This window comes from Bacillus sp. 7_6_55CFAA_CT2 (assembly GCF_000238655.1).
In the GTDB taxonomy this organism is placed as follows: Bacteria; Bacillota; Bacilli; order Bacillales; family Bacillaceae_G; genus Bacillus_A; species Bacillus_A cereus.
In genome coordinates, this window is record NZ_JH414708.1 from 1184987 (window position 1) to 1242657 (window position 57671).

The window sequence follows — 57671 nt, forward strand, 5'->3', positions numbered from 1 at the left end:
AATATATTGTACACGGAGTTTTTTTAGGAGTACTAAAACATAAAATTTTCTTGCAAATCTGATTAAAGAGTTTTTTGTTTGCTCATACTATGTAATAAGAAAGCGAAGGAGAGAGGGTGAACAACATGAGAAGAAGTCGCCGTAAATCGTTTGAAGAACTTGTAAATGAAAATAAACAACAATTATTAAGCGATCGTGAGGCAATTGATCGCATTGAAGAGCGCATTGAAAAACGTTATGAAATGAAACTTTTTAAGCAAGCTGAATAATTCTTAACACTAGTACGATACTAGTGTTAAGGAGGCGATAGTAATGGGTAATCCGAAAAAAAATTCAAAAGACTTTGCACCGAATCATATTGGAACACAATCAAAAAAAGCTGGTGGAAATAAAGGAAAGCAAATGCAAGATCAAACAGGTAAACAACCGATTGTTGATAATGGTTAAAGAAAAGGAGAATATTACATTCTCCTTTTTTATGTATAAATTTGAGGAAAGATAGGTAATTTAAGATGGTGTGTATATACAATATTAGGAGGGAAGTACATGCCAAATCCAGATAATCGAAGTGACAACGCTGAAAAGTTACAAGAAATGGTGCAAAATACAGTTGATAACTTTAATGAAGCAAAAGAAACAGCGGAACTTTCTAATGAAAAAGATCGTGCTGCTATTGAAGCAAAAAATCAAAGACGTTTAGAAAGTATTGACTCATTAAAAAGTGAAATCAAAGATGAATCTTAACAAAATGTACAAAAAGGGCTGACTTTTGTCAGCCCTTTTTCGTAATCGTAAAGTTTTCAACAAGTAAACGCCAATTTTGTGGAAATGGCAAGCCAATCTTCCAATAACTAATACCGCCAATGCCCTGCTCTTTCATTAAATTGAATTTACTTTGAATAGACCTCGCATCTTCAAACCAAACTTCATGTTGTACGCCATTTTCGTCAAAGTAATTAAAATGTGGAGCTTGAGCTGTGAAATCATAGCGGATAGGAACATTATATTTACGAGCAAGTGCAACAGCTGCGACAGAGCTAACTGCTTTTGCTGGTGGATTCCCTTGTTTGAACGGAAGTTTCCAATCGAATCCGTATAAGTTTTGCCCCATCATAATTTTTTGGGGAGGCATTTGAGATTTTGCGTATTGAAGTACTTCTTTTACAGGACCGATAGGAGAGATTGCCATTGGTGGCCCGCCCTGCCAACCCCAGTCATATGTCATAATGACGACGAAATCAACAATTTGCCCTTGCGCTTTATAATCATGGGCTTCGAAAAATTTTCCCTTTTGATTTGAACTTGTTTTCGGTACGAGAGTTGTGCTTAATGTGTACCCGCTAGGTAAGCGTGTTTTTACATTTCGTAAAAAGCGATTATACGCCTCGCGGTCTTCGGGTGCTACACTCTCGAAATCGAAATGAATGTCTCGCATGCCATATTTTTCAGCTGTTTGCAAAATGTTAGTAATAAATTTGTTTTGAATCGTTGCGTCGCGTAAAATAACCGATGTTAGATCGGCACTGAAATTACCATTTTCAATATTTGTAATAACGAGCATAGGGATTGTTTGTCCTTGCGTTGCAATATTAGCAATTTTAGCTGTTTCAGTAGGTTCTTTTAATGTGCCATCTCTTTTTGCCTCAAAACTAAAATAAGCTAAATATGTTAAAAATGGATTGATGGCACGTGTAGCATTAACTAAACTCTCTTTAATCGGTATAGTGGAAGGTTGTAAATAAGCGATGGATTCTACAGCTCGTTTTGTGCCTTTTGGTACATATAATTGTTGTCCGACATGGAGAATAGATTTTAAAGATAAATTATTAACTTTAGCTAAACTAGCGAGGGGGACATTATATGTTTGAGAAATCCGATAGAGGCTGTCACCAGGCTGTACATAATAATTATTTCCTTTCGTATTAACGATAAGTGCCTGACCAACAACGAGCGTTTCAGCGGGATTTAGTCCATTGTCTTTTACTATTTCGTCAGGTGTTGATCCATATTTTGATGCCAAGCTATATACGCTATCACCGCTACGAACCGTTACAATTTGAATCATATGCTTGCTCCTTTCGGGAAAAGATTCACTATTTTTATTTTATTTTTGATGTCACTGTATTATGATTAAATGTATGCAAGGTAGCAGAAGTGAAAGAAGGCGAATATACATATGTTTGTAGCAGAACATGAAGTTGAAATCCGTTATGCGGAAACAGATCAAATGGGTGTTGTTTACCATTCAAACTACTTAGTGTGGCTTGAGTTAGGTCGCACGAAACTTATACAAGATTTAGGTTTTTCATATGTTGAAATGGAGAAAGAAGGAATTATTTCTCCTGTGTTAGATTTACAAATTTCATACCGTAAAGCGATGCGTTACGGAGAAAAAGCAATCGTAAAAACATGGGTAGATACTGTCAGCCCACTTCGCGTTGTATATGGATATGAAATATATAATGGTGATGGTGAACTTTGTATTACTGCAAGTACGACGAATATTTGTGCGAAAAAAGAAGGGTTCCGCCCTGTATCATTTAAAAAGTTATATCCTGAGTGGTATGCGAAATATGAGGAAATTAAGAAAAAATAAAAAAGCGTGGCAGAAGCCACGTTTTTTTATTTTTCATAATTAAATTGTGGGAAGTCGTCACCTTCGTTAAGTGTAACAGATAAATTATGTCCATCGAAGAACCATTCATCATCGCCTTCAATAAAGAAGTTAATACCTTCTTCTTGAATTTGAACAGCAGGATGTGCAGGATCATCTTTACGAATCCCTAAAGAAAGTCCTTTTTGCACAGTACTGCAACCACCGTATTGTACGAAAAAGCGTAGTGTTTCATTTGATTGTAAGTTTAATTCATTTTTATACCATTGTGCTGCTTCTTTTGTTACGGAAAGATTCATGTATAGTTCCTCCAAATTATGTTGCTTTTTCTTTAGTATAAAAAATAACGCAAAAAGACGCTATTAATATGCTTCACGTTTTCTTTTTGCGTTATGTGGGTTACGATCTTATTTTTGCTTTTTTGAAAAGTTTGCTTTTGGTTCAGTTTTATTTATAATTCGTCCGATATTTGCACGGTGTTTATAAATAACCATACCTGCTAATAAACACATCGCAATAATGAAGATTTTATCCCCGCTAACAATGGATGCAATAACAGCAACAACTGCTGTTACCATAGAAGAAAGTGATACGTATCTTGTTGTAAATAAAAGGGTGAAAAATACAACAGCCAATATTGCAAAAACAACTGGTGAATAGCATAATAGCACCCCAGCAGAAGTTGCAACTGCTTTACCACCGCGGAATTTCGCGAAGATTGGATAGACATGTCCAAGAACAGCCGCTAACCCGAACCATAGTGGATGAATATCTAATCCGAAAATCATTGGTAGACTTGTTGCTAATGTCCCTTTTAAAATGTCAGCAATTGTAACGGTAAAACCTGCTTTTTTCCCTAATGTGCGGAATGTGTTTGTTCCGCCTAGATTACCGCTCCCGTGCTCACGAATATCGATTCCGTAGCCGATTTTTCCAACAACTAGTGCAAATGGAATCGAGCCAAGTAAGTAGGCAACGATAAATAAAAGATATGTAGTAACCATAAGTTCAGTCTCCTTTATTCAAATGTGTTGATAAAGGGTAAAAAGAGTTTTTCCCGTATATTGTACCATACATTTGTAAAGAGCACATTTCTTTTTTGTAAATGAAAAATTCATTATTTCGTGAAAAAAATTTCACAGTAATGTTACATTTCTCACAGAAACAGTAAGACTATATGTAGTAACATTTTAATCAAAAGATAACAACATATTGGTGGAGGGTTATAAATGTTACAAAATAATACACGTGGAGAAGAAGAATTAATGAAAGTGTTCGAGACAATAGTCCACGGCAATGAACAAGATTTAATGCAAGAAAATGCAAATGTAGACGGCCGCTCTCCAATGGGCGTAATGGGAACATTTGCATCTGAGAGTGCAAAATATTATGCTGTTGAGAATTTATTGTCAGATCAAGTGAAAAAAGCGATAAATGAAAATATATTATATCCACATGATTTAGATTTTTATGCGACAGGAACGACGACTTGTTCACAAATTCCGTTAGCGCAAATGCTTGCTAACGGTTTTCATACTGGACATGGACATATGAGACAACCGCAAGACATTAAAAGTGCATTGGCTCTTTCGTCTATTATTTTTCAAGCGAATCAAAATATGCAGCATGGTGGTCAATCGTTTGCACTCTTTGATATTGATTTAGCACCTTATGTACGAAAAACAATTGAGAGACATAAAAAACGATTACAATCATATCCGCTTACGAAAGAACAAATAGAAGAATTCGCATGGAAAGAAACGGAAAATGATACGTATCAAGCGTGTGAGGCTTTCATTCATAATTCAAATAGTATGCATAGTAGGGGCGGAGGACAAGTACCGTTTATTTCTATTAATTACGGAACAGATACATCAAAAGAAGGAAGAATGTTAATTAAACAACTTTTAAAAGCGACACAAGCTGGACTTGGTAAAGGAGAGACACCGATTTTTCCGATTCAAATTTTCAAGATGAAAAAAGGTGTGAATTTTGAAGAAAGTGATCCGAACTACGATTTATTTGAATTAGCATTAGAGACAACGGCTGAACGATTGTTCCCTAACTTTTCATTTTTAGATGCTCCGTTTAATGCAGTACATTATGATGGAAGACCAGAAAGTGAAGTATGTTACATGGGATGTCGTACCCGTGTTATGTCTAATATACATGGAGAAGAAACAGCGATTGGTAGAGGGAATTTATCATTTACGTCTATTAATTTAGTGAAATTAGCGTTAATTAGTGGTTCAAAAGAAGCGTTTTTTGAAGCGCTAAACTATTATTTAGATTTAGGAATTAAGCAGCTATTAGAAAGATATGCGTATCAATGTACGAAGCGAGCAAGAGATTTTCAGTTTTTATATTCACAAGGTGTATGGCGTGGTGGAGAAACGTTGCAGCCTGAAGACTCCGTAGCCTCGATTTTAAAACAAGGGACGTTAAGTATTGGTTTTATCGGTCTTGCGGAATGTTTAGTAGCTTTAACAGGAAAGCATCATGGGGAAGATGGAGAATCATGGAAACTTGGGTATGAAATTATTTCCTTTATGAGAGATAGAATGGATAAAGCGACAGAAGAACATCAACTGAATTTCTCAGTAATTGCAACTCCAGCAGAAGGATTATCAGGGAAGTTTGTGAAAAAAGATAGAGAAGAATTTGGTGAAATTAACGGTATAACGAACCATAATTACTATACGAATTCATTCCATATTCCAGTTTATTATAACATTCAAGCGATAAATAAAATCCGTTTAGAAGGCCCGTTCCATGCTCTCTGTAATGGAGGACACATTACTTATATTGAACTAGATGGAGCAGCAATGCATAACAAAAAGGCATTAAAACAAATTGTACAAGCCATGGCAGAACATGGCGTTGGATACGGTTCAATTAATCATCCTGTTGACCGTTGTAAGTGCTGTAGTTATCACGGGGTTATTGGGAATGAATGTCCAAGTTGCGGGAATAAAGATGAGGCTAATATAGAAAGAATTCGCCGTATAACAGGCTATCTTGTAGGAGATATGTCGAAGTGGAATAGTGCGAAACGTAGTGAAGAGATAGATCGGGTGAAACATAAATGAAAGTGATGAATATTATTCATGATAGTGTAGTAGATGGAGAAGGATTGCGGACAGTCGTGTTTTTTGCGGGCTGTCCGCATCGTTGCGTTGGTTGCCATAATCCGAAATCGTGGAATATTTGCAATGGAACGGAAATGACAGTAGAAGAAATTGTGAAAGAGATTGCAAGTAATCCATTAACTGATGTAACATTTTCAGGTGGAGATCCATTTTTTCAAGCTGCTGAAGTGAAAAAGGTAGCAAAAATCGTAAAAGATTTGAAAAAAAACCTATGGATGTATACAGGTTATACGTTAGAAGAGATACAGAGTTCTCAAAATAATGATATGATAGAGTTGTTACATTATGGGGATGTTTTAGTCGATGGAAGGTTTGAAATTGAGAAAAAAGATTTAGCACTTCCATTTCGCGGAAGCTCCAATCAACGTATTATTCGATTGAAAGAGTAAAAAGGCGGGATAGATTATATGAATAAAACAGTATTGCTTGTTGAAGATGAAAGAAGATTACGTGAAATTGTTAGTGATTATTTTCGTAATGAAGGCTTTGAAGTAATCGAAGCAGAAGATGGAAAAAAAGCGTTAGAGTTATTTGCAGAGCATGAAATTGATTTAATTATGTTAGATATTATGTTACCGGAAATAGATGGATGGTCTGTTTGTAGAAGAATTAGAAAAGAATCAGCAGTACCAATTATTATGTTGACAGCACGTTCGGATGAGGATGATACATTGCTAGGTTTCGAATTAGGTGCAGACGAGTATGTAACGAAACCATTTAGCCCGAAAGTATTAGTAGCTCGCGCAAAGACGTTATTGAAACGTGCGGATGGTGCGGTAGGAGTAGCGGAAGAAAATGCTATGTCTTTAGCTGGAATAGAAGTAAATCGTCTATCTAGAACTGTTTTAGTAGATGGAGAAGAAATTATATTGACACATAAAGAATTTGAACTTCTTGTGTATTTAATGGAGAACAAAGGAATCGTGTTATCACGTCAACATTTATTAGATCAGTTATGGGGATATGACTATTACGGTGATGACAGAACGGTTGATACCCATATTAAAAAACTTCGAAATAAGCTAGGAGATAAAGCGAAGCATATCGGTACTGTTATTCGAGTTGGTTATAAATTTGAAGAATAATCTAGAACGATTTGTGTAATTTAGCCTAGGGAAATGGCGATTTTATACTCTCTTTTGAAGGTAGAATGTACAAAAAATACTTTTTTTGTCTACAATGTTAGATAGGAGTATTTTTTTAATTAGATTTCACGATGAGTTCACAAGAAGGACACAAAACGTGACTATACTGAAAATACGAATTCACCAGAGAGGGGAAATAAAACATGGGATATTACGACGGACCAAATTTAAATGAAGAGCATAGTGAAACGAGAGAAGTGAGAAAATCAGGTAGTAAAAAAGGCTATTTCTTCACAGGTTTAGTGGGGGCTGTAGTCGGAGCGGTTTCGATTAGTTTTGCAGCACCATATATGCCATGGGCTCAAAATAATGGAGCGCCAGTATCATCATTTAGTTCGGATTCAAAAGTAGAAGGTACTGTAGTTCCTGTTGTAAATAAAGCGAAAAATGAAACTGATTTACCTGGTATGATTGAAGGGGCGAAAGATGTTGTTGTAGGTGTTATTAATATGCAACAAAGTGTTGATCCATTTGCAATGCAACCGACAGGTCAAGAACAACAAGCTGGTTCAGGATCAGGTGTTATTTATAAAAAAGCAGGGAATAAAGCATATATCGTAACAAACAACCACGTAGTAGATGGTGCAAATAAACTTGCTGTAAAACTAAGTGATGGTAAAAAGGTAGATGCAAAGTTAGTAGGGAAAGATCCTTGGTTAGACTTAGCTGTTGTTGAAATTGACGGGGCTAATGTGAATAAAGTTGCAACTTTAGGTGACTCAAGTAAAATCCGCGCGGGTGAAAAAGCAATTGCAATCGGTAACCCACTAGGTTTTGATGGAAGTGTAACGGAAGGTATAATCAGTAGTAAAGAACGTGAAATTCCAGTTGATATTGATGGCGATAAACGACCAGATTGGCAAGCACAAGTTATTCAAACAGATGCAGCGATTAACCCTGGTAACAGTGGTGGTGCATTATTTAACCAAAATGGTGAAATAATTGGGATTAACTCAAGTAAAATTGCACAACAAGAAGTTGAAGGAATTGGATTTGCTATTCCAATTAATATCGCAAAGCCAGTTATTGAATCACTTGAAAAAGACGGAGTAGTGAAACGTCCAGCGCTTGGAGTAGGTGTCGTTTCATTAGAAGATGTGCAAGCTTATGCAGTCAATCAATTGAAAGTACCGAAAGAAGTAACTAATGGTGTTGTATTAGGTAAAATTTACCCAATATCACCGGCTGAAAAAGCTGGTTTAGAGCAATATGATATCGTAGTAGCATTAGATAATCAAAAAGTAGAGAATGCGCTTCAATTCCGTAAATATTTATATGAAAAGAAAAAAGTAGGCGAGAAAGTAGAAGTTACATTCTACCGTAACGGTCAAAAAATGACGAAATCGGCTACTTTAGCAGATAATTCAGCTACAAAGAATCAATAATTGAAATAAAAGAAAGTCTCTTTCATATTGAAAGAGACTTTCTTTATCGGCTATACTAAAGGAATAGGAGGGATTAATTATGACAATTGAAAACCCAACTCGTACGGAAATTGGTGAAGTGTTAAAGAAAAGCAAAACAATTGCGGTTGTTGGATTATCAGATAAGCCAGAACGTACATCGTATATGGTTTCAAAAGCAATGCAAGATGCTGGATACCGCATTATTCCAGTTAATCCAACAGTAGATGAGGTGCTTGGAGAAAAGGCAGTTTCTTCACTAAAGGATATTAAGGAACACGTTGACATAGTAAATGTATTTCGTCGCTCAGAGTTTTTAATGGATGTTGCAAAAGAATTCGTAGAGATTGATGCAGATGTTTTTTGGGCACAATTAGGAGTACAAGATGAGGATACATATAAATTTTTAAAAGAAAAAGACTATACTGTAATAATGGATCGTTGTATTAAAGTAGAACATGCGATGACAAAATAGTATAGATTTAAAGGTAGAAAGATTGATTCAGCCCTCATTATAGATAAGTAGGGCCGATGAACGAGGTGTTCATCATGAGATTTTTTAAAGGCTGTTTTTGGGGGTTGTTATTTGTAATCCCATTTTGGATCTTGATCATTTGGATCATAATAAAGGTTTGGAATGTGTAATCTTGGAATACATATCCATTTCTCGTTGACAAACGATTATTTTTCTGAAATAGTAGCCTAGAGGAATCCTTGTGAGAAAACAAGGATTTTTCTATTGAAAATGGTATATAAAAGAGATAAGATAACTTGCCAAAACTATAGTCGAGGCGTTATTCTATAATAGAAACATATGTTCTGATTTTGGATTAGGAAAGGGGCAAGGAGTTTGGCGAAGCATCAGTTCCAATATAATGAAGATGCGATTCAAGTGTTAGAAGGACTTGAAGCCGTTCGAAAACGCCCGGGTATGTATATCGGGAGCACGGACAGCCGTGGATTGCATCATTTAGTATATGAAATAGTAGATAACTCCGTTGACGAAGCGTTAGCGGGATTTGGCGACGAAATTTCAGTCGTAATACATAAAGATAATAGTATTAGCGTTATAGATAAAGGGCGAGGAATGCCTACGGGAATGCATAAACTTGGGAAACCTACACCTGAAGTTATTTTAACTGTACTTCATGCCGGTGGTAAGTTTGGTCAAGGTGGTTACAAAACGAGTGGTGGTTTGCACGGTGTTGGGGCATCGGTTGTAAATGCCTTATCAGAATGGTTAGTCGTAACGATTAAGCGTGACGGAAATATTTACGAACAACGCTTTGAAAATGGCGGTGTTCCTGTAACGACGCTTGAGAAAATCGGGAAGACGAAAGAGTCTGGTACTACGATGCATTTCAAACCAGATACAACGATTTTCAGCACAACAAATTATAATTATGAAACATTATGTGAGAGATTACGTGAATCTGCATTCTTATTAAAAGGAATGAAAATCTCGATAAAAGATGAGCGAAATGATTTAGAGGATGTATTTCATTATGAAACGGGAATTGAAGCTTTCGTTTCATATTTAAACGAAGAAAAAGATTCCATTCATCCAGTTGTATATTTCACTGGTGAACAAAATGGAATTGAAGCAGAACTAGCATTTCAATTTAACGATGGCTACTCAGAAAACATTTTATCGTTTGTAAATAACGTACGTACAAAAGATGGTGGAACACACGAAGCTGGATTTAAAACAGCGATGACGCGTGTGTTTAACGAGTATGCTCGTAAAGTAGCACTATTAAAAGAAAAAGATAAAAACTTAGAAGGCACAGATATTCGTGAAGGTGTAGCGGCTATCGTTTCGGTACGTGTACCAGAAGAAGTGCTTCAGTTTGAAGGGCAAACGAAAGGAAAACTAGGTACAAGTGAAGCGCGTTCTTCAATTGATGCCATTGTATCTGAGCATTTAGCATACTTTTTAGAAGAAAATCCTGATGTAGCTACACTTCTTGTGAGAAAAGCAATTAAAGCAGCACAAGCCCGTGAAGCAGCCCGTAAAGCAAGAGAAGAAGCGCGTAGTGGTAAGAAAAAGAAAAAATCAGAAGGTACGTTAAGCGGGAAATTAACACCTGCACAATCACGTAACCCGCAAAAAAATGAACTGTACCTAGTAGAGGGTGACTCTGCCGGTGGTTCTGCGAAACAAGGGCGAGACCGACGTTTCCAGGCCGTATTACCGTTACGTGGTAAAGTAATTAATACAGAAAAAGCAAAGCTTGCTGATATTTTTAAAAATGAAGAGATTAATACAATCATTTATGCGATTGGCGGCGGTGTAGGAAATGAATTTGATGTTGAAGATATTAACTACGATAAAGTTGTAATTATGACCGATGCCGATACGGATGGGGCTCATATTCAAGTATTGTTATTAACGTTCTTCTACAGATATATGAAGCCACTTATCGAAGCTGGTAAAGTGTTTATCGCACTTCCTCCTTTATACAAAGTAAGTAAAGGAAAAGGTAAGAGTGAGATAATTGAATACGCTTGGTCAGATGAGGAATTAGACGGTGTAACGAAAAAAGTTGGAAAAGGCTATATGTTACAACGTTATAAAGGACTTGGTGAAATGAATGCGGATCAATTATGGGAAACAACAATGAATCCTGAAACGCGTACATTAATTCGCGTGAAAATTGATGATGCAGCAAGAGCAGAGCGTCGCGTTACAACATTAATGGGCGATAAAGTAGAACCGCGCCGTAAATGGATTGAACGTAATGTACAGTTTGGTATGCAAGAAGAAGGAAATATTTTAGAAAATGAAATGATTATGGAGACGGAGGTGGAATAACATGCAAGCAGAGAAGTTTCATGACCTCCCGCTTGAAGACGTGTTAGGTGATCGATTTGCACGTTATAGTAAATATATTATTCAAGATCGTGCACTTCCAGATGCACGTGATGGCTTAAAGCCAGTACAAAGACGTATTTTATATTCTATGTATGTAGAAGGTAATGTACATGATAAAGCGTTTCGTAAATCAGCTAAAACAGTAGGTAATGTTATCGGTAATTATCATCCACATGGAGATTCCTCTGTATATGAAGCAATGGTACGCTTAAGCCAAACTTGGAAAGTACGAAATGTTTTAGTTGAAATGCATGGTAATAACGGTAGTGTTGATGGGGACCCAGCGGCAGCGATGCGTTATACGGAAGCTCGTTTATCACCAATCGCATCTGAATTATTACGTGATCTTGATAAAGAAACAGTTGAATTCGTGTCAAACTTTGATGATACGAGTGAAGAACCGGTTGTATTACCAGCAGCGTTCCCGAATTTATTAGTGAACGGATCTACAGGGATTTCCGCTGGTTATGCAACAGAAATTCCTCCGCATCATCTTGGAGAAGTTATTGATGCTACAATGATGCGTATTGATAAGCCAAATAGTACTGTTGATGATTTATTAACAGTTATGAAAGGACCAGATTTCCCAACAGGCGGTATTATTCAGGGGATTGATGGTATTAAAAAGGCGTATGAAACAGGTAAAGGTAAAATTATTATTCGCGGAAAAGCAGAAGTTGAAACAGTGCGCGGTGGGAAACAACAAATTGTAATCACTGAAATTCCTTACGAAGTGAATAAGGCAAATCTTGTAAAGAAAATGGATGAATTACGTCTAGATAAAAAGTTAGATGGTATTGCTGAAGTGCGTGATGAGACAGATCGTACTGGTTTACGAATTGTTGTTGAATTAAAGAAAGAAGCAAACGCTGAAGGTATTTTAAATTATTTATATAAAAATACAGATTTGCAAATTCCATATAACTTTAATATGGTAGCGATCAATAATCGTCGTCCAACACTTATGACATTACCGAAAATTTTAGATGCTTATATTGGACATCAAAAAGAGGTTATTACGAGACGTTCGCAATATGAATTAAGAAAAGCAGAAAATCGTCAACATATTGTAGAAGGTTTAAAGAAAGCATTATCGATTTTAGACCAAGTAATTGAAACAATTAGAGCTTCAAAAGATAAACGTAACGCGAAAGATAATTTAAGTGCAAAATTTGGCTTTACAGAAGCACAGGCAGAAGCAATTGTTTCCTTGCAATTATATCGCTTAACGAATACAGACATTACGGCGTTACAAGAAGAAGCAGATGAGCTTAATAAGAAAATTATTGAGCTACAGGCAATTTTACAAAGTGAAAAAAGATTACTTCAAGTAATTAAAACAGATTTAAAGAGAGTTAAGAAAACATATAGTGATGATCGACGCGCGATTATTGAAGATCAAATCGAGGAAATTAAAATCGATGTAGAAGTGATGATCCCACAAGAAGATGTCATCGTTACTGTAACGAAAGAAGGATATGTGAAACGTACTGGATGGCGCTCACATAATGCCTCAAACGGCAAAGACTTCGGTATGAAAGAGGGTGACATCTTACTTGAACGATTCGATACGAATACGACAGAGACAGTCCTCTTATTTACGAATAAAGGAAACTATATATATCTGCCAGTATACGAAATGCCAGATATTCGTTGGAAAGATTTAGGTCAGCACGTTGCTAATATCGTTTCACTCGACCGGGATGAAACAATCATTTGGGCAACGGTTGTACCGAACTTTGAGGAAGAAAAACGATTTATCGTATTTGTAACAAGAAATGGTATGATAAAGAAAACAGAATTAAATCAATATAAAGTTCAGCGTTATTCAAGGGCATTCGTTGCTGTAAACTTGAAAAAAGATGATGAAGTTGTCGATATATTTGCGACAGATGGAACGAGTGATATCGTTCTTGCTACACACGGTGCATATGCACTTATTTTCCATGAAGATGAAGTAAGTCCAGTCGGTGTAAGAGCTGCTGGCGTGAAAGCAATTAATTTAAAAGAAGATGACTATGTCGCTTCTGGTAAACCGTTAAATGGTGACAAAGATCAACTTATTCTCGTAACACAGCGTGGTGCTGTAAAACGTCTAAAAGCATCAGAAATTGAAAAATCAACGAGGGCGAAACGAGGTCTTGTTATTTTCAAAGAATTAAAACGTAATCCGTACCGCATTGTCGGTATTGAAATTGTTCGGGACGATGAATTAGTTTACATGAAGACAGAGAAAAACATTGTAGAAGAGATTGATCCGAAAGCGTATCGAAATAAAGACCGGTATAGTAATGGCAGCCTAGTGCTAGATGTTAATGATACTGGTGAAGTAGTAGAAACGTGGACGAAGAAAAGACCAGAATAAAGAGGGCATCTTGCTATGAATAATAGCAAGATGCTTTTTTCTAGGCAATTTATTATGTAAATAATAATAATCTTGTTATAATAACTCAATGAAATCGTTCTCATAAAGTGAAACTTTAATCAATGGGGATTTTCTTTATCCACACTGATTATTAGTTGAACCAATCGGGCTTTAACAAGCAGTTGATTTCTCACCTAATTCCTTAGCTTTCGCTGAATTTTTGGTTAGGAATCTTACTGCCTGTTAAAGCGGGACAAATGGAGGGGCAACATGAAAAAAATAGGTGTAGGGATTGTAGGATTTGGTTTTTCTAGTACGACATTTCATATCCCACTATTACAAACGATAGAAGAATATGATATTCGTGCTGTATTATCCTCAAAAGAAGAGGTAGTAAAAGAAACATTACCAAATGCTAATGTTGTTAGTACAATTGATGAATTGGTGAAGCGAGCTGATGTTGACTTAGTTGTTATTACATCACCTAATACAACTCATTTTCCATATGTAAAAGAAGCAATTTTAAACGGTAAACATGTTGTTGTAGAAAAACCATTTGTTGTCTCAATTGAAGAAGGGGAAAAGCTTATTTCATTAGCAGAGCAGCATAATATAATGTTAAGCGTATATCATAATCGTCGTTTTGATAATGATTTCTTAACAATTAAGAAATTGTTAGGAGAAAACAGAGTAGGGAATGTATACGCATATGAATCGAATTTTGATCGTTTCCGTCCACATGTACGTGATCGATGGAGAGAAAAAAATCTACCAGGCTCCGGTATATTATACGATTTAGGGTCGCATTTAATTGACCAAGCGTTATCAATATTCGGGAAACCAGATGCGATAAGTGCAGATGTAATAAAACAACGACCAGGTGCAGAGGTGGATGATTATTTCCACATAGTACTTCATTACGGAGTTAAACGTGTCATTTTACGTAGTAGCAGTTATGTGAAAAAAGCTGGACCGCATTTTATAGTGCATGGAGAGAAAGGTTCTATCGTGAAGTACGGTATGGATTCGCAGGAAGAGCAATTAAAAAATGGAATGAAGCCAGGTGATAACGGTTATGGAGTAGACGATGAAGAGAATTTTGCTACTTTAGAAACAGAAGAAAACTTAGAGCGTATTCCAACAGAAGTCGGTTGTTATGACAATTATTATAAAGGTGTGCGAGATAGTATATTAAATGGTGAGAAACTACCTGTAACAGCAAAAGAAGGTTTAGATGTTATTAAACTGATTCAATTAGCGATTGAAAGCAGTGAAAAAGGTAGAGTCATTTCTATAAAATAAAAAGACACGAAATTCGTGTCTTTTTATTTTTGTGGAACAGAAAGACCATAGAAGAACATAGTGACTATATCTTGTATATGTTTTTCGCGATTTCCTTCAAGAAGTTGTGCCCCAAAATCATCACCTAATTTAGTAAACATTTGAATGTAAAGTAACATCATTTCTTTAGTAAGGTGTGGATTAATTTCGTTTTTGCGCTGAGCTCGTTCTAATATTTCTAAATACCAGGGCAAGATTTTTTCATTTTGATAACTATAAATAAACTTTCGGAGTTCTTCGTCCCTTTGCATCATTTGCAGTAACATATCAGGTTGAAATAACCCGCCAGTATTCATTTTTCTTACAATCATTTTTTGCATCATATCATGAAAAGGTAATTTTTCTTCTGCAAGATCTTTATAATATTGAAATTCAGATATGATAAATTCTTGTATAAGCTCCCTAAATAACGCATCTTTACTTCCGAAATGATTATAAATTGTAACTTGAGAAACGTTGGCTTCTTTTGCGATATGTTCTATTTTCACTTCATTAAATCCACGTTCTGAAAATAATACGAATGCTGCTTCTTTAATGGCACGTTTTTTCTTTTCTTTTACTCTTTCAAAGCCGTTCAATGCAATCACCTCACTTAAAATATACAAGAAAAAATAATGGAAAACAATAATTTTGAAATATGAACTAATAAATATTTCAAAAAGTTGTTGCGAATATGGAAGATGAGGAGTACAATAATTTTGAAATATCACATATTAAATATTTCAAAAAATGAGGTGGAATTATGATTTCAGTTCAAGATGTCACAAAACAGTTTTCGAATGGAAAAGGTTTGTTTCATATTACATTTGATGTAAAAAAGGGAGAAGTATTTGGTTATTTAGGCCCAAATGGTGCTGGAAAATCAACGACGATTCGTAATTTAATGGGATTTATAAAACCGACAGCTGGTAAAGCGACAATTTTTGGATTAGATTGTTGGAATGAAGCAGCGAAAATTCAAAGGGAAGTTGGTTATCTACCGGGTGAAATTTCTTTTATTGAAGGAATGAACGGATTAGAGTTTTTAAAATTAATGCAAGGAATGCGTGGATTAAAGGATACAAAAAGACGAGATGAACTAATAGAGCGTCTGCAATTTGATGTGAAAACACAGATTCGCAAAATGTCTAAAGGAATGAAGCAAAAAGTAGGGATAGTCGCTGCATTTATGCACGATCCAGAGGTGTTAATTTTAGATGAGCCAACATCTGGACTTGATCCACTTATGCAGCAAGTGTTTATAGATTTAATATTAGAGGAAAAGCAAAGAGGAAAAACAATTCTTATGTCTTCGCATATTTTCACTGAAATTGAGAGAACTTGTGACAGAGTAGCTATTATTAAAGATGGTCGACTCGTAACGGTTGAAAATATTCACGATTTACAAAGTATGAGAAGACAGGTGATAGATGTAACAGTATCATCACAAGAAGAGATTGAGTCTCTTACAAAGTGTAATTTGCAATTTGAAGCGGTAAAAGGCAGAGAGGCATCTATCATTGTACAAGGAAACTATCAAACTGTTTTACAAACACTTTCAAACTACAATGTAACGGCACTTCAAACGAGAGCGATGGATTTAGAACATTTATTTATGCATTATTACGATAAGAAAGAAGGAATAACGCATGAATAAGCAATTATTTTTAGCTAGTTTGAAAGAAACACAAAAAAGTATTTTGAGTTATGCGTCTGGTGCAGCTTTATATCTGTGGTTATTAATTTGGATATTCCCGTCAATGGTATCAGCAAAAGGGCTAAATGAATTAATAGGTGCCATGCCTGATAGTGTGAAAAAAATCGTTGGTATGGAAAGTCCGATTCAAAACGTAATGGATTTTCTAGCGGGCGAATACTATAGTCTATTGTTTATTATCATTTTAACAATTTTTTGCGTAACAGTTGCGACACATTTAATTGCTCGTCATGTAGATAAAGGAGCAATGGCATACTTGCTAGCAACGCCTGTATCTAGAGTACGAATCGCAATTACGCAAGCGGCTATTCTTATATTAGGACTACTGATTATTGTAGCGGTTACGTATGTAGCGGGTATAGTAGGTGCTGAATGGTTTTTAGAGGATAATAACTTAAATAAAGAATTATTTTTGAAGATAAATGTAGTCGGAGGGCTCATATTTTTAGTCGTTAGTGCCTATTCATTTTTCTTTTCTTGTATATGTAATGACGAAAGAAAAGCACTAAGTTATTCAGCGAGTTTAACTATCTTATTTTTCGTATTGGATATGGTAGGGAAGTTAAGTGATAAGTTAGAATGGATGAAAAACCTATCATTATTCACGCTGTTTCGTCCGAAAGAAATTGCTGAAGGATCATATAATATATGGCCGGTAAGTATAAGTTTAACTGCTGTAGCGCTTTGTATTTTTATCGTAGCGATTGTAGTATTTAGGAAGAGGGATTTACCGTTATAGAGTAGAAAGTCCACTGAGAAAGTGGGCTTTTTTTTATTTGTAAATTTAAACTAGTATGTTTATTGCATCCTTATAAAGGATATTTATCTTTTTAATTAAAAAAATATTCAAAAAAGTGAACCTTTTTCTAGGTTCATACGTCTAATATATGTAAAGTTAAATTGGAAGTGATGAAGTGAGGATGAAACAGGAGGAGCGATTGTGAAAGTAATCCCTTTATATAAAATGATTATAAAAGAAGAAACGGATGTTTCTTTAGCGAAAAAAGGTGATCATGAAGCCTTTATAGCGCTTATACATACAGAAAAAGTGAAGATGTATCGAATAGCAAAGGCGATGTTACGTGATGAGACAAATATAGAGGATGCGATACAGACAACAATTTTAAAAGCCTATGAAAATATAAAAAAATTAAAAAAGGAAGAATTTTTTCAAACTTGGTTAATTCGAATACTAATAAATGAGTGTAACAATATTATTAGAGCGTATAAAAATGTAATTGTGACAGAAGAGAATGATTACAATATGAGTGCGTGTGATCAGTATGAAGATATAGATTTGTGTAATGCGATTCAATCGTTACATGAAGAATTAAGAGCTGTTACGGTGCTTTATTACTATGAAGACATGAATCAAGAGAGTATAGCAAAGCTGTTAGAAATACCGAAAGGAACAGTGAAATCAAGATTGTCACGCGCGAGGGAACAACTACAAAAACGATTAAAGATGGAATAGGGGGTGTAAAGGATGGATAATGAAAAATTATTTGATGAGAAATTAAAAAAGAGAATAAAAGATGAAAATGTTATAGTACCTCCAGAGTTAAATGAAAAAATTAATGGCACGCTACATAATCTTAAGGTAAAAAAGAAGAGTTACAAAATTCATATGATGATAATTAGTGCAGCGGTTTGTATACTTTCAGTGGTATCTATGTCTGAGTTTTCTATACAAAGTTTTGCGCAAAATGGTGGAGTATTTGAATATGTAAAGAAAAAAGCGTTTTCTGATTATGAAAATGAAGAAGAAATAAAATCGAATGTACATTATCCAGATAAAGAAAAGATTCATCAAAAAATGCTAGATTCTATTGATTATTTTAAAAATATTTCAGGACAATTTGAGGAATATTCTAGCTCATCAAGAATTGCTACAACATATAAGTATGCGATTGATACGGAGAAACAAAGAGGTATCTCTTCGAAAGAAGATAAACTAGCGAAAAAACGAACAATTATATATAACGAGGGCAAGAAAAAAGAGTTTGATGATGAGAAGTATACCTATAAAGAGACAAAATGGAACCCGAAAGGAAGAAACAATGAACTATTAAAATTAAATCCTACGGAAAGGTTAGTGAGAAAATCAGATGAGAAAAAGAGATATGATGATGAATATGTAGGGCTAGCTAAATATAGTATTCAATCAGAATTCGCAGATTTGTTAATTCGATATAAAGATTGGAATTATAAAGAAACGAAATATCTTGGATTAGATTGTTACAAAATTGAAGGAGTTATCAACATAGAGGTGCCTGTTAGCACCTCTGAAGATTTAAGAGGGAAATTCGAAATGGTTGTGGAGAAAAATACAGGGATTATGTTGAAATTTCTTAGTTTTCAAGAAGGCTTGATTCAATATTCAGTTACGACTGAATGGATACAAATAGATAAGGGATTGAAAGAAAGTATGTTTCAAAAGGATAGCGCTAAATATGAAAAAATGAAAAACATATTGGGTGAATAGAAACAGGAGGAGAGTAAATGGGGAATCATTCATCTTTAAGAGAAGAGAAAAATAAGCAAAAATATAAAAAGAAAACGATAGTAAGTTTACTACTGGCGGTATTACTATTTGGTGGAATTGGCTATGGAGCCTATGTATATATGAAAACTTCTAGTCTCGTACAAAAATCTAATTTGAATTTAGCACGAGGCGAAAAATCCAATTTACGTGAGAAATCTGTAAAGCCAATTGCAAATCATGTTTCACTTTTAATTATGGGAATTGATGAAAATCAAGAACGACAAAAGGAATATAATGGTGCATTTCATACAGATGCATTATTGTTAGCGACTTTTAATAAAGACGATAAAACAGTGAAATTAACGAGCATACCGCGTGATACATATACATATGTTCCAGTTGAAAAGAAAAAAGATAAAATAACCCATGCATATGGAAGTGGTTTCGTTAAAAATGGTAAAGATGGAGGACCGCAAGCTTCTGTGGAAGCGGTAGAAAAATTGTTACAGGTGCCTGTTGATTATTTTGTGAAATTTAATTTTGGTTCCTTTACTAAAATTGTTGATGGGTTAGATGGTATTGAAGTGGATGTCCCAGTTGAATTTACGGAGCAAAATAGTAAAGATGAACCTGATGCGATTCATTTGAAAAAAGGATTACAAAAATTAAATGGGGAAGAAGCACTTGCACTAGCAAGAACGCGCCATATTGATAGTGATGCAATGAGAGGACAACGCCAACAACTTGTTATTGAAGCGATTTTAAGTAAATTAAAAAGTGTAGGATCGATTACGAAGTTAGAAAAAATAGTTGAGGCGGTTGATGGTGATTTTAAAACAAATTTAGTAATGGATGATATTTTATCTTTTTATAAATACGGTTTAAACGGTTCAGTTGAAAAAATACAATTAGCTGGTGATGATTTATACTTACCTAATGGCCCAAACGGGCAACGTGTATATTATTATAATCCTAATAAAAAAGATCTACAGAGTTTGAGTAATACTCTTAGAACACATCTAGGATTAAGTGAAAAGCAAATTGAGGAGAATTAAAGCAGACGAAATGTCTGCTTTTTTATTTTTGTCTAATGGTATGACATTTAGTTTTTAATGTTATATACTATTTTAAAATTTTAGTTAATAGTGTAACATAATAGTAGGGTTCAAGTTAAGTAGCAAGGGGGCTACCATATAGAATAAATGTTATTGCTTAAAATAGTTTGGGAGAAATGAAAATACAGGGGAGTAGCAAAAATGAGAATTGCAAAGAATTTAACATTCCAAGTTATTGTGGCCATTATTTGTGGTATTGCAGTAGGGGCAATTTGGCCGAGTGTTGGACAACAAATGAAGCCAATTGGTGAAACATTCATCAATATGATTAAAATGGTTATTGCACCGATTATCTTTTTAACAATTGTACTCGGTATTGCAAGTATGGGAAGTATGAAAAAGGTAGGCCGTGTTGGTGGGAAGGCACTACTATATTTTGAAATTGTTACAACAGCTGCTTTAATTATTGGTATCATCGTAGCAAATGTTGTGCGTCCCGGAGATGGATTAGATCCCTCAAAACTAAAAGGCGGAGATGTTTCACAATATGTACAAAGCGGGCAAGAAATGAAATGGATGGATTTCTTTTTACATATTGTGCCGTCTAACATGTTTGAAGCATTTGCAAAAGGTGATATTTTACAAGTGTTATTCTTCTCCATTTTATTCGGCGCAGGATTAACGATGTTAGGGAAAAATGGACAACCGGTTATTGATTTTTTTGAAAGATTATCGAAAGTATTTTTTAACATTTTATCAATTGTAATGAAATTAGCACCGGTTGGAGCATTCGGTGGGATGGCATTTACAATTGGGAAGTATGGTTTAAGCACGCTCATACCACTTGGTAAATTAATGATTTGTGTATATGCGACAATGGCATTATTTGTTTTTATTGTTTTAAATTTTATTTGTAAACTGTACAAATTTAGTTTGTGGAAATATTTAGCGCATATTAAAGAAGAATTACTTATTGTTCTCGGGACATCATCGTCAGAATCAGTACTGCCGCGAATGATGACAAAGATGGAAGACTTCGGGTGTTCGAAACCGGTAGTAGGTTTAGTCATTCCAACAGGCTATTCTTTTAACTTAGATGGAACAACGATTTATTTATCGATGGCTACTATATTTTTAGCACAAGTTTTCCACGTCGATCTTTCACTAGGTCAACAATTAACAATAATAGCTATTTTATTAGTTACATCTAAAGGAGCAGCAGCAGTAACCGGTGGGGGATTCATTGTACTAGCATCTACTCTATCTGCAATGAATGTTATCCCATTAGAAGGTTTAGCGTTATTACTTGGTGTAGATCGTTTCATGTCAGAAGCACGTGCTATCGTTAATTTAATTGGTAACGGTATTGCAACTGTAGTTGTTGCAAAAAGTGAAAATGAATTTGATGATGAGAAGTATACGAGAGTAGTAGAGGAAATGAAACGAGAAAAAATGGCCAGGTAAAAAGTCAGCTTTGCTGACTTTTTTATTTTTGTAGAAAAGATGTTTTTAGATATATGCATTATTTATTAGCAATAATTAACAAGTATTCAAGCGGTAAATGAGATGGAAGTGATTAAAACAAGGAATGTGTATGAATGCAAAATAAGGTTTGAACAACATATGGAATTTTTATGAATATTACTGTAAAAAAATAATTTTTTAAAAATTTTCAATAATAATACTTTACAAAAATTAAAAAATTAGTAGAATAAGAATTAGTAAGAATCGTCTGATAAATATATAGAGAAAAACAGAATTATCAGAAAATTCTTTAATAGCTATCGTTAAGAATTAGGGAGGGTACAAAATGAAAAAGAAACAAATGAAAAAACTAACAGCAGTTGTAGCACCGGTTTTAGCAATGAGCATGGCGTTAACAGCATGTTCTACATCAGGTGGAGATAAGAAGACAAGCACAAATTCTAGCTCTAGTGGAGATAGTAAGTCAGGGGAAAAATTAGCAGCAAAACAAGTGTTAAATCGAACAGTAACACAAGAGATTCCGACGATGGACTCTTCAAAATCAACTGATACAGTATCTTCACAAATGCTAGGTAATACGATGGAAGGGTTATATCGTCTTGATAAAGACAATAAGCCGATTCCAGCAGCAGCAGAATCTAGCACGAAAAGTGAAGATGGTAAAAAATATACGTTCAAACTACGCAAAGATGCAAAATGGTCAAATGGAGATCCAGTAACTGCGAAAGATTTCGTATACGCTTGGCAACGTCTATTAGATCCAAAAACAGCTGCTGAGTATGCATTTATCGCATTCCCGATTAAAAATGCAGAAGTAGTAAATAAAGGAGAAAAACCTGTAACTGAATTAGGAGTAAAAGCAGTAGATGATCTTACGCTTGAAGTTGAGTTAGAGCAAGCAGTACCGTACTTCTTAAACTTAGTAGCATTCCCATCATATTATCCATTAAACGAAAAGTTCGTTAAAGAAAAGGGCGAGAAGTTCGGTTTAGAGTCTGATACAACTGTCTACAACGGACCGTTCGTTCTTAAAGATTGGAAGCATGAACAAGGATGGCAATTAAAGAAAAATGATCAATATTGGGATAAAAAGACTGTGAAACTGGAAGAAGTTAACTTTAGTGTTGTTAAAGAGGCTGCGACTTTAGTCAATCTATATGATAGCGGTCAAGTTGACTTCGCTTTATTAAATGGAGAGTTCGTTGATAAATATAGAAGCAAGAAAGATGAATTTGGCACATATTCACAAGTGAGTACGTATTTCATTCGTATGAACCAAAAACGTGATGGACAAGATACACCATTAAAGAGTAAAAAGTTACGTGAAGCAATTGCACTATCAGTTGATAAAAAGAATTTAGCAAACGTAATTTTAAATGATGGATCAAAAGAAGCTGACTTCTTAGTACCAAAAGGTTTAGCAACTGGACCAGACGGTAAAGACTTCCAAGAAACGTTTAAAAATGGTTTAAAACCAAATGCTAAAAAAGCTGCTGCAGCTTGGGAAGAAGCGAAAAAAGAACTTGGAAAAGATCAAGTTACGATTGAATTCTTAAACTACGATACTGGTAATGCGAAAAAAGTTGGCGAATATATTAAAGATCAGATTGAGAAAAACTTAAAAGGTGTAACAGTTAATATTAAACTTCAACCATTTAAACAAAAACTAAAATTAGAAACTGAACAACAATATGATATTTCGTATGGCGGATGGAATCCGGATTATGCAGATCCAATGACGTTCTTAGATATGTTTGAGACTGGACATTCTCATAACCAAATGAGCTTCTCTGACCCTAAATATGACGGCATGGTGAAAAAAGCTGGAACGGAATTAATGAGCGATGCGAAAAAACGTTGGGAAGAGTTAGGAAAAGCTGAAAAAACATTACTTGAAGAAGATGTAGCGATTGTACCTTTATATCAACGTGGAGATTCTTATGTTTTACAGCCAAATGTAAAGGGAGTAGTAAAACATAATATCAGTCCAGAATTTAGCTTTAAGTGGGCATATGTGACTGAAAAATAATAGAGTTGAAAAAGCATTTAAAAGTGGCTTAGCTACTTTTAAATGCTTTTTTTATGAGCTTAAAATACTAATTTTTAGTATGGTTAAATAGAGGAGAATAAGGTGTATAGTATGTACATATAGTAGATGGGGGGATAAATCCTACTAAATTACAAAAGTCAGAATATTTAAAATAAAACTATTTACAAATACGAAAAAAAGAGTAGAATAACATTAGTTGTAATTTTCTGAAAAATAAATCTTTAGCAAGGGGTCTCTCAAGGGTTGGTAATGTACATATAATTAGGGAGGGTAAAAAAATGAAGAGAAAAAAGATGAAAAAGTTAACGGCAGTTGTAGTACCAGTTTTAGCGATGAGTGTTGCATTGACAGCATGTTCTGGGTCAGGTGGGGAAAAGAAAACGACTACTACATCAAATAGTGGGGAAGAAAAAAATCTGATATTAAATATGCAGCGAAACAAGTATTAAATCGTACGGAAAACCAAGAAATTCCGACGATGGATACTTCTAAATCTACTGATACATTAGGTTCGCAAATTTTAGGGAACACGATGGAAGGCCTATATCGCCTTGATAAAGAGAATAAGCCAATTCCTGCTGCGGCAGAGTCTAGTACGAAAAGTGAAGATGGTAAAAAGTATACGTTTAAACTGCGAAAAGATGCAAAATGGTCAAATGGTGAACCTGTAACAGCGAAAGATTTCGTTTTCGCATGGCAGCGCTTACTTGATAAGAATACTGCGGCAGAATATGCATTTATTGCTTACTATATTAAAAATGCAGAAGCGATTAATAAAGGAGAAAAACCTGTAACTGAATTAGGAGCGAAGGCGGTAGATGATTACACGCTAGAAGTAGAATTAGAAAAACCGGTACCGTATTTCTTAAATTTATTAGCATTCCCATCATACTATCCATTAAATGAAAAATTCGTAAAAGAAAAAGGTGATAAGTACGGTTTAGAAGCAGATACAACTGTGTATAACGGTCCATTCGTTATGTCTTCATGGAAACATGAACAAGGTTGGCAGCTGAAGAAAAATGATAAGTACTGGGATAAAAAGACTGTGAAGTTAGAAGAAATTAACTATAGTGTAGTAAAAGAGGTTGCAACGAAAGTAAACTTATATGATACAGGATCAATTGATTTTACATTACTATCAGGAGAGTTTGTAGATAAATATAAATCGAACAAAGAAGAATATGGTGAGTATGCGGAATCAAGTACATTCTTCTTACGTTTAAATCAAAAACGTAACGGACAAGATACGCCTTTAAAGAGCAAAAAACTTCGTGAAGCAATTGCATTATCAGTTGATAAAAAAGGATTGGCAAATGTAATTTTAAATAATGGTTCAAAAGCAACAGATCAATTGGTTCCAAAAGGACTTGCGACAGGGCCAGATGGTAAAGATTATCAAGATACATTTAAAAATGGTCTGAAATATAATCCGAAAAAAGGAGCAGCAGCGTGGGAAGAAGCGAAAAAAGAACTTGGAAAAGATCAAGTTACAATTGAATTGCTAAGCTATGATGATGGAACTGCGAAAAAGATTGCTGACTATGTAAAAGATCAAATTGAGAAAAATTTAAAAGGTGTAACGATTAATACGAAAATTCAGCCGTTCAAACAAAAATTAAAATTAGAAACTGCGCAAGATTATGAAATTTCTTATGCAGGTTGGAGTCCAGACTATGCGGATCCAATGACATTTATTGATATGTTTGAATCGAAGAGCCCGTACAACCAAATGAGTTATTCAAATCCAAAATACGATGAAATGGTAGGAAAAGCAGGTAATGAATTAATGAGTGATGCGAAAAAACGCTGGGAAACGTTAGGGAAAGCTGAAAAATTATTCCTTGAAGAAGATGCAGGGTTAGTTCCTTTATATCAAACAGGAAGATCGTATGTAATGAAACCGAATGTAAAAGGAATTGTGAAACATAACATCAGTCCAGAATATAGCTTTAAGTGGGCGTATGTAACTGAGGATGGCGGAAAAAAATAAAGTGAAAGCATTTCAAAAGTGGCTGAGCTGCTTTTGAAATGCTTTTTAGTATGTATAAGGGAATAAATCTCGTTAGCCTATTGAGAATCGGGTAGGTAATTAGGAAGGTTCTATCGGAGGGATTTAGAGAGGTCAGTAAGTAGTAAGACAGATGATAGTAAGAGACCTCATGCTAATAAGAAAAATATAGAACGTAGTAATAGATTGGAATAAGGGGAGGGATGTTTACATATAAGTAGACGGGGATAATTCATATAGTAGTTAAAACAACAAGTTACTATAATAAAAAAATAAATATTTAGAAAATTTACAAAAATACTTTACAAATTTTTAAAAAATAGTAGAATATTAATTAATAAGAATTTTCTGATAACGAAAGTTAGTAGAGAAATTCTAAATGTTAATATCGTACATATAATTGGGGAGGGTACAAAAAATGAAGAGAAAAAAGATGAAAAAATTGACAGCGGTCGTAGCACCAGTTTTAGTAATGAGTATGGCATTAACAGCTTGCTCTGGATCAGGAGATAAAGAGAAGGCAAGCACAACACCGAAAAGTGGTGAAAAAGAAGGCGGAAAGCTAGCGGCGAAGCAAGTGCTTAATTTAACAGAGTCTCAAGAGATTCCATCTATGGACTCTGCTAAAGCGACAGACCAAGTATCGTTTCTAGCTTTAAACAACGTAATGGAAGGTTTATATCGACTTGATAAAGATAATAAAGCAACACCAGGAGTTGCTGAATCATATAAAAAGAGTGATGATGGTAAAAAGTATACATTTACATTAAATAAAAATGCAAAATGGTCAAATGGAGAGCCTGTAACAGCGAAAGATTTCGTGTTTGCTTGGAAACGTGCGGTAGATAAAAATACAGCAGCAGAATATGCATACATTATGTTTGATTTGAAAAATGCACAAGCGATTAATGAAGGAAAAGCTGAACTAGATACGTTAGGAGTAAAAGCTGTAGATGACTATACGTTAGAAGTAGAATTAGAAAATCCAGTTCCTTACTTTGTAGAATTAACTTCATTTGGAACATTTTATCCATTAAACGAGAAATTTGTAAAAGAAAAAGGTGAAAAGTACGGTTTAGAATCAGATACGACGTTATACAACGGACCGTTTACATTGACAGACTGGAAACATGAAGAAGGTTGGAAGTTAAAGAAAAATGCACAATATTGGGATAATAAAACAGTGAAGTTAGATGAAATCAACTTTAACGTAGTAAAAGATAGTGGTACACGTGTTAACTTATATGAAAGTGGACAAATCGATCGTTCAGGACTTACATCTGAATTTGTTGACAAATATAAATCAAACCCCGACTTCTTTACACAAAAAACACCGTCAACGTACTTCTTACGCTTAAACCAAAAACGTGGTGGGCAAGATACAGTGTTAAAGAGCAAAGATCTACGTTTAGCGATTGCAAAAGCGTATGATAAAAAAGGCTTAACGAACGTTATTTTAAATGACGGATCTACACCGGCAGATTACTTAGTACCAAAAGAATTTGCTAAGAGCCCAGATGGAAAAGACTTCCGTAAAGAAAATGGAGATATTTTAAAAACAGATGTGAAAAAAGCAAAAGAGCATTGGGAAAAAGCGAAAAAAGAACTTGGAAAAGATGCAATTACAGTAGAACTATTAAACTATGATGGTGATGGTGCGAAAAAAGTAGGAGAATTCTTAAAAGGAGAACTTGAGAAAAACTTACCAGGTTTAACAGTGAATTTGAAAAACCAACCATTTAAACAAAAGTTAAAATTAGAATCAGATCTAGATTATGATTTATCTTACGCTGGTTGGGGACCTGACTACTTAGATCCAATGACATTCATTGATATGTTTGTTACAAATGGCCCTCATAACCAAACAGGATATTCAAATCCTAAATATGATGAAATTGTACAAAAAGGTAAAGGTGAGCTATTAACGAAAACGAAAGAGCGTTGGGATAGCTTACTGAAAGCGGAGAAAATGTTATTGGAAGATGCAGCAATTGCACCATTATATCAACGTGGTGATGCTATCGTTCAAAGACAGAAAGTAAAAGGTATTGTTCACCATCCAGTTGGTGGAGACTACAGCTATAAATGGGCATATATTACAGAGGATAAGTAAGATGAGGGGCGTACAATACGCCCTTTTTTCTATGCACTTTTCTTCCGTGCTCGAATATATAAAATAAAAAAGGGAGAATCCCATGAAACGAAACACATACATCGATTTCCTAGCTTATTACGGAATAGGAAGTGCTCATCCTGGTGGCTTTACGTTAACAAAACAATTGTTAGCACAACTGCCTTTTAAATATGGAGCAAATGTCCTTGAGATAGGTTGTGGTACGGGGAAAACAGCGGCGTATATGACAAGGGAATTTGGTTATAAAGTAACAACTGTTGAAAAGAATGAAATTATGATTCAAAAGGCAAAAGATAGATGGTTGTTTGAAGGGTTAGATATACAATTAATTGAAGGAAGTGTAGAGCATTTACCGTGTTTGAATAACTCATTTGAGTTCGTACTTGGAGAATCAATCATCGCTTTTACAGACAAAGAAAGGGTTATCTCGGAGTGTTATCGTGTATTACAGCAGGACGGTAAGCTTGTTGTCATTGAAATGATTATTGATAGGCACATTGATAAGGGTGAGGAAGAAAAAATCGCCCAATTATATGGCATGAAAGAACTATTAACTGAGAAGGAGTGGGTACAATTATTTCAGAAAGCAAATTTTAAAAGAATTACAATTGCTGGTGGTGGCACGATTGCAGAAACAATCTCTGGCTATGTAGAAGAGCCAGAATGGAATGTATCCTCACATATTCCGAATGAGTTATATGAGGCGTGGATACAGCATGAAAATGTACGGCTTATGTACCAACACATTTTAGGGCATCGTATTTTTATATGTGAAAAATAAAGAAAAAGAGTTGGCTAAAGGTAGCCAACTCTTTACTATGTTAAATGAAAAATAATGCAGCTAATGTAATTCCGAAGATGAAACCAAATCCGAGTTCAACACCCCAGCCACAACCGCCGCCTCCCCAGCCGCCGCAACCACAACTACTACAACCACGACCACCACATCCGCAGCTGCTGAATCCACCACCGCATCCGAATCCACAACTATCACACCTGCTAAGGCCTCCACAAAGGTCACAACCACCGTTTGCATAAGCGTCGTAGTATCCGAACCCTGAATCAAAAGATGAGCGCTGTTGCACCGGTTCGATCCATACAGAGTTTTGTGTCACATCGATTATTTTACCTAAATGTATACGGCCATCACGGTCTTCAATCCGAACAACTTTTCCGAAATAACGTTGGCATGTATCATAACATTTTTGTCTATGCATATTCTTTTCTCCTTCCGCATTACAGTAATACGATATGTAAGGGGGACAAGTGCGGCTTGTACGAATGCCCTATCTATCATAATTGTTATAGGAAAGGGGAAATATAAGAAGAGGATATATAAGGAGGAAAAGGCATGAAATCTACAGATCAGTTTCAGACATACGAAGTACCGTGGGAAGATTTTATTGAAGCGTTACGAGAGGAAATGAAGAAGCAAGTAGGGGCAGATATTATTGATACAGTAGTTTGCAATTTAGAAGATGGTTTTGAAGTGTATACATATGTGCAGGGGGATTTAGATTTTGAATATAAGGAAGCGCTTGAGAGAAAATACGGAAGTGATGCGAAGACACCTAATGTGTTAACGATAATGTTATTAGCTAGTATTTATAATACAGGTGAAGAGAATATACGCTTACATGCGGATCATAAAGAGAATCCGATTGTTGAAGTGTATGTAAAGCAATGAAACACGCTGTGGAAGGCGTGTTTTTTATTTGTCCCGCTATTTGTGGGCAGTAAGACCCCCACCTCAAAATTCAGCGGAAGCAAAGAAATTAGGTAGGGAATCTACTGACCGTAAATGCCCGGTTGGTGAAGGCTAATAATCAGTGGGGATGAACAAAACCCCACTGATTCAAGTTTCACTTTATATGATAAAATATTAGAAAATTGAGAAAGAAGGTGAAGGATTGGGAATTAAACATCTTAATTTAACAGTTACAGATGTAACAGCAGCTAGAGAGTTTTTAGAGAAGTATTTTGGTCTAATTTGTAGTGGAACAAGGGGAAATGGCTTTGCAGTTATGCGTGATAATGATGGATTTATACTAACTTTAATGAAAGGAAAAGAAGTTCAGTATCCAAAAACATTTCACGTAGGATTTCCACAAGAAAGTGAAGAACAAGTAGATAAGATAAATCAAAGATTGAAGGAAGATGGATTTTTGGTCGAGCCTCCTAAGCATGTCCATGCGTATACGTTTTATGTTGAAGCACCTGGTGGATTTACAATAGAAGTGATGTGTTAAGTCAAAAATCAAACTTTTTGTTATGTGTTTTTAAAATAAAAAGTAGGAAAAGTCTGTTTTAAGTGTGGAGCTTAAACAGGCTTTTTTACTTATAGTATCGGATAGAAAACGCTAGAAGGAATAATATTCAGTTCTTATAACTGTTTACATAATAAAATTATGCTGGGTTCGTGGTCCTAAAATACAAGTCATATATCTTGTTTCCTCTCATAAATTTAAACATAGGAATTTGTCTACAAAGGTGGCGAAGCCTCATCATGAAAATCCGAATTTGTGCCACGTTCATGTTGTTTCTATTTATATGTTTACCTTTATCAGCTTTTGCAAAAGGAGAGGAGGCAAAGGAAAGGGTCGTTTCACTTGTATATGACGATTCGGGCAGCATGAGAAATAACGATCGCTGGAAATATGCCAATTATGCTTTGCAAAGTTTAGTTGCGCTATTGGATGAAAAAGATAAATTTTCTTATGTTCCAATGAGTAAGCCGAATGAGCCATTAAACATTTCGTTAACGAAGGATAAAAGGCAAACAGAAATTGAGGGAATTGGAGCATGGAAAACGTATTTAAATACTCCATTTAGCGCGGTAGAAACGGCGATGCAATCTATAAAAAAGGAAGCAGATATAGATGGAAAACGTGAATTTTGGCTTATTGTATTAACTGACGGGGCATTTAATGATTTAGAGAAAGATAAGGTTGGCGGAAAAGAACAAATTTTGCAGAAATTAGCCCAGTTTAAGAAAGAAATGGATGCAAAAAAGATATCGTTACATCCAGTCTTAATTACGATGGAAGAAGATTTAGGACAACAAGAAAAAGAACAACTAAATACGTTCAAGGAAATATGGAAGAAAGAGATAAATGGTGTTACGATGCCGTCAAACGGAGAAGATGGCATTGTAAAAAGTGTAAATCAAGTGGCAGCATTAGTTGCAAATCGTGATCCATTCTCCTCTGTTGAATCGATTGTAAAAACGAAAGTAGTGGGGAAAAGAGTAGAGATTACAACACCGTTTCCGTTAAAGCGTATGACGCTTGTACGACAATCGCCTTCTCTGCCCGATTATCAGGTCACACAAATTTCTAAACCATTACAATTACAATCTTCTTTTTCCATACATGCACCAGGAGAAGCAAAATTGTTCGGAAATATAGTTCATATAAGTACGGAAAATGAGGAAGTTATTAAACCAGGAACTTATACGATAGAAGTGGACCAGGACATTGAGAAAGAAGGACTACAAGTACTAGTTGAACCAGCGCTTAATTATACGGTTTCTACTTATGCCAAAGATGATAGTAGTCAAAAAAATGTAGAGAAAATGTATGAAGGTGTTACTGCTGTTATTGAAGCAAAGCCTACGGAGTTGCCAGTTCAGTCTTCTTACTTTCAGGCAGAATTAGAAATAGAAGGAAAACAGTACCCGATGAAGTGGGACGATAAAAAACATGTATTTTACTACGAAATGAAGATTGCTAAAGGGCTAGTGCGTGGGAAAGTTCATATGAACATAAAGGGATTTTACAGACAGACGAAAGAATTTAAAATCGAAGTAACGGAAAAACCAAAATTATCACTACAAACGATTACGAAAGATTATGAAGAAAAAGTAACAAATTTAGAGAATAGTAAACCGTTTATTATACAACCACAGTTAGATGGTAAGCCGATGACAGAAGAGGCTGTAAAGAAACTATTAAAATCTACTGGTGTCACATCTAAACAATCAATCAACTATGAAATAAAGCAACATGGAAATCAAATCTATGTTTATCCTCGTCCCTATTACTCCGACACATTTAATTTTACAGATACCGGCACCGTAGAAGCTACCATCGTAATGCAGGATTCAAAGTTACAAGAAGTAAAGAAAAACATAACATTCCATATTCAAGATGCTCCGTTTTATGAAAAATATGCGCTTATTTTTAAGTTTGTCATTCCTATCACTTTATTACTACTAGTAGTAGGAATCATTGTTTTAGGATGGATTGTTCGGCCAAGATTTCACCGGAAAGCACTACTGTATTATGAATGGGATCAAGAGGTAGCGAAAGATTGGCTATATCAATCTGAACCAGAATTACTTCGAAATAAATGGTGGAACCATTATTTTGGTATCCCATTTAGAGCAGAAAGAAAAACAGTGCAATCCGTTACGTTTATAGCGAAGAAAGGTTCGAAATCTGTCTTTGTAGCGAAAGAATCACAAGTAGTTGGAATGATTATTGATGGGATGTTTATAACAAAGGATGAAGTAGGAATGGAACATAAGACACTATATCCAAATGAACTTTTACTAATTGATAGAGGATATGGTAAAGAGATTTACAAGTACGAATGTGAATAGTAGATAGGGAAAAGAAGGGGATGGAGTATTGATTCTCTTTCCCTTTTTTCAAACAAGCAAGAATAGGAAGGTGGTTCACATGACATTACAAGTTCCAACAATATTAATTGGTTTAGGTGGAATCGGTAGTACTGTGACGCATCAAATATATGAAAAATTACCTGAAGAGCGCCGGAAAAAGGTAGCAATGCACGTATTTGATACAGATGTGAATACATTGAGTAAATTTGATCATATTCGAAAGTTTAAGACACAAACGAGTTCTAGTAAAACGCCCAGGGAGTATATTGCAGGAGATCCAACAATCCCAGAGTGGTTTCCGATGGATCCGACTATACTTGATAAACCATTAACAGAAGGAGCAGGACAGTTACGCGTCATTTCACGTTTAGCGTTACGTGCTGCGATGAAAGAAGATAAATTAACGTCCTTTTGGCAAGAAATTGAGAAAATTTTTCCGGTTACAAGTGATCAAACAGAATATGGTGTGCGTGTCATTATAGTAACATCACTAGCAGGCGGAACAGGTTCGGGGATGTTTCTGCAAATTGCATTATATTTACGTGAAATGCTTCGGAAGAAATTGCAGCATCATAACATTTTAATACGCGGTGCGTTTTTAATGCCGGATGTTTTAGTAAAGACGAGAACAGTTAGTGGGAAAGAGTTTGAAACGGTGCAAGCGAACGGCTATGCATCGTTAAAAGAATTACATGCTATTACGCTCGGTTCTACTGGAGAATTATCAAAACGCGGCGGTGTAACAATTGAATTAGAGTATCGCCCTGATCAAGTAGATGAAGACGGAAGAACGAATCATACAATTAAACAACATCATTTACCGTACAATTATTGTTTCTTATACGATTATGAAAACCTACATGGACACCATTTACACAATTTATCAGATTATATGGAACAGATGGCAAATACAATTTATTTACAGTTATTTAGCCCGATGTCCACAAGTCATTTTGCACAAGAAGACAATCAAATTCAGCAATTAGCAGAATCAAGCGGAAAAGGACGATATTGCGGGGCAGGAACGGCAAAACTCATTTATCCGTATGAGCATGTGTTAAAATATTGTGCTTTAAAATGGGCTGTGCAAGGTTTAGATGAATCGTGGCTTCATTTAGATCAACTGTTTCAAGAGAAGAAGCAAAGATATGACCAAGATGTAAAACGTGGGATGCAGCGTGAAAAGCCGGAGAGAGGTAAAAGTTATTTAGAGGACTTGGAACATCTTGCTACCCGTCCAGAGCAAGCTCATATTTTCTATAGACAAATGTACAATGAAACACGTGAAGGAGCAGAGGGTGGTAAGCTCGGAGTTGCGAAATCAAAACTGTTTTTAGAAGCTGTAGAAAGTTATGTACAACGAACGGTGCAAAAAGATGAGGAATTAAATCGTTTGCAACATGAGTGTAAAATTTCAGCTGCGAAACTGAAAATGATGGAACAAATGAAAGGCGAAGTGGCAAGAGTGGATCATGCGGTTCGCTTATATGCATATGCGATTCCGAGCCGTGTACATGAACATGTAACGACACTTTTATATGACATGATTGAATCAGACCGCTTTTCACCAAGTGGTTCTGAAGGGCAGTCCTATCAATTAAATACATGGTTTTTAAAGAAAACAGATCCAGTTCACCCAGTAGCAGCACGTTTTATGTTATATGAAATTCGAAAACAGTTAGTAGAAAAAATGAATCGATTACATGAAAATAATGAACAAAAGCGAAATGTAATTCAAAACTACGATAAAAAATTTAATGTGGGTAATATCGATGGAACGGTAACGGCTGTACGCCGAGTAGAAATTGCTCAACAACAAGGCTGGTTTGGAAAAATGATTAATAATCAGCAACGTTTATTCAAAAGAGAATTTGAAGACATCATAACGCAATATGTACACAAATTAAATGAATATCGAAAAGAAATGCTATTAGAACTTGTATATCAATCGCTATATCAAGCAGTTAATAAAATGATTCAATATTGGGAAAGATTTTTTGATAATTTACATGAAACACGTGAAAATTTACTGTTTGAAATCCAAAAGCGCAGTAAGGAATTTGAAGGGAAAACAAACCCGACGAATGTATATGTATTAGCTGAGGAACAGCTGCAAGAAAAGATATGGCAAGATATGCAGCAACATTTAAATTTAGGTGTACTACCGAAAGATATATCAGCGGAAATTTATATGAGTTTGTACGGGGAATATTGTCGTGATGCGAAAACAGAAGAGATTCAGTCGAAAAAGGTAGAGGATTTCTACCGAGAACATATACTGAGCTATTGTTATGACGAACTGCAAGTACGCTATCGTGATAAATTAGAACTGAATATCATTGAAGCGTTGCGAAAAGAAGCAGATTATAAGAAACGTGATCGCGATGAATACGTTCGTGAAAAAATTGAAGACCTGTTCCATTTAGCGAGTCCATTCGTTCCGAAAGTTGCTCATCATAGGGAATTACAATATTGGGGTATACATCCTTCTTTAAAGAAAGAGCTGCAAGAGGAATTAATTCAAGAAATGTTTAAAGAAAAAGATACAGTACATGAAGCCTTTTCGCCATTTGAAGTAATCTGTTATCGAGCGCATTACGGCTTATCGCTGCAAGATTTTCCTAAATTATCATCAGGACATATTTCAAACGGATTTATGAATGATAAAGGTGACTATTTCCAATCGTATTATCGCCGTGTAAATAAATTAAATAGTAAAAAATCTAGTTTAACGCCGCATTTAGATAAGTATTGGCACTTACCAGCCTTTATGCCAGATTTAAACGCGACTCAAACAAAATTAGATTATGATAAATGTAATCGTGCATTACTATACGCATATATGTATCGCTGGATTAGTTTAGTTGCTGTTGATGGACAATTTGTGTATCAATATAACGGTGTAGGACGTAGCTTTTTAATTCAGTCGATGGGGAAAAATATTTCAAGCGAAAGTTATAAATTACACAGAGCATTGCTTCATAATCCGTTTATTTATGAAAACATCTTGTCACGATTTGAAGAAGAGCAAGAAAAGGCGATGATACAAGGTGGACATTTATATACACATCCGTTCGTATTAGGAGCCCAAGATGTAAGATGGCTTAGAAAAGAACATGTCCACAATCTTTTAGATATGATTTTAATGTATGACCGTGAAGCGAAGTATGATCCGACATTAGAAGAAACATCAGATGAATTATTAAGACTATTCCTCGATGAAATCGAGTTGTATTTCCAGAACTATTACGGTACAGGTGCCGATATGGTGGCAAAGAAAGAGAAAGAAATGTTTATTAAACAATTGTGGGATCGTTCGTATGCGAAAGGATATGTAGATCCAAATAGTGCTCCTTATAAAAAGTGGCAAAATTTATTAAGCGTTCATGATGAAGAGGAAACGTCAAAAACGAATGTATAATGAAAGAATAGGGAATCCTTAAAAGTGGCAATACAACTTTAGAAAAGAGGGATTCCGATGCCGTTTTTAGGAAGTGTATATCAAATATTTGGATTGTATCCAGAAATTTATTATGGAATGATTTCAGCTGAACTTGCAGAGCAGCAAAGATTGGAAGAAGTGGAAAACGAAGAACAAGAGACAGAAGTGTAACTGTATAAGAAGTTTCAAAATAATAATGATAACACGCTATTTACTCTTTAAATGTATAAGAGCAAGTAGCGTGTTTTTTACTATTTAATAATCCCGTTTTCTAAAATTTTAATAGTAGGAGTTACTTTCACATTAGCTTTTGAAAAGGCACTCGGCCAATCATCTTCGACTTGTTTCCATTCTTTATATTGAAACGCTCTCGCATAATCACCAAATCCGAATGGATCAAGTTGCTGTTTTTGAATGTTGTGGATTAAATCGTTCAAATCTTTGTTTAGTTGTTTTGTAATAAGAGAAGTTAATTTCTTTCTATCTTTGTCTATATCCATATTGAATGTAAGTTCAGAGACAGCAATTTTCAAATCCATTTTAACATGAAATTTGAAGTGGTTATCGCTATAATCTGTATGGATATCACGATCCATGCTAAGAACATTTATTGTTACGAAATCGCCGCCATCGGTATCTTTTAAATCACTATTACTTTCAACTGAAGTAGAAGGGATTTTCAATGTAAGCGAAACCGGTGTATTCGCTTTCTTTTGTAACAAAAGAAGAAGGGCGCTTTCATAACGATTTAATGACATTTTATAAATTCCGCGAGAAGTTAATAGCGCGGAACCGGTAACGATAACATCCTTTTTACCTTTTTTTATTTCTGAAATAGCAGGTGTTATACCTTTATTAAACGTTTGCCTGTGAAATTCATGAAATGTCGTAAAAACGGTCCGATTGTACAGTTTGTTCGTATTAATTAAATCTGTTAAATACTCGGGAAGGGCAGGCTTATCTTTAAAGTTATTATATATAACTGAAGAAATTGGACCGTCTACTGCAACCATGCGCATGTTTCCAGTGTTTTTAGGATCACGATACCAAACATCAAGGTAAGGCATAGCCCCTTCTTGTTTTAAAAAATTTGTGCTAAATAAAATGAGCTGTAACTTTTCTGTAGATACTAAACCGCCACTTGAACTATTAAACGTTGCTTTTGCTTCTCGAGGTGTACGTACTTTCGCTTCATGTGTTTCGTACTTTTTTTCTACGTCTTCATTAAAAATAGGATTTACGTGGTACACAATTAATTTTCCTTTTGCTTTTGCGTCAAAGCCGTAAATTAATGAAATCGATTGTTTTTCTAAGTCGAGTCGATCTCCACAGCCTGTTAAAAAAGGTTATGAGAAAGTAAAGTATAGTGAAATGAATAAAGCCCCTCATTTAAACTCTTCTCCTTTTCCAATGCTGATAAAGTGTCATGTATAAGAGAAATACGACTGGGAATAGAAAAACGATAAAATAACTTGCAGTTCCCCAAAATTCTCGCAACGCACTTATTTGATAAGAGGAAGGGATATAAAAGAACAGAATGAAAGTACAACCGAATAATAAAAACCAAATAGGTAATGAACTCCCTTTTTTGTTAAGTAATTGATTGATTCCATCTGAAGCAGTAAAAATATAAGGAATGCAAGAATCAAAAATGATAAAGAGATAAAATGACAAAAAGATAATTTCAAATCGTTCCAGAAAAGAAAAGTGAAATGGTGTAACGAGAGAAAGGGTAGGCCATAAAAACTTAGTTATACCATCTGGGCTAAAATAAAGGAAAGAAACGAACGTCACTTGCAGGTAAACGAATAAAGTAATCATATTTGCAATAACAATCCCTTTTTTTGCAGATGATTTATTACTGAGGTAAGGATAAAGGACGAATGCAAACTCAAATCCGAGAAAGGCAATAATAGTTGATTTTACTGTGTTGAAAACTGGTATCCATCCTTCTTTAAGGAGAGGAAGAAGATAGATCCAATGCCCATCTTTAAGTGGGATAAATAATAGTAATGGCATCCAGAGTGTAAATAAGACAGTAAAAACAGCATAGCGGCTAATAATAAGAACACCTTTACATGCGAGCATTACCATTGGAATAGATAATAGCATCATGATTAAAAACATTGGAGATCTAGGCAAAATCCAAATGTGAATAACGTATAAGAGGGAAAAAATTAAAGAAACCGCTGCAAGAACAGCATATAAAATCCAAAAAATCATTCCTACTCTTCCTAACCATTTTCCAAGATAACGAGTTAGCACATCAAGTAAATGGTAACCAGGATGCTTCTCCATGATTTTTACAATACATAGACTGACTAAAGTAGTGGTAGCGCATCCTATAATAATAGACATCCAGCCATCTGTATTCGCCCCTTGGGCCACTTCACGTGGCAGTGTAAGTACACCGAATCCTACTTGAACACCACTAATCGTTAAAATGTATTGAAATAAACTAATCTCCCTCTTTACACGCTTTGTCACTTATCTTCCTCCTTTTCTTCTATATCCGGTTGTCGATTTTCTTGTTTTAAGTTAAGGGATAGTGGTCGTTTCTTCATTAGTTTCCATGGCAAACGCACAAGAACGTCTTTTAAATCCGTAGCAAATGATGGAGAAAAAGGACTACCGTAAGGAACACCAAGTGAGTCCATAGAAAGAATATGGATGATGATAACTGACATTCCAACCATAATTCCAATGACTCCGAATAAAGAAGCGATTATCATCATTGGAAAGCGAAGAATCCGAACTCCTGCTGACATTTCCAGATTGGGAATGATAAAAGAAGCGACTGCGGTAATAGATACGACGATAACCATAACATTACTTACGATTCCTGCTTGAACTGCAGCTTGTCCAATGACAATCCCTCCTACGACGCCAATTGTTTGTCCGACGGGACCGGGAAGTCGAACTGCAGCTTCGCGTAGCATTTCAAGTACTAATTCCATCAAAAGTGCTTCTAATATAGGCGGAAAAGGAATTTTGGCTCGAGATTCTCCAATTGTTAACAATAATTTAAGTGGAATTACTTCATAATGAAAGGAAATCATAGCAATATAAAGAGCAGGAGCAAATATTGCAATAAATAGTCCAGTGAAACGAAGGAGTCGTATAAAAGATGGAATCATAGGTCTGAAGCTGTAATCATCTATCGTCTGAAAAAAGGATGAAAAGGTCATAGGTCCTATTAATACGCCTGGTGAGCGATCTACAATAACGGCAATTCGCCCATCTAGAATATGATGTGCTGTTGTGTCAGGACGTTCAGTTATTGATAATTGTGGAAAGAGAGTAAAGGAATTATCTTCAACAAATCCTTCTAATTCACCAGTAGTAAGAATCGCATCAACTTTTACTGACTCGATACGGGATGCCATTTCTTTTACGACATTTTCGTTCGCAACATCTGCTAGATAAAGCAAAAAAACCTTTGAAGTAGCTCGTTCACCAACAGTGAATTCCTTCACTTTCAATTCGCGATTTGGAATATATCGACGAATAAGTGCAAGGCTGTCGCTCGCTACTTCATTAAATCCTTCGTGTGAGCTTTTTATGGAGCTCTCTGTTGTAGGTTCTTCAATACTCCTTTTTGGTGCCGCTTGCGTATCAAGCTCTAAAGCAGATAGTTGCCCGTTTATAAATAAAATACTTTTGCCGTGTAAAAGAGATTGTTCAATATCTGTCCACTGTTGAACTTTTTTTATATTTCCGATAGAAACAGAAGCTTCCCAAAAATCGTCTTCATTCCACTCTTTAAATAAGAGAGGACGAAGAATGTTTACGTTAATAACAGTTTTGTCTACAAGTCCTTCCATATATATAAGTGCAGCTTCCTGTCCGTTTTTTAATGGAAAAGTGCGTGTTATTAATTCTGGAATACCGCTAAACAGTTTGGACAAGTGCTTTAAATTAAGGGAAAGGGAAGAAGAGATAGATTTATTTAATGCGTAATCAGCTTGCTCTTGGGTAGAAAAAGATTTTTCACCACGCATCCATTTATTAAAAGACCCCATTTGTTCGCTTACTCCTTGTTATGTTTTATATGGGTTATTATGGATAGTTACAAGCTGACATATGCGTAGTTTAAATTTTATATTGTATATTTTTAACTTTAACGCTATAATTATAGTGTTAAAGATGGAATCGTGATATGACCTGTTATGACTCTATCGTTTTATTTATGAATAAATGGATTGGTATTTTAGCAAGATGTGCTAATAAACTACTCCACCATGATAATAACGTGCCGAAATGTGGTGCGTATATTTTCGTGGTGGAGTTTTTTTATTCTCAAAAAGGGGGAAAGACCATGAATAACAACATGGTTCATATTACAATTGACGGAAAAAAGTATACAGCGGAGCCCGGTTCAACGATATTGGGTGTTATTAATGAGAACGGGATTGAACATCCGCAAATTTGTTATGTGCCAGAAGTAGATCCTATTCAAACATGTGACACTTGTATTGTAGAAGTTGACGGAAAGTTAATGCGTTCTTGTTCGACGATAGCAACGGAAGGTATGAGCATTGAACGTGCTTCTGTTCGCGCAAAAGAAGCACAAACAGAGGCGATGGATCGGTTACTAGAAAATCATTTATTATACTGTACAGTATGTGACAACAACAATGGGAACTGTAAACTGCATAATACAGCAGAATTAATGGAAATTGAACATCAAAAATATCCTTATGAACCGAAAGTAGATGTAAGTGAAGTTGATATGACGCATCCGTTTTATCGCTATGACCCTAATCAATGTATTGCATGCGGTCAATGCGTTGAGGTGTGTCAAAACTTACAAGTAAATGAAACGTTATCGATAGACTGGGAAGCGGAACGCCCACGAGTTATTTGGGATGAAGGAGTAAATATTAATGATTCTTCATGCGTTAGCTGTGGTCAATGTGTAACGATTTGCCCTTGTAATGCTTTAATGGAGAAATCGATGCTCGGTGAAGCTGGATTTATGACAGGATTAAAGCCAGACATTCTTGAACCGATGGTCGACCTTATTAAAGAAGTAGAACCAGGATATAGCGGGATTTTTGCGATTTCAGAAGTAGAAGCATCTATGCGTGAGACTCGTACGAAAAAAACGAAAACAGTATGTACATTTTGTGGTGTAGGTTGTTCGTTTGAAGTGTGGACGAAGGGGCGTAAAATCCTTAAAGTACAGCCATCTTCAGATGCGCCAGTTAACGCAATTTCGACTTGTGTAAAAGGGAAATTTGGATGGGATTTCGTAAATTCTAAAGAGCGAATTACAAAACCTTTAATTCGTAAAAATGGAACGTTTGTTGAATCTACATGGGAAGAAGCACTGAATGTAGTTGCAAATAAATTAGGCGCTATTAAAGAAGAGTACGGCAAAGGTTCTATCGGATTTATTTCTTCCTCTAAAATTACAAATGAAGACAATTATGTAATTCAAAAATTAGCTCGACAAGTATTTGGAACGAATAATATTGATAATTGCTCACGTTATTGCCAATCACCAGCAACGGATGGTTTATTCCGTACAATTGGTATGGGCGGTGATGCCGGAACGATTAAAGATATTGCACAATCTGGTCTTGTTATTATTGTAGGATGTAATCCGACAGAAGGTCATCCTGTTTTAGCTACACGTATTAAACGTGCACATAAATTACACGGACAAAAGTTAATTGTAGCGGATCTTCGTAAAACAGAAATGGCAGAGCGATCAGATGTCTTTATTAGTCCAAAACAAGGAACAGATCAAGTATGGTTAATGGCTGTTACAAAATATATGATTGATCGAGGTTGGCATGATCAAGAATTTATTAATGAGAATGTAAACTTCTTTGAAGATTTCAAAGAGAGCCTAGAAGAATATACACTTGCATATGCAGAAGAAGTAACAGGTATTTCAAAAGAAACACTTATTCAAATGGCTGAAATGATTCGTGATGCGGATGGTACATGTATCCTTTGGGGTATGGGGGTAACGCAAAATACAGGTGGCTCTGATACTTCCGCTGCAATTTCAAACTTACTTCTTGCAACAGGGAACTATCGTCGTCCAGGAGCAGGTGCATACCCACTTCGAGGTCACAATAACGTACAAGGTGCTTGTGATATGGGTACTTTACCAGGATGGCTTCCAGGATATCAGCACGTTACTAACGAAATGGAGCGTGCGAAATTTGAAACTGCTTACGGAGTGAAAATTGATAGTGAACCAGGTCTTAATAATATTGAAATGCTTCATGCAATTGACGAAGGAAAAATGAAAGCAATGTATCTTGTCGGAGAAGATATGGCTCTTGTAGATTCTAATGCAAATCATGTACATGAAGTGTTGTCGAGCCTTGATTTCTTCGTTGTGCAAGATGTTTTCCTTTCTAAAACTGCTCAATATGCAGATGTTGTATTACCAGCAGCGCCATCTCTTGAGAAAGAAGGTAGTTTCACAAATACAGAGCGCCGTGTCCAAAGATTATATCAAGTTCTTCCTACGCTAGGAGATGCGAAACCAGACTGGTGGATCGTCCAGGAGGTTGCGAATAAACTAGGGGCAAACTGGAATTATAGCCACCCAAGTGAAATCTTTGCTGAAATGGCAAGTTTATCACCATTATTCTCGCAAGCGAACTATGAAGTTCTTGAAGGATGGAACAGTTTCCATTGGGGAAGTTTTGATGGAACAAATACACCACTTCTGTTCCAAGATGGATTTAACTTCCCAGATAAAAAAGCTCGTTTTGCGATTGCTGACTGGGTACGTCCAGCTGAATTTCCAGCCGAGTTTGACCTTCACATTAACAACGGTCGTATGCTTGAGCATTTCCATGAAGGGAATATGACAAATAAATCAACAGGTATTCAAACGAAAGTACCTGGTGTTTTCGTTGAAATCTCTCCAGACCTTGCAAAAGAACGTGGCGTAAAAACAGGTTCGTTAGTTCGTCTTGTCTCTCCTTTTGGAGCATTAAAATTACGTGCACTCGTTACGGATCGTGTAAAAGCGAATGAGTTATATTTACCGATGAACTCTACAGATAACGAAACGGCAATTAATTTCTTAACAGGCCCCGCTGTGGACGTACGTACGAATACACCTGCGTATAAACAAACGAAAGTACGTATGGAAGTGTTAGAAGTTGATGGCGAAAATCCGATGCCAAAAGCGAACCCACGCAATAAAAAACGTCACCCTCAAGCTGGAATTGAGGTACATCGTAAGTGGGCACGTCCAGGGTATGTGCATTTAACGGATAAGTAGGAGGAGAAAACTATGGCTGCACCTATAAAAATGATTCAAAAACAAGAATTAACTGAGGAAGAAATAAAACAGCAAAAATTAGATGATTTAAAGGAGCTTTTAACTAATAATGAAGAAGCTCTAAATCAGATGTTTAATATAGTAGGGGAATTAAATGACATTGGAATGCTAGAAGCTGCAAATTCTATGCTGAAAGCGAAAGAACCAATTGCAAAGATCGTTCTAGGTCAAGTAACTCGTGAGCCTGTTACAAATTTAATTAATAATATGATGGGTGCTGCAGGGGCGTTAACTGAACTTGACCCAGAACTTACGAAAAAGCTTATAGGTAGTTTATTAGTCGGGCTAGAAGAAGGTAATGAACATCTAGAAAGTAATAAAAAAGTAGGGGTATTCGATCTTATGAAAGTATTGAAAGACCCAGATATTAACCGTGCTATCGGGTTTGGGCTTCATTTCTTAAAAGGTATGGGGAAAGGGTTAAAAGACGAATAAACTTCATGAAGTGAACCTTTCCGCCTAAATATTTGTACGAAATAGTTTGGGCGGAAGGCTCATTTTGGTAAAATATATAATAAAGTAAAATGAGGCTTTTGGGAGGTATAATTGTATGTCAAAAAAAGTACATGAATTTAATGATATGATACGAAAACTTCGAAAAGAACTTTTCGGAAAAGGACCAGAACGAATTCATACTGTTTTTGCAGAAAATATGGCTATAGCGACTCTTTATGGAAACTTAACACCTACTGAAAAATTTATTTCAAGTACGATGGACGGTGCGGAAATGGTCCATATGGCTAGAACGAAAATGATTCAAGAGGTGTATGCTGCGAATTCCCGTGAACATTTGGAGGAACTTGTTGGAGCAAAATTAGTGAATTTGTTTTCAGATATGAAAGTAGAAGAAGATATTGCAGTTTCGGTATTTGTTTTCGATAAAAATATAACGTGAGAGAAGGATACTGATCGTGAAACAGATACAGGTAGAAAGAGAAATCTTTCGTTATGAACAAGGGGCGTTTAAGCATATAGAGGACAGCATTGTAACAGAGTTTCCTGTCACCATTAAAATGAACGGACAGGAGTTTGTTACAATGGTTAGTACTCCAGAATATATAGAAGATATGGTAATAGGATTCTTAGCGTCTGAAGGAGTCATTCGAAAGTATGAAGATATTGATAGTGTATGGGTGCAGGAGAAAGAAGGATTTGTACATGTAACAACGACAAAAGTAAATCCGTATTATGAACAAATGCAAAATAAACGATATATTACGTCTTGTTGCGGTATGAGTAGGCAAGGGTTTGTTTTTGCCAATGATGCACTAAGTGCAAAAAAAATGCAGGGTGTCCATGTACAGGTTGCGGCAGAGGATTGTTTTCGGTTAATGAAAGAAATGCAGCAATCTGCGGATACGTTTCATCATACTGGTGGGGTTCATAATGCAGCTTTATGTGATGTGAATGGTATTATTTTAAGCCGAATGGATATTGGTAGGCATAATGCACTAGACAAAATTTACGGTTATTGTTTAAGAAACGATATTTCTATAAAAGATAAAATCATTGTTTTTAGTGGTCGTATTTCTTCGGAAATATTATTGAAAGTTGCAAAAATCGGTTGTGAAATTATACTATCAAAATCAGCTCCAACTGAGTTAGCTTTGCAACTAGCGGAAGATTTAGGTATTACGACAATAGGATTTATTCGTAATTACTCCTTAAATGTGTATACCCATCCAGAACGTGTTTTAAATATAAAATAAAAGTGAGGCAATGAAGATGAAATCAGTTACATTAGACAAGTTGCAACGTCCGTTAAAGGATTTACGTATTTCAGTTACTGATCGCTGTAATTTTCGCTGTCGATATTGTATGCCAGAAGAAATATTTGGTCCTGATTACTCGTTTTTGTCTAATGATAAAATTTTATCTTTTGATGAAATTGAAAGGATAACACGTATTTTCGTTTCTTTAGGTGTGAGAAAATTACGGATTACAGGCGGAGAACCGTTACTTCGAAGAGGGCTTCCAAAGCTTATTGAGCGCCTTAATAAAATTGATGGTGTAGAAGATATCGGTTTAACAACCAATGGATCGTTACTTAAAAAGTTTGCTCCTGATTTATATAAGGCGGGTTTATCACGTGTGACAGTTAGTTTAGATTCCTTAGAAGAAGAGCGGTTTTTCTATTTAAATGGTAATAGGAGCAAAGTGCAAAGGGTTCTGGAAGGAATACAGGCTGCAGCTGAAGTTGGAATGAAAATTAAAATAAACATGGTCGTTCAAAAGGGAAAAAACGAACAGGACATTTTGCAGATGGCGCAATACTTTAAGGAAAATAAGCATATTCTTCGTTTTATTGAGTATATGGACGTTGGAAATTATAATGGTTGGGATTTAAAAGAAGTCATTTCTAAACAAGAAATAGTAGATACGATTCATCAAGTTATGCCGTTAGAACGGATAGAAGCAAATTATTCTGGTGAAGTGGCTACTAGGTATCGTTATATAGGAAGTGATGAGGAAATAGGTATTATTTCATCAGTAACAGATTCTTTTTGCTCATCATGTACGAGAGCTCGTATTTCTGCAGAAGGAAAATTATATACTTGCTTATTTGCTTCTAAAGGAAATGATTTAAGAGAATTGCTTCGTTCTGAACATACAGATGAGAACATTACAGATGTAGTACGCGATATATGGAATAATAGGGAAGATCGTTATTCAGATGAACGCTTAAATCATACAAATAAGAAAACAATACCTAAAATTGAAATGTCACATATCGGTGGTTAATATATAGCTAGCTTCATAGTGAAAAAATGGAAAATTTACAAGAGTTGTGGATTTTCTATTTTATAGTAAAAGTGATGATTGATATCTCTGTAAAAGATGTGCAGAGAAATTAAGCAGCATTCAAAAACCTTTATTTTGAGGAGGTTTTTTGAAGCTGCTTTTTTATTTGGAGAAAATGGAGGAATGGGTAATGGCATTTCATAAGCCGGAACAAATTGCTGAGCTTGTCATTGAGGCCGGTGTTCAAAAAGTAAGACAGACATTGCCAGCGATGCTTATTCTCGGTTTTTTAGGAGGAGCGTTTATTGCGATAGGTTTTTTACTTAACATTCGAGTTTTAGGGAATTTACCTGAGCGCTGGGGAAGTCTAGTGAATGTTTTAGGAGGAGCAGTATTTCCTATTGGACTCATGCTCGTAGTATTAGCAGGAGGAGAATTAATTACGGGAAATATGATGTCACTGTCTATGGCGCTTTATGCAAAGAAAATTACATTGATAAGTGTACTGAATAACTGGGTTTGGATTACTCTCATGAATTTTATTGGGGCAATTTTCGTTGCGTATTGCTTTGGGCATCTTGGCGGATTAACAGAGGGAGAGTATTTAAATAAAACGGTAGCGATAGCGGAAGGGAAGTTACATGAATCATTTGGGAGAACTTTAATTTTAGCAATTGGTTGTAATTGGCTCGTTTGTCTTGCTCTTTGGCTCGCTTACGGGACGAGTGATTTTGTCGGAAAAATCATCGGAATTTGGATTCCAATTATGGCATTTGTAGTGATTGGATTTCAGCAAGTAGTAGCAAATATGTTTGTCATTTCCGCTGTTATTTTTGCTGGTCATCTAACGTGGATGGATTTGGCTAAAAATTTTGTTCCTGTTTTTATCGGAAATGTAATTGGAGGAGCTGGGTTTGTTGGTTTTGCTTACTTTGCTTGTTATCAGAAACAACATTCTAATATGAAATAGAGTTCTTGAGAGGAAGGGTATGTAATGGCTGATCGGTATTCACGACAACAGTTGTTCAAACCAATTGGGAGTAAAGGACAAGAAAAAATTCGAAATAAACATGTGTTAATTGTAGGGGCAGGCGCATTAGGAAGTGGAAGTGCCGAAAGTTTCGTACGTGCAGGTGTTGGCAAGTTGACGATTATTGATCGTGACTACGTTGAATGGAGTAATTTACAAAGGCAACAATTGTACTCTGAACAAAATGCGAGAAAGAAAATGCCGAAAGCAATTGCTGCAAAAAATCGGTTAGAACAAATTAATTCGGAAGTACAAATACGTGCTTTCGTAATGGATGCAACTTCAGAAAATATGGAAGGTCTATTAAAAAATGTAGATGTAATCATTGATGCAACAGATAATTTTGATATTCGATTTGTAATAAATGATTTATCACAAAAACATAATATTCCTTGGGTATATGGTTCTTGCGTTGGATCGTATGGTATGAGTTATACAATTATTCCGCAAGAGACACCGTGTTTACATTGTATGCTGAAAAATATTCCTGTTACAGGTGTGACATGTGATACCGCTGGAATTATTAGCCCGACTGTTCAAATCGTCGCAGCATATCAAGTGGCAGAAGCACTCAAAATTTTAGTGGAAGATTTCTCAGCAATTAGAAAAACATTTTTCATGTTTGATATATGGAGTAATCAAAATCATTTTATAAAATTAGGGAAAATAAAAACAGACGCTTGTCTCTCATGCGGTTTGAATCGAACTTATCCTTATTTATCATACGAAAATCAAACGAAAGCAGCTGTTTTATGCGGAAGAAATACAGTTCAAATTAGAACAGTAGACAATAGGAAATACAATTTTGATGATATAGAAAAAGTATTACAAAAACTGGGGAAAGTAGATCGGAATCCGTATTTACTATCTTGCCAATTCGATGATTACCGCGTGGTTGTTTTTCGAGATGGTCGTGTTTTTATTCATGGTACAAATGATATTTCGAAAGCGAAACAACTATATTATCGCGTATTCGGTTAATAGAGAGGGTGTCAACAATGGAAAGAAGAGTGCCAATTACGGTTGAAGAAGCTGTTCGTAAAGTGATGGGATTTGCTGATAAAGGCTTAAAGGAGCTATTACCAATTGAATTAGCTTATGGACGTATATTAGCAGAGGATTTAGTAGCTGACCATGATGTACCGTCATTTAATCGTTCGCCATATGACGGATTTGCTATTCGAGCAGAAGATACTAATTTAGCAAGTTATGAAACGCCAATTGTATTTGAAGTAGTGGGTGAAATTGGTGCAGGATCGCTATTCCATGAGAAAGTAGCTCCGTTTCAAGCAGTTCGAATTATGACGGGAGCACAAATTCCGAATGGGTGTGATGCGGTTGTTATGTTAGAGCTGACTCGTCAATATGAGAAGAATGGCAACAATTATATGGAAGTGAAGCGATCATTCAAAAAGGGCGACAATATTTCTTTTCAAGGTGAAGATGCTCGTAAAGGAACGGTTCTTGCAAAGAAAGGATCTTACATTAATCCAGGTATTTCAGCTCTTCTTGCTACATTCGGTTATAGTGAAGTACCAGTTGCGAGAAAGCCTGTAATTGGACTGTTAGCGACTGGGAGTGAATTACTGGATGTCAATGATTCATTACAGCCAGGGAAAATCCGAAACAGTAATACGTACATGATATTGTCTCAAATTCGAAGAGCGGGCGGAAGAGTAAAATATTTTGGGAAGTTTAGTGATGATTTTAATACGTGTTTTACAGCTGTGAAAGAAGCGCTTGGCCAAGTAGATATGTTAATTACAACGGGCGGTGTATCAGTAGGAGATTATGATTATTTACCAGCTATTTACGAAAAGTTAGGTGCATCTGTTCTTTTTAATAAAGTTGCAATGCGACCAGGAAGTGTTACGACTGTAGCACAATTAAATGGCAAGTTATTATTTGGTTTATCAGGAAATCCATCAGCTTGTTACGTAGGGTTTGAATTATTCGTAAGACCGTGTATTCGGACGTATATGTTTAGTGAAAAAGTACATTTAAAAAGAGAAAAAGCGTTATTAGGAGAAGATTTTCTAAAACCGAATCCATTTACAAGATTTGTACGAGCAAAATTGCAATATGATGAGGGGAAATTAATCGCTTATCCATCAGGGTTTGATAAATCTAGCTCAGTTTCTTCATTGGCAAAATCCAACGCGTTTATCGTATTGCCGGGCGGGACAAGAGGATATAAAAAAGATATGTTTGTCGATGTTCTTTTATTAGAAGATAACGAAGGTAGTGAATGGCCTTGGACATTTCATAAAGTGAGAGGTGGTTTTAATGGAACAAGTGCTATTTGAGATTGTAGATAATCCGATTTTAGTTGAAGAAGTAACGAATAAAGTCGCAAGAAGAGAAGCAGGTGCGATTACAACATTTATTGGTACGGTGAGAGAATTAACAAAAGGAAAACGAACGCTACATTTAGAGTATGAAGCATATAAACCGATGGCAGTAAAACAACTTATGAGAATTGGAGAAGAAATTTGTGAAAGATGGCCGGATACAAAAGTAGCAATTACGCACCGTGTAGGGCGGCTAGAAATAATGGATATTGCGGTAGTCATTGCAGTTTCATCACCGCATCGTAAAGTAGCTTATGAAGCGAATGAGTACGCGATTGAACGTATAAAACGAATTGTTCCAATTTGGAAAAAAGAATTTTGGGAAGATGGAACGATGTGGATTGGAGATCAACTTGAAAATACACCATATCCAGAAGGAAAACCAAAGAAGGAAGAATGAGAAAATGATTATAATTTTATTGTTTGCAAATTTGCGTGAGGAAGTTGGATCGGATCGATTAGTGATTTCAGAAAAGCAAGAAATGACAGTGCAACAATTAAAAGAATGGCTTAAAGCCAGCTATTGTTTACAATCGTTGGATAAAGTGATGGTCGCTGTTAACGAAGAGTTTGTAATGAATGAAGAGATGATAAAAGCTGGAGATATAGTCGCATTAATCCCGCCTGTTAGCGGTGGATGATAAGCTTTTTCACCAGATGAAGCGCCAAGAAAATGTTGTATATAAATTAGAATAAGAGAAGGGATGAGTTCTATGCTTACTCAAGAACAAATAATGAATGCATTAAAACATGTAGAGGATCCAGAGTTACACAAAAGTGTTGTAGAATTAAATATGGTTAGAAATATACAAATGAACGGAACAGAGGTTAAACTTGAAGTAGTACTAACAATCCAAGGTTGTCCGTTAAAAGCAAAAATTCAACAAGATATTGAAGAATCACTTCACGCAATTGGTGCCTCTAAAGTGGAGGTAACATTTGGTTCTATGACACAAGAAGAACGTACAGCTTTAACAGAGAAATTAAAGAAAAATACTAGAACAGAAACTGGTATGCCGAGCATGCTTCGCTCGGATTCAGGAGTACGTTTTATTACTGTAACGAGCGGAAAAGGCGGAGTTGGAAAATCAACGGTGACAATTAATCTTGCAACTGCACTAGCGCGTATGGGCAAAAAGGTGGGGATATTAGATGCAGATATATATGGTTTTAGTATTCCAGCTATGATGGAAACGAATAAGAAACCAACGATGATTGATCAAACGGCAATTCCAGTCATTAGTCACGGTGTTAAAATCATGTCGATGGGATTTTTTACAGAAGGAAATAACCCAGTTATGTGGCGCGGACCGATGCTAAATAAATGGATTCAAAATTTTCTTGCGAATACGCACTGGGGAGAATTAGATTATTTATTACTTGATTTACCACCAGGTACAGGAGATGTTGCGATCGATGTTGCAGCGATGATTTCGCAAGCGAAAGAAATAATTGTTACAACTCCGCACAATGTAGCTTCATTCGTTGCTTCAAGAGTCGGTGTAATGGCAAAACATACGAAGCATGAGATTTTAGGTATTGTGGAAAATATGGCTTATTATGAAGAACAAGATGGATCGAAAAATTATCTCTTCGGAAAAGGCGGCGGCGAAATGCTTGCAGAACAATTGCAAACAGAAGTAATTGCTCAAATACCTTTTGCGAAACGTGAAGAAAATAATGGTTCATCTGTATATGATGAAGATTCTCTTGTTGGAGAAGTGTTTACATCGTTAGCTGAGGATATTATTTATAGAGGATAGAGGGGGAAGTTTAGTATGGCATGTAAGATTGATCATTCTATTGAAGATGTGATGAATAAGCTTGAAAGTCAAAAGAGTTTTTTATCAGAAGAGATTTTTAAAGGGTTAAAAAATTTTTTACAAGGTAATCACTCACAAGAAATATTAAATGATGTATTTCATCTTTTAAAAAAGTATGACTTAGTAAGTGAAGAAAAAAGAGAGACGAGAAATAATCAATTATTGTTGATTATAAAGTAAGTATACTTTGGCTTTTGTTTTGTAACAGGAGGGGTAAATGGAATGGATATGAAAAAGATGATTGAAATGATAGAAGCAACAAAAGTGACTAAAGAAGAATTATCAATTTCTACTTTACATCAAGAGCTTGTGAAGTTATATAGTCAAAAAAATGTTGCTCATTATACCGAGTTATTAAAGTATATTTTATCATTATCCGTGCAGTTCAACCTACATCTTGTATTGAAATATTTTGGCGTGCGACCAGTTGTTGCGACAGATGAGCGTATGCAATTTCAAGAGATATTTAAATGCTTAGCTAAGAAAGATGAGAATGGGGAATGGTTTCTAAATTTTGTTTCTTTATATGTAGGGCTAATTGTAGTTCTTCGTTTTGATGAGAAAGTGATTGAGAGCAATTTTTTTGATGATATGGTAGTGGATGAATGTAATGAAATATAGGATTCTGCTCATAACATTTTTCTATATTAAATGCTTTAACTGCGATTTTAGTTGGTTATGTAAATATGAAGGTAACTAATTAAGAAAAAGGAATGAAACTAGTTGGATAAAAAGAGTTCTTCAGTTGTTTCCGTCGTTTTTTCGTGTTACTATTAATCGAATTTTTCATAAGGAGAGAAAGCGATGAAATGGATTTATTTTCTTATTATTAACGTTATAGCTTTTAGCCTTATGGGGCTTGATAAACGAAAAGCAAAGAAGAAACAGTGGAGAACGCCAGAAAGTACGTTGTTTTTATCGGCGGCAGCTGGAGGAGCAGTTGGAGCTTGGATCGGCATGTATATGTTTCATCATAAAACTCATAAAAAGAAATTTGTTTTCGGCATACCGTTACTTGTTGTAATAACGGTATGTTTATTATTCGTTGTATGAGAAATGTCGAAAGAAATGCAGATTGATTATTGGTAAAGTGAGCATGTGAGACCGTATAATGGAGAAAAAATGAGAAGAGGAGAAAAAGGAAGATGGGGAGTCAATCAGCAGAGCAAAAAAAAGGGATACTATATGCGGCTGGTGCTTATACGATGTGGGGAATACTACCAATCTATTGGAAATGGGTTGAGGAAGTTCCAGCAGATGAAATATTAGCACACCGCATCGTTTGGGCGTTTGTTTTTATGTTACTCGTATTAGGTGTTACGAAGAGGTTTCGCCAGTTTATTGGGGAATTTGTGAATCTTTTTAAACGACCTAAATTATTAATGTCATTAACAATAGCTTCAGTCTTGATTAGTGGAAACTGGTTTGTTTACATATGGGCCGTTAATCATAATCATGTTATTGAAGCGAGTCTTGGCTATTATATTAATCCGCTTATTAGTATTTTACTTGGTACAGTCGTTTTAAAGGAAAAGTTAAACTTTTGGCAATATGTTGCAGTTGGTTTAGCTGGAGTGGGGGTTATCATTTTAACAGTACGTTTCGGATCTATTCCGTGGGTTTCTCTTTCACTTGCCTTTTCATTTGGATTATATGGATTAACGAAAAAATTGTTAAACTATGATGCGACAATTGGACTTACGATGGAAACGATGTTAGTGACGCCGTTTGCGATTATTTATCTAGTAATGACAGGAGTACATGGTTTCGGCTCATTTGGCTCTATCTCAATGTTATCGACATTACTATTAATAGGAGCGGGTATTGTTACAGCTCTACCACTTTTTTATTTTGCAAAAGGAGCCCAACTTATTCCGCTTTATATGGTAGGTTTTTTACAATATATTGCACCAACAATTAGCTTAATTTTAGGTGTATTCGTATTTGGTGAACATTTCACATCTACTCATATGATTGCATTTTTCTGTATATGGGTTGCATTATTTGTATTCTCGGTAGCGAAGACTAAGTTTTTAGTGCAGAAACAACCGAAATTTATAAAAAATAAATCAGCAAAAGTATCATAATGCGTAGTATTTTCTACGCATTTTTCTTTATACTGATACTATATAGGATTTCCATTATAGCTAGTAAGGAGCTGAGAACATGGAAACAATTTTACATAATGATCCGCTTATGGCAGCTGTAATTTCATGGTTTTTAGCACAATTAACGAAAGTAGTCTTTAAATTAGTTAAAACAGGTGAATTTGATTTTGCAAAGTTTTTTGCTTCAGGTGGGATGCCAAGTTCTCATGCTTCAACAGTTACAGCGCTTGCTACAGGAGTTGGAGTAGTGGAAGGTGTGGAAAGCTCGATGTTTGCGGTTGCTACTATTTTTGCCATTATTGTTATGTATGATGCTTCAGGAGTAAGGCTTGCAGTAAGTAAACAAGCAAAAATATTGAATGACTTTTTTCACGGTAGAGAAACAGAATATAAGAAGTTAAATGAACTTGTTGGGCATACACCGTATGAGGTAGTAGTCGGTGCTTTATTAGGAATTATTGTCGGAGTAGGGTATTGTTTATGAGCAGAACATTTTATATGTTCTGCTTTTCTTTGTTTTTATACATATTCAGCTACCTTTTTGAATATCGTTATACGGATTTCGAAAGGGTGGGTGAGTAACTTGTTATTATATGAAAAAGTGCATGAAGAAATAGCGAGAAGAACAACTGCACTTCAAACAATGCAACGGCAAGATGGTACGTGGCGGTTTTGTTTTGAAGGAGCTCCATTAACAGATTGCCATATGATTTTTTTATTAAAATTATTAGGTAGAGATAAAGAGATAGAACCGTTTGTGAAAAGATTAGCATCACTTCAAACAAATGAAGGAACATGGAAATTGTATGAAGATGAGGTGGGAGGTAATTTATCAGCTACCATTCAATCTTATGCCGCCTTACTTGCATCGGAAAAATATACAAAAGAAGATGCGAATATGAAGCGAGCGGAAATGTTTATAAATGAGCGCGGTGGGGTAGCACGTGCTCATTTTATGACGAAGTTTTTATTAGCGATTCATGGAGAATATGAATATCCTTCTCTTTTTCATTTGCCAACACCAATTATGTTTCTGCAGAATGATTCCCCTCTCAGTATATTTGAATTGAGTAGCTCAGCACGTATTCATTTAATTCCAATGATGTTGTGTTTAAATAAAAGGTTTCGAGTAGGGAAAAAGTTATTGCCAAATTTAAATCACATTGCAGGCGGGGGCGGAGAATGGTTTCGAGAGGATCGGTCTCCAGTTTTTCAAACGTTAGTAAGTGACGTGAAGAAAATTATAACGTATCCACTTTCTTTGCATCATAAAGGATATGAGGAAGTAGAACGTTTTATGAAAGAGCGTATTGATGAAAATGGAACATTATATAGCTACGCAACTGCCTCGTTTTATATGATTTATGCTTTACTTGCATTAGGACATTCTATTCAATCACCAATTATTAAGAAGGCTATAATGGGAATTACATCTTATATATGGAAGATGGAGAGAGGAACCCATTTGCAAAACTCTCCATCAACTATATGGGATACAGCTTTACTCAGTTATGCTTTGCAAGAAGCTCAAGTTCCGAAAGCAAGTAAAGTGATTCACAATGCATCAGCATATTTACTAAGAAAACAGCAAACGAAGAAAGTAGATTGGAGTGTACATGCACCGGATCTCTTCCCGGGTGGTTGGGGCTTTTCGGATGTGAATACGACGATTCCAGATATTGATGATACAACTGCTGTGTTAAGAGCATTGGCGCGAAGTAGAGGGAACGAAAATGTAGATAATGCTTGGAAGCGAGCGGTTAATTGGGTTAAAGGATTGCAAAATAATGATGGTGGTTGGGGAGCTTTTGAAAAAGGGGTAACGAGCCGTATATTAGCAAATTTACCAATCGAAAATGCAAGTGATATGATTACAGATCCTTCTACACCAGATATTACAGGGAGAGTGCTAGAGTTTTTCGGGACGTATGCACAAAACGAATTGCCTGAGAAACAAAAACAAAGTGCGATAAATTGGTTAATGAATGCACAAGAGGAAAATGGGTCGTGGTATGGGAAATGGGGAATTTGTTATATATATGGTACGTGGGCAGTGTTGACTGGTTTACGGTCACTAGGAATACCATCTAGCGATCCATCATTGAAACGAGCAGCTTTATGGCTTGAACATATACAGCATGAAGATGGTGGCTGGGGAGAATCTTGCCACAGTAGTGTGGAGAAAAGGTTCGTTACTTTACCATTTAGTACACCATCCCAAACAGCATGGGCTTTAGATGCCCTCATTTCTTACTATGATAAAGAAGCGCCAGTTATTCGAAAAGGTATTTCATATTTGCTCTCCAACCCTTATATAAATGAAAAATATCCTACTGGAACAGGTTTACCAGGTGGGTTTTATATTCGTTATCATAGTTATGCTCATATATATCCGTTGCTTACTTTGGCTCATTATGCAAAAAAATATAGAAAATAAACCGAGAGATGTCTCTCGGTTTATTTTGTTGGGTAGTAGGTCCCTTTTGAAAAGAATAAGGTTGTGATGTACCTTATTTTTCGGTTGATTGGCGCTTTTGACGTGCATCAGCGGCATTTGCACGTGCGTTTGCTTCTAAGTCATTGTGGTCAGCGAGTTCGCGAGAGAACTCAACATCAATGCCATCAGTTGCTTTGCTTTGTTTGAAATTTTTTTTGTTCATTCGACACAATCTCCTTGCACTTTATCCCGCATAACGGGTAGTAAAACTCCCACCTTAAAACTCAGATGGAACAAAGAAGCTAGGTGGGAGATTAACTGTCCGTAAATGCCCGATTGGTGAGGGCTGATAATCAGTGGGGGATGAACAAACTTCCCACTGATTAAAGTTTCACTTTATGCGACGTTGCAAAGTTAGTTTGACACAAATAGACTTTTTTATACAAAGAGGAATTGAAAAGCAAAAAGCCGAAATATACAGTATAAGTAATAGAAATGGGGGATAGGAATGGAGTTTTTAAATGGGAAAACAGCTGTTGTAACAGGAGCTGCACAGGGAATTGGAAAAGAGATTGCAAGGGTTTATGCAAAACTAGGGGCGAAAGTATTAATTAGCGATGTAAATGAAGAGAATCTACAAAAAACGACACGTGAGTTATCAGATGAAGGATATGAAGTGTGCTCATATCGATGTGATGTGAGTAATCAAAATGAAGCGAAGTCGTTAATTGAATATGCGGTTCAAAAATTCGGTACATTACATATTTTGGTGAATAACGCCGGAATTACAAGAGACGCAATGTTACATAAAATGGAGAAGTCTGCTTGGGAACAAGTATTACAAGTGAACTTAACTGGTGTTTTTTATTGTATGCAACCAGCGCTTCTTTACATGAGACAACAAGGGTATGGACGCATTATTAATATATCTTCAATTAGTAGAGAAGGAAACATAGGTCAAGCAAATTATGCGGCTACAAAGGCAGGAGTTGTCGGTTTAACGAAAACAGCAGCGAAAGAAGTTGGAAGCTTCGGTATTACTTGTAATGCGATTTGTCCGGGTTTTATGGATACAGATATGACAAAAACGATACCAGATAAAGTGAAAGAAAAGATGGTTGGTGCTATTCCAGTTGGTAGAATTGGAACGCCAGAAGATATTGCGAACGCAGCAGCTTTTTTAGCATCAGAATACGCATCTTATATTACAGGTGAAGTATTAAATGTGAGCGGAGGACTGCAAGTTTAAAGGAATACATAATGAAAAGAACCTGACCGGATAGGTCAGGTTCTTTCTCATTAATTTAAGTTAAGCCAAACGCTCTTTACTTCTGTATAGTTATTTAATGCATAAGATCCCATTTCACGGCCAAGACCAGATTGTTTAAATCCTCCAAATGGAGATGCTGCATCAAACACGTTATAACAGTTTACCCACACTGTACCTGCACGTACTTTACTTGCAACATAGTGTGCTGTTTTAACATTTTCTGTCCACACACCAGCCGCTAAGCCGAATTGTGATTTATTTGCACGTTCAATTACTTCATCAATATCGTTAAATGGTATTGCAGAAATAACTGGACCGAAAATTTCTTCTTTTGCGATCGTCATTTCATCATTTACGTCAGCGAATACTGTAGGAGAAACGAAGTAGCCTTGATCGAATGGATTACTTCCTCCGCAAAGTACTTCAGCGCCTTCTTCAATCCCTTTTTCAATGTAGCCCATTACACGTTTTTGTTGTTCTTCAGAAACGAGAGGACCAATTGTTGTTTCAGGGTTAAGACCGACACCTTGATTTAGTTTTTTAGAATAGAGGACGAGATCAGCCATAACATTATCATACATTTTCTTCGGAACAAATAAGCGTGATCCAGCAGAGCATACTTGTCCTTGGTTAAACATAACACCAGAAAGTGCACCAGGAATCGCGCGAGATAAATCAGCATCCGGCAAGATGATATTTGGTGATTTACCGCCTAACT

Annotated in this window: 53 protein-coding genes and 2 pseudogenes (1 of these 55 cut by a window edge); 45 read left to right on the top strand and 10 right to left on the bottom strand. The window is 35.7% G+C overall.

The window, feature by feature from the left end; translation table 11 throughout:
* Window positions 1-125 precede the first annotated feature (125 nt).
* From HMPREF1014_RS06380 to tlp, 3 genes are all read left to right on the top strand, one after another.
* Window positions 126-269, top strand: coding sequence for an FbpB family small basic protein (locus HMPREF1014_RS06380; RefSeq protein ID WP_001254703.1), 144 nt, complete (start codon window positions 126-128; stop codon window positions 267-269).
* A gap of 43 nt (window positions 270-312) precedes the next feature.
* A complete protein-coding gene (gene sspN, locus HMPREF1014_RS06385; RefSeq protein WP_000527987.1) occupies window positions 313-447 on the top strand; it encodes an acid-soluble spore protein SspN in 135 nt (44 codons plus the stop codon).
* Between the two features lie 99 nt (window positions 448-546).
* Window positions 547-744, top strand: a complete 198-nt coding sequence (gene tlp / locus HMPREF1014_RS06390) for a small acid-soluble spore protein Tlp (protein ID WP_001133511.1) — start codon at window positions 547-549, stop codon at window positions 742-744.
* A gap of 28 nt (window positions 745-772) precedes the next feature.
* Here the strand turns inward: tlp and HMPREF1014_RS06395 are convergent, their stop codons facing one another.
* Window positions 773-2065: a glycoside hydrolase family 18 protein gene (locus HMPREF1014_RS06395; protein ID WP_000614862.1), complete on the bottom strand. Its 1293-nt coding sequence runs from the start codon at window positions 2063-2065 to the stop codon at window positions 773-775.
* Window positions 2066-2176: 111 nt separating this feature from the next.
* Between HMPREF1014_RS06395 and HMPREF1014_RS06400 the strand changes: the two genes are divergently transcribed.
* Window positions 2177-2596 carry an acyl-CoA thioesterase gene (locus tag HMPREF1014_RS06400; protein WP_000495812.1) on the top strand — a complete coding sequence of 140 codons (420 nt, stop codon included), beginning with the start codon at window positions 2177-2179 and terminating at the stop codon, window positions 2594-2596.
* Window positions 2597-2622: 26 nt separating this feature from the next.
* On the opposite strand, the gene HMPREF1014_RS06405 is transcribed toward HMPREF1014_RS06400, so the two are convergent.
* Together HMPREF1014_RS06405 and plsY are read right to left on the bottom strand one after the other, a co-directional pair.
* On the bottom strand, window positions 2623-2913 hold the full coding sequence (locus HMPREF1014_RS06405; RefSeq protein ID WP_001054453.1) for a HesB/YadR/YfhF family protein: 291 nt from the start codon (window positions 2911-2913) through the stop codon (window positions 2623-2625).
* Between the two features lie 108 nt (window positions 2914-3021).
* Complete coding sequence (gene plsY, locus HMPREF1014_RS06410) at window positions 3022-3618, bottom strand: glycerol-3-phosphate 1-O-acyltransferase PlsY (RefSeq protein WP_000258974.1); 597 nt, start codon at window positions 3616-3618, stop codon at window positions 3022-3024.
* A gap of 225 nt (window positions 3619-3843) precedes the next feature.
* Here plsY and HMPREF1014_RS06415 point away from each other — a divergent pair, with 225 nt between their 5' ends.
* From HMPREF1014_RS06415 to HMPREF1014_RS06455, 8 genes are all read left to right on the top strand, one after another.
* Window positions 3844-5703, top strand: coding sequence for an anaerobic ribonucleoside triphosphate reductase (locus HMPREF1014_RS06415; RefSeq protein WP_000940064.1), 1860 nt, complete (start codon window positions 3844-3846; stop codon window positions 5701-5703).
* Complete coding sequence (gene nrdG / locus HMPREF1014_RS06420) at window positions 5700-6152, top strand: anaerobic ribonucleoside-triphosphate reductase activating protein (protein ID WP_000867077.1); 453 nt, start codon at window positions 5700-5702, stop codon at window positions 6150-6152. The genes HMPREF1014_RS06415 and nrdG overlap by 4 nt, the downstream gene beginning before the upstream one ends.
* An 18-nt stretch (window positions 6153-6170) precedes the next feature.
* On the top strand, window positions 6171-6848 hold the full coding sequence (locus HMPREF1014_RS06425; RefSeq protein WP_001044679.1) for a response regulator transcription factor: 678 nt from the start codon (window positions 6171-6173) through the stop codon (window positions 6846-6848).
* 203 nt (window positions 6849-7051) lie between these two features.
* Window positions 7052-8293 (top strand): S1C family serine protease, encoded by a 1242-nt coding sequence (locus HMPREF1014_RS06430; protein WP_000542641.1) that lies wholly within the window; start codon window positions 7052-7054, stop codon window positions 8291-8293.
* Window positions 8294-8372: 79 nt separating this feature from the next.
* Window positions 8373-8786, top strand: a complete 414-nt coding sequence (locus tag HMPREF1014_RS06435; RefSeq protein WP_000151387.1) for a CoA-binding protein — start codon at window positions 8373-8375, stop codon at window positions 8784-8786.
* A 375-nt stretch (window positions 8787-9161) separates the two neighbouring features.
* Window positions 9162-11126 (top strand): DNA topoisomerase IV subunit B, encoded by a 1965-nt coding sequence (gene parE, locus HMPREF1014_RS06445; RefSeq protein WP_001062201.1) that lies wholly within the window; start codon window positions 9162-9164, stop codon window positions 11124-11126.
* A gap of 1 nt (window position 11127) precedes the next feature.
* Window positions 11128-13551, top strand: a complete 2424-nt coding sequence (parC, locus tag HMPREF1014_RS06450; RefSeq protein WP_001147463.1) for a DNA topoisomerase IV subunit A — start codon at window positions 11128-11130, stop codon at window positions 13549-13551.
* 270 nt (window positions 13552-13821) lie between these two features.
* A complete protein-coding gene (locus tag HMPREF1014_RS06455) occupies window positions 13822-14853 on the top strand; it encodes an oxidoreductase (RefSeq protein ID WP_000719770.1) in 1032 nt (343 codons plus the stop codon).
* A 23-nt stretch (window positions 14854-14876) separates the two neighbouring features.
* On the opposite strand, the gene HMPREF1014_RS06460 is transcribed toward HMPREF1014_RS06455, so the two are convergent.
* Window positions 14877-15479, bottom strand: a complete 603-nt coding sequence (locus tag HMPREF1014_RS06460) for a TetR/AcrR family transcriptional regulator (RefSeq protein ID WP_118043338.1) — start codon at window positions 15477-15479, stop codon at window positions 14877-14879.
* Between the two features lie 155 nt (window positions 15480-15634).
* On the opposite strand from HMPREF1014_RS06460, the gene HMPREF1014_RS06465 reads away from it, so the two are divergent.
* The 10 genes and pseudogenes from HMPREF1014_RS06465 (at window position 15635) to HMPREF1014_RS06510 (ending at window position 28589) form a co-directional block, all read left to right on the top strand.
* The gene (locus HMPREF1014_RS06465; RefSeq protein WP_000626582.1) at window positions 15635-16528 is read left to right on the top strand and encodes an ABC transporter ATP-binding protein; all 894 of its coding nucleotides are present in this window, start codon (window positions 15635-15637) and stop codon (window positions 16526-16528) included.
* Window positions 16521-17327 (top strand): DUF2705 family protein, encoded by an 807-nt coding sequence (locus HMPREF1014_RS06470; RefSeq protein ID WP_001041436.1) that lies wholly within the window; start codon window positions 16521-16523, stop codon window positions 17325-17327. The genes HMPREF1014_RS06465 and HMPREF1014_RS06470 overlap by 8 nt, the downstream gene beginning before the upstream one ends.
* Before the next feature lie 201 nt (window positions 17328-17528).
* Window positions 17529-18062 (top strand): RNA polymerase sigma factor, encoded by a 534-nt coding sequence (locus HMPREF1014_RS06475; protein WP_000864723.1) that lies wholly within the window; start codon window positions 17529-17531, stop codon window positions 18060-18062.
* Window positions 18063-18074: 12 nt separating this feature from the next.
* Window positions 18075-19073 carry a hypothetical protein gene (locus HMPREF1014_RS06480; RefSeq protein WP_000368244.1) on the top strand — a complete coding sequence of 333 codons (999 nt, stop codon included), beginning with the start codon at window positions 18075-18077 and terminating at the stop codon, window positions 19071-19073.
* 17 nt (window positions 19074-19090) lie between these two features.
* Complete coding sequence (locus HMPREF1014_RS06485) at window positions 19091-20128, top strand: LCP family protein (protein WP_000526734.1); 1038 nt, start codon at window positions 19091-19093, stop codon at window positions 20126-20128.
* A 201-nt stretch (window positions 20129-20329) separates the two neighbouring features.
* Window positions 20330-21592 (top strand): dicarboxylate/amino acid:cation symporter, encoded by a 1263-nt coding sequence (locus HMPREF1014_RS06490; RefSeq protein ID WP_001216971.1) that lies wholly within the window; start codon window positions 20330-20332, stop codon window positions 21590-21592.
* 346 nt (window positions 21593-21938) lie between these two features.
* The gene (locus HMPREF1014_RS06495; protein ID WP_000730168.1) at window positions 21939-23642 is read left to right on the top strand and encodes a peptide ABC transporter substrate-binding protein; all 1704 of its coding nucleotides are present in this window, start codon (window positions 21939-21941) and stop codon (window positions 23640-23642) included.
* A 299-nt stretch (window positions 23643-23941) separates the two neighbouring features.
* A pseudogene (locus HMPREF1014_RS06500) lies at window positions 23942-25656 on the top strand (peptide ABC transporter substrate-binding protein).
* Between the two features lie 436 nt (window positions 25657-26092).
* On the top strand, window positions 26093-27787 hold the full coding sequence (locus HMPREF1014_RS06505; RefSeq protein ID WP_000823447.1) for a peptide ABC transporter substrate-binding protein: 1695 nt from the start codon (window positions 26093-26095) through the stop codon (window positions 27785-27787).
* A gap of 82 nt (window positions 27788-27869) precedes the next feature.
* Window positions 27870-28589 (top strand): class I SAM-dependent methyltransferase, encoded by a 720-nt coding sequence (locus tag HMPREF1014_RS06510; RefSeq protein ID WP_000828252.1) that lies wholly within the window; start codon window positions 27870-27872, stop codon window positions 28587-28589.
* A 40-nt stretch (window positions 28590-28629) separates the two neighbouring features.
* Here HMPREF1014_RS06510 and HMPREF1014_RS06515 read toward each other — a convergent pair whose 3' ends face one another.
* Window positions 28630-29025, bottom strand: a complete 396-nt coding sequence (locus HMPREF1014_RS06515) for a hypothetical protein (protein ID WP_000554977.1) — start codon at window positions 29023-29025, stop codon at window positions 28630-28632.
* 134 nt (window positions 29026-29159) lie between these two features.
* On the opposite strand from HMPREF1014_RS06515, the gene HMPREF1014_RS06520 reads away from it, so the two are divergent.
* The 5 genes from HMPREF1014_RS06520 to HMPREF1014_RS06540 all read left to right on the top strand — a co-directional run bounded on the left by HMPREF1014_RS06520 (window position 29160) and on the right by HMPREF1014_RS06540 (window position 36045).
* Entirely contained in the window at window positions 29160-29495 is a 336-nt protein-coding gene (locus HMPREF1014_RS06520) for a hypothetical protein (protein WP_000842883.1), read from the top strand.
* 223 nt (window positions 29496-29718) lie between these two features.
* Window positions 29719-30057 (top strand): VOC family protein, encoded by a 339-nt coding sequence (locus HMPREF1014_RS06525; protein WP_000511520.1) that lies wholly within the window; start codon window positions 29719-29721, stop codon window positions 30055-30057.
* A 257-nt stretch (window positions 30058-30314) separates the two neighbouring features.
* Window positions 30315-32411, top strand: coding sequence for a vWA domain-containing protein (locus tag HMPREF1014_RS06530; RefSeq protein ID WP_000702075.1), 2097 nt, complete (start codon window positions 30315-30317; stop codon window positions 32409-32411).
* 79 nt (window positions 32412-32490) lie between these two features.
* The gene (locus HMPREF1014_RS06535; protein ID WP_000175128.1) at window positions 32491-35853 is read left to right on the top strand and encodes a tubulin-like doman-containing protein; all 3363 of its coding nucleotides are present in this window, start codon (window positions 32491-32493) and stop codon (window positions 35851-35853) included.
* Window positions 35854-35910: 57 nt separating this feature from the next.
* Complete coding sequence (locus tag HMPREF1014_RS06540) at window positions 35911-36045, top strand: hypothetical protein (RefSeq protein ID WP_001116177.1); 135 nt, start codon at window positions 35911-35913, stop codon at window positions 36043-36045.
* An 80-nt stretch (window positions 36046-36125) separates the two neighbouring features.
* Here HMPREF1014_RS06540 and gerSC read toward each other — a convergent pair.
* The 3 genes and pseudogenes from gerSC to HMPREF1014_RS06555 form a co-directional block, all read right to left on the bottom strand.
* Window positions 36126-37263: pseudogene (gene gerSC, locus HMPREF1014_RS06545) on the bottom strand (spore germination protein GerSC).
* A complete protein-coding gene (locus HMPREF1014_RS06550; protein WP_000167071.1) occupies window positions 37264-38361 on the bottom strand; it encodes an endospore germination permease in 1098 nt (365 codons plus the stop codon).
* Complete coding sequence (locus tag HMPREF1014_RS06555) at window positions 38358-39896, bottom strand: spore germination protein (protein ID WP_000534528.1); 1539 nt, start codon at window positions 39894-39896, stop codon at window positions 38358-38360. Before HMPREF1014_RS06555 ends, HMPREF1014_RS06550 begins: the two co-directional genes overlap by 4 nt.
* A 296-nt stretch (window positions 39897-40192) precedes the next feature.
* Here HMPREF1014_RS06555 and fdhF point away from each other — a divergent pair, with 296 nt between their 5' ends.
* The 17 genes from fdhF (at window position 40193) to HMPREF1014_RS06645 (ending at window position 55683) form a co-directional block, all read left to right on the top strand.
* Window positions 40193-43132: a formate dehydrogenase subunit alpha gene (fdhF, locus tag HMPREF1014_RS06565; protein WP_001063641.1), complete on the top strand. Its 2940-nt coding sequence runs from the start codon at window positions 40193-40195 to the stop codon at window positions 43130-43132.
* Between the two features lie 12 nt (window positions 43133-43144).
* Window positions 43145-43627: a helical membrane plugin domain-containing protein gene (locus HMPREF1014_RS06570; RefSeq protein WP_000729897.1), complete on the top strand. Its 483-nt coding sequence runs from the start codon at window positions 43145-43147 to the stop codon at window positions 43625-43627.
* A 115-nt stretch (window positions 43628-43742) separates the two neighbouring features.
* Window positions 43743-44087, top strand: coding sequence for a Na-translocating system protein MpsC family protein (locus HMPREF1014_RS06575; RefSeq protein WP_000039582.1), 345 nt, complete (start codon window positions 43743-43745; stop codon window positions 44085-44087).
* A 16-nt stretch (window positions 44088-44103) separates the two neighbouring features.
* A complete protein-coding gene (fdhD, locus tag HMPREF1014_RS06580; RefSeq protein WP_000809726.1) occupies window positions 44104-44901 on the top strand; it encodes a formate dehydrogenase accessory sulfurtransferase FdhD in 798 nt (265 codons plus the stop codon).
* A gap of 16 nt (window positions 44902-44917) precedes the next feature.
* The gene (gene moaA, locus HMPREF1014_RS06585) at window positions 44918-45934 is read left to right on the top strand and encodes a GTP 3',8-cyclase MoaA (protein WP_000844122.1); all 1017 of its coding nucleotides are present in this window, start codon (window positions 44918-44920) and stop codon (window positions 45932-45934) included.
* A gap of 190 nt (window positions 45935-46124) precedes the next feature.
* Window positions 46125-46904, top strand: a complete 780-nt coding sequence (locus tag HMPREF1014_RS06590) for a formate channel (protein WP_009326633.1) — start codon at window positions 46125-46127, stop codon at window positions 46902-46904.
* Between the two features lie 24 nt (window positions 46905-46928).
* Window positions 46929-47945, top strand: coding sequence for a molybdopterin-synthase adenylyltransferase MoeB (locus HMPREF1014_RS06595; RefSeq protein WP_000785273.1), 1017 nt, complete (start codon window positions 46929-46931; stop codon window positions 47943-47945).
* Between the two features lie 17 nt (window positions 47946-47962).
* Complete coding sequence (locus HMPREF1014_RS06600; RefSeq protein ID WP_000442196.1) at window positions 47963-49270, top strand: molybdopterin molybdotransferase MoeA; 1308 nt, start codon at window positions 47963-47965, stop codon at window positions 49268-49270.
* On the top strand, window positions 49251-49715 hold the full coding sequence (gene moaE, locus HMPREF1014_RS06605) for a molybdopterin synthase catalytic subunit MoaE (protein ID WP_000438664.1): 465 nt from the start codon (window positions 49251-49253) through the stop codon (window positions 49713-49715). The genes HMPREF1014_RS06600 and moaE overlap by 20 nt, the downstream gene beginning before the upstream one ends.
* 4 nt (window positions 49716-49719) lie before the next feature.
* Complete coding sequence (moaD, locus tag HMPREF1014_RS06610) at window positions 49720-49956, top strand: molybdopterin converting factor subunit 1 (protein ID WP_000583943.1); 237 nt, start codon at window positions 49720-49722, stop codon at window positions 49954-49956.
* Window positions 49957-50028: 72 nt separating this feature from the next.
* Window positions 50029-51078: a P-loop NTPase gene (locus tag HMPREF1014_RS06615; RefSeq protein WP_000957513.1), complete on the top strand. Its 1050-nt coding sequence runs from the start codon at window positions 50029-50031 to the stop codon at window positions 51076-51078.
* Window positions 51079-51093: 15 nt separating this feature from the next.
* Window positions 51094-51318, top strand: coding sequence for a hypothetical protein (locus tag HMPREF1014_RS06620; protein ID WP_000752306.1), 225 nt, complete (start codon window positions 51094-51096; stop codon window positions 51316-51318).
* A 42-nt stretch (window positions 51319-51360) separates the two neighbouring features.
* Complete coding sequence (locus HMPREF1014_RS06625) at window positions 51361-51759, top strand: hypothetical protein (RefSeq protein WP_000367287.1); 399 nt, start codon at window positions 51361-51363, stop codon at window positions 51757-51759.
* 183 nt (window positions 51760-51942) lie between these two features.
* Entirely contained in the window at window positions 51943-52191 is a 249-nt protein-coding gene (locus HMPREF1014_RS06630; protein WP_000871349.1) for a DUF1294 domain-containing protein, read from the top strand.
* A 92-nt stretch (window positions 52192-52283) separates the two neighbouring features.
* Window positions 52284-53225 carry an EamA family transporter RarD gene (rarD, locus tag HMPREF1014_RS06635; RefSeq protein WP_000535538.1) on the top strand — a complete coding sequence of 314 codons (942 nt, stop codon included), beginning with the start codon at window positions 52284-52286 and terminating at the stop codon, window positions 53223-53225.
* 79 nt (window positions 53226-53304) lie between these two features.
* Window positions 53305-53730 (top strand): divergent PAP2 family protein, encoded by a 426-nt coding sequence (locus HMPREF1014_RS06640; protein WP_000447820.1) that lies wholly within the window; start codon window positions 53305-53307, stop codon window positions 53728-53730.
* A 99-nt stretch (window positions 53731-53829) separates the two neighbouring features.
* A complete protein-coding gene (locus HMPREF1014_RS06645; RefSeq protein ID WP_000928153.1) occupies window positions 53830-55683 on the top strand; it encodes a terpene cyclase/mutase family protein in 1854 nt (617 codons plus the stop codon).
* A 73-nt stretch (window positions 55684-55756) separates the two neighbouring features.
* On the opposite strand, the gene HMPREF1014_RS06650 is transcribed toward HMPREF1014_RS06645, so the two are convergent.
* The gene (locus HMPREF1014_RS06650; RefSeq protein WP_001035815.1) at window positions 55757-55906 is read right to left on the bottom strand and encodes a YfhD family protein; all 150 of its coding nucleotides are present in this window, start codon (window positions 55904-55906) and stop codon (window positions 55757-55759) included.
* 285 nt (window positions 55907-56191) lie between these two features.
* Between HMPREF1014_RS06650 and fabG the strand changes: the two genes are divergently transcribed.
* Window positions 56192-56932 (top strand): 3-oxoacyl-ACP reductase FabG, encoded by a 741-nt coding sequence (gene fabG, locus HMPREF1014_RS06655; RefSeq protein WP_000395038.1) that lies wholly within the window; start codon window positions 56192-56194, stop codon window positions 56930-56932.
* A gap of 50 nt (window positions 56933-56982) precedes the next feature.
* Here fabG and dhaS read toward each other — a convergent pair whose 3' ends face one another.
* A protein-coding gene (gene dhaS, locus HMPREF1014_RS06660) for an aldehyde dehydrogenase DhaS (RefSeq protein WP_000080279.1) crosses the window boundary here: on the bottom strand, window positions 56983-57671 show its end. It continues 796 nt past the right edge of the window; 689 of the gene's 1485 nt are visible here — the last part of the coding sequence; its start codon lies off the right edge, out of view — the gene reads right to left on this strand; the stop codon is at window positions 56983-56985.

What these genes read in the sequence shown, in the direction of transcription:
- HMPREF1014_RS06555 (WP_000534528.1), bottom strand. Translation starts at nt 39,896, where the DNA reads ATGGGGTCTTTTAATAAATGGATGCGTGGTGAAAAATCTTTTTCTACC.
- rarD (WP_000535538.1), top strand. Translation starts at nt 52,284, where the DNA reads ATGGGGAGTCAATCAGCAGAGCAAAAAAAAGGGATACTATATGCGGCT.
- HMPREF1014_RS06510 (WP_000828252.1), top strand. Translation starts at nt 27,870, where the DNA reads ATGAAACGAAACACATACATCGATTTCCTAGCTTATTACGGAATAGGA.
- HMPREF1014_RS06620 (WP_000752306.1), top strand. Translation starts at nt 51,094, where the DNA reads ATGGCATGTAAGATTGATCATTCTATTGAAGATGTGATGAATAAGCTT.
- HMPREF1014_RS06435 (WP_000151387.1), top strand. Translation starts at nt 8,373, where the DNA reads ATGACAATTGAAAACCCAACTCGTACGGAAATTGGTGAAGTGTTAAAG.
- HMPREF1014_RS06415 (WP_000940064.1), top strand. Translation starts at nt 3,844, where the DNA reads ATGTTACAAAATAATACACGTGGAGAAGAAGAATTAATGAAAGTGTTC.
- HMPREF1014_RS06540 (WP_001116177.1), top strand. Translation starts at nt 35,911, where the DNA reads ATGCCGTTTTTAGGAAGTGTATATCAAATATTTGGATTGTATCCAGAA.
- HMPREF1014_RS06520 (WP_000842883.1), top strand. Translation starts at nt 29,160, where the DNA reads ATGAAATCTACAGATCAGTTTCAGACATACGAAGTACCGTGGGAAGAT.
- parC (WP_001147463.1), top strand. Translation starts at nt 11,128, where the DNA reads ATGCAAGCAGAGAAGTTTCATGACCTCCCGCTTGAAGACGTGTTAGGT.
- HMPREF1014_RS06425 (WP_001044679.1), top strand. Translation starts at nt 6,171, where the DNA reads ATGAATAAAACAGTATTGCTTGTTGAAGATGAAAGAAGATTACGTGAA.
- HMPREF1014_RS06480 (WP_000368244.1), top strand. Translation starts at nt 18,075, where the DNA reads ATGGATAATGAAAAATTATTTGATGAGAAATTAAAAAAGAGAATAAAA.
- fdhF (WP_001063641.1), top strand. Translation starts at nt 40,193, where the DNA reads ATGAATAACAACATGGTTCATATTACAATTGACGGAAAAAAGTATACA.
- HMPREF1014_RS06630 (WP_000871349.1), top strand. Translation starts at nt 51,943, where the DNA reads ATGAAATGGATTTATTTTCTTATTATTAACGTTATAGCTTTTAGCCTT.
- tlp (WP_001133511.1), top strand. Translation starts at nt 547, where the DNA reads ATGCCAAATCCAGATAATCGAAGTGACAACGCTGAAAAGTTACAAGAA.
- HMPREF1014_RS06575 (WP_000039582.1), top strand. Translation starts at nt 43,743, where the DNA reads ATGTCAAAAAAAGTACATGAATTTAATGATATGATACGAAAACTTCGA.
- HMPREF1014_RS06470 (WP_001041436.1), top strand. Translation starts at nt 16,521, where the DNA reads ATGAATAAGCAATTATTTTTAGCTAGTTTGAAAGAAACACAAAAAAGT.
- HMPREF1014_RS06600 (WP_000442196.1), top strand. Translation starts at nt 47,963, where the DNA reads ATGGAAAGAAGAGTGCCAATTACGGTTGAAGAAGCTGTTCGTAAAGTG.
- HMPREF1014_RS06595 (WP_000785273.1), top strand. Translation starts at nt 46,929, where the DNA reads ATGGCTGATCGGTATTCACGACAACAGTTGTTCAAACCAATTGGGAGT.
- nrdG (WP_000867077.1), top strand. Translation starts at nt 5,700, where the DNA reads ATGAAAGTGATGAATATTATTCATGATAGTGTAGTAGATGGAGAAGGA.
- HMPREF1014_RS06615 (WP_000957513.1), top strand. Translation starts at nt 50,029, where the DNA reads ATGCTTACTCAAGAACAAATAATGAATGCATTAAAACATGTAGAGGAT.
- HMPREF1014_RS06400 (WP_000495812.1), top strand. Translation starts at nt 2,177, where the DNA reads ATGTTTGTAGCAGAACATGAAGTTGAAATCCGTTATGCGGAAACAGAT.
- moaE (WP_000438664.1), top strand. Translation starts at nt 49,251, where the DNA reads ATGGAACAAGTGCTATTTGAGATTGTAGATAATCCGATTTTAGTTGAA.
- HMPREF1014_RS06535 (WP_000175128.1), top strand. Translation starts at nt 32,491, where the DNA reads ATGACATTACAAGTTCCAACAATATTAATTGGTTTAGGTGGAATCGGT.
- fabG (WP_000395038.1), top strand. Translation starts at nt 56,192, where the DNA reads ATGGAGTTTTTAAATGGGAAAACAGCTGTTGTAACAGGAGCTGCACAG.
- HMPREF1014_RS06465 (WP_000626582.1), top strand. Translation starts at nt 15,635, where the DNA reads ATGATTTCAGTTCAAGATGTCACAAAACAGTTTTCGAATGGAAAAGGT.
- HMPREF1014_RS06405 (WP_001054453.1), bottom strand. Translation starts at nt 2,913, where the DNA reads ATGAATCTTTCCGTAACAAAAGAAGCAGCACAATGGTATAAAAATGAA.
- HMPREF1014_RS06505 (WP_000823447.1), top strand. Translation starts at nt 26,093, where the DNA reads ATGAAGAGAAAAAAGATGAAAAAATTGACAGCGGTCGTAGCACCAGTT.
- HMPREF1014_RS06380 (WP_001254703.1), top strand. Translation starts at nt 126, where the DNA reads ATGAGAAGAAGTCGCCGTAAATCGTTTGAAGAACTTGTAAATGAAAAT.
- HMPREF1014_RS06650 (WP_001035815.1), bottom strand. Translation starts at nt 55,906, where the DNA reads ATGAACAAAAAAAATTTCAAACAAAGCAAAGCAACTGATGGCATTGAT.
- HMPREF1014_RS06530 (WP_000702075.1), top strand. Translation starts at nt 30,315, where the DNA reads ATGAAAATCCGAATTTGTGCCACGTTCATGTTGTTTCTATTTATATGT.
- HMPREF1014_RS06590 (WP_009326633.1), top strand. Translation starts at nt 46,125, where the DNA reads ATGGCATTTCATAAGCCGGAACAAATTGCTGAGCTTGTCATTGAGGCC.
- HMPREF1014_RS06495 (WP_000730168.1), top strand. Translation starts at nt 21,939, where the DNA reads ATGAAAAAGAAACAAATGAAAAAACTAACAGCAGTTGTAGCACCGGTT.
- HMPREF1014_RS06515 (WP_000554977.1), bottom strand. Translation starts at nt 29,025, where the DNA reads ATGCATAGACAAAAATGTTATGATACATGCCAACGTTATTTCGGAAAA.
- HMPREF1014_RS06485 (WP_000526734.1), top strand. Translation starts at nt 19,091, where the DNA reads ATGGGGAATCATTCATCTTTAAGAGAAGAGAAAAATAAGCAAAAATAT.
- moaA (WP_000844122.1), top strand. Translation starts at nt 44,918, where the DNA reads ATGAAATCAGTTACATTAGACAAGTTGCAACGTCCGTTAAAGGATTTA.
- HMPREF1014_RS06640 (WP_000447820.1), top strand. Translation starts at nt 53,305, where the DNA reads ATGGAAACAATTTTACATAATGATCCGCTTATGGCAGCTGTAATTTCA.
- plsY (WP_000258974.1), bottom strand. Translation starts at nt 3,618, where the DNA reads ATGGTTACTACATATCTTTTATTTATCGTTGCCTACTTACTTGGCTCG.
- HMPREF1014_RS06570 (WP_000729897.1), top strand. Translation starts at nt 43,145, where the DNA reads ATGGCTGCACCTATAAAAATGATTCAAAAACAAGAATTAACTGAGGAA.
- HMPREF1014_RS06490 (WP_001216971.1), top strand. Translation starts at nt 20,330, where the DNA reads ATGAGAATTGCAAAGAATTTAACATTCCAAGTTATTGTGGCCATTATT.
- HMPREF1014_RS06430 (WP_000542641.1), top strand. Translation starts at nt 7,052, where the DNA reads ATGGGATATTACGACGGACCAAATTTAAATGAAGAGCATAGTGAAACG.
- moaD (WP_000583943.1), top strand. Translation starts at nt 49,720, where the DNA reads ATGATTATAATTTTATTGTTTGCAAATTTGCGTGAGGAAGTTGGATCG.
- HMPREF1014_RS06455 (WP_000719770.1), top strand. Translation starts at nt 13,822, where the DNA reads ATGAAAAAAATAGGTGTAGGGATTGTAGGATTTGGTTTTTCTAGTACG.
- sspN (WP_000527987.1), top strand. Translation starts at nt 313, where the DNA reads ATGGGTAATCCGAAAAAAAATTCAAAAGACTTTGCACCGAATCATATT.
- HMPREF1014_RS06625 (WP_000367287.1), top strand. Translation starts at nt 51,361, where the DNA reads ATGGATATGAAAAAGATGATTGAAATGATAGAAGCAACAAAAGTGACT.
- HMPREF1014_RS06395 (WP_000614862.1), bottom strand. Translation starts at nt 2,065, where the DNA reads ATGATTCAAATTGTAACGGTTCGTAGCGGTGATAGCGTATATAGCTTG.